A 55,005-nucleotide genomic window follows, 5' to 3' on the forward strand; every position below is an offset into this window, starting at 1 on the left:
CCTCTCGCGTCACCCCATTGGGATATCAGGATGCTCGAAGCCACCGTCAAGAAGATTCTCCAGGCCCGGGTCTATGAGGCCGCCCGGGAAACGCCGATCTCGCCGGCGCCCTTCCTCTCTCGCCGATTCAACAACCAGATCCTGATCAAGCGCGAGGACCTGCAGCCGGTCCACTCCTTCAAGATTCGCGGTGCCTACAACAAGATGGCCCAGCTCACCGACGAGCAGAAGGCCAAGGGCGTGATCGCCGCCTCGGCGGGCAACCATGCCCAGGGCCTGGCCATGGCCGCCAAGCAGATGGGCGTCAAGGCGGTCATCGTCATGCCGCGCATCACCCCCGAGATCAAGGTGGCCGCGGTGCGCGCCCGGGGCGCCAGGGTGGTGCTCAAGGGCGACGCCTTCGCCGAGGCCGCCGCCCATGCCCAGGAGCTGATCGCCGAGCACGGCTACACCTATATCCCGCCCTTCGACGACATCGACGTCATCGCCGGGCAAGGCACCGTGGCGGTGGAGATCCTGCGCCAGCACCCGGGCCGCCTGGACGCCATCTTCGTGCCGGTGGGCGGCGGCGGGTTGATCGCCGGCGTGGCCGCCTACGTCAAGTACCTGCGCCCCGAGATCAAGGTGATCGGCGTGGAGTCGGAGGACAGCGCCTGCCTAAAGGCGGCCCTGGACAGCGGCGAGCGGGTGATCCTCGACCAGGTCGGGGTCTTCGCCGAGGGCGTCGCCGTGGCGCAGATCGGCGAGGCGCCCTTCGCGGTGATGCGCGAGCTGGTGGATGACGTCATCACCGTCAACACCGACGAGATGTGCGCGGCGGTCAAGGACATCTTCGAGGAGACCCGGGCGGTCTCCGAGACCTCCGGTGCCCTGTCGCTGGCCGGCCTCAAGAAGTACATCCAGCAGACCGGCGCCACCGGCGAGACCCTGGTCTGCATCAATTCCGGGGCCAACACCAACTTCGACCGCCTGCAGCACATCGCCGAGCGCACCGAACTCGGCGAGCAGCGCGAGGCGATCCTGGCGGTGACCATCCCCGAGAAGCCGGGCAGCTTCAAGAAGTTCTGCCGCACTATCGGCAAGCGCATGGTCACCGAGTTCAACTATCGCTATGCCGATCCCGCCCAGGCGCACATCTTCGTCGGCGTCCAGGTCAAGCCCGGCGGGGAGGATCGTCAGGCGGTGATCGACAAGCTGCGCGAGGCCGGCTACCCGGTGGAGGATCTCACCGACAACGAGCTGGCCAAGCTGCATATCCGCCACCTGGGGGGCGGACGGCCCCAGCAGCACTTCGACGAGGAGGTCTATCGCTTCGAGTTCCCCGAGCGCCCCGGCGCGCTGATGAACTTCCTCACCCACCTGCCCCAGGACTGGAACATCTCGCTGTTCCACTACCGCAACCACGGGGCCGCCTATGGACGGGTACTGGTGGGCATGCAGGTGCCCAACGGCGATCGCACCCATGTCGAGGAATACTTCGACGACATCGGCTATCGTTACTGGAAGGAATCCGACAACCCCGCCTATCGCCTGTTCATGGCCTGAGGCCTGCCGGGGTAAGCGCTGACATACCCCGGGTGGCGGGCCACACCTGGCATGATTTTACTCATGCGTTGAGCATGAAAGTTGTCATGTCCAAGGGCTTTCGCTAGGCTTCCGTCGGCGACAGGCGACGCGCCTGTCGCCTGAGTGCGACCCGAACAACATGGTGGCCGAAGGGAGTCGAGGGATGAAGCGCAAGCCCGATCTTGTCATGACGCTGGTGTTGATCTTCGGGATCGGGGTGGTGGCGACCGGCTATGCCCAGGCGCTGGCCGGCAACTGAGACCCGGGGCTGGATGACGAAAGGCGGCCGATGCCCTGCATCGGCCGCCTTTTGCGTTGCGAGCGTGGCCAGCACCTCAGGGGCGCAGGACGTGGTTATCGCTGACGATGGCATCCAGCGGCACGTCCCAGGGGGCCACGGGCAGCCGGGCGACGCGCTGGCAGTCGTGGGCCAGGCCGATCAGCCTCGGCCGGGGGCCGGGCCGGCGGGTGAAGGCCAGGGTGCGGTCGTAGAAGCCCCCGCCCATGCCGATGCGCTGGCCGTGGTCGTCGAAGCCCACCAGCGGCACCAGGATCAGGTCGAGGGTCCAGGGCGCCCGGCGGCGTGCCCGGTGGGCGCCATGGCGGGTGCAGGGCTCGGGGATGCCGAAGCGGTTGGTCACCATCGGCGTGCCGCGATGGTAGTGGACGAACCACAGGGCGTTATGGGTGAGCGGCCGGAGCACCGGCAGGTAGACGCGGGCGTTGCGGCCGTGCAGCCAGCGCATCAGCGGGGTGGGATCGATCTCGCCGTCGTTGGGCAGGTAGAGGGCCACGCGCTTGGCGTGACGGACTTCCGGCAGTCGGCGCAGGCGCTGGCATAGCCGGGCGGCGGCCTGGCGTTGCTGCCTGGCGGTCAGGGTACGGCGACGATGCCTGAGCTCGCGGCGCAGCTGGCGGCGGGCGTCGTCTCGTGTCTCGGGTGCGGCGATTTCCTGCATGTCGGTCATGTCGAATGAAGTTCCCCAGAGTGCCGCTGTCGTTCTGGCCCTTGAACCCAGTGGTTCAAGGTGGGTGGCCGCAGCCGAACCGTCAGGCTTTCCGTCGCACGGACATGCACACGGGCTCGGCTAGCATTTGGCCCCCTGGGTATTGCTCATAGGCTCGAGGGACTATAACGACTGGCGCACACTCCAGGGAACGTCTCCATCCTAGCAGAGCCACCGAGCGGGCCAAAGTGAAGAATCCTCAGCGACCGGGGGCATCGGCCAGGGCGCGCTCCAGGCGCTGGCTGAGTTCGCTCAGGCTGTGCTCGCCGGCGCGGCGTTCGTCCAGGGCCTCGAGAAGCTCGTGAGTGATGTTCAGGGCGGCCATGATGGCGATCTTCTCCCGGTCGACCACCTTGCCCTGGGCATGGATGCCCTGCATGGCGCGATCCAGGTAGCGGGCGGCGCGCTCCAGCTTGTCCTGCTCCTCGGGGGGGCAGGCGATGACGTACTGGCGTTCCAGCAGGGTGATCTCGGTGGTGGGCCGCGAGGCGTCGGTCATGGGGTCTCCGGCGGGGGCCGCGGCAGCGCCCTTGCGGGTGCGCGCCATAAGGCCCCGATGCGTTAACATCGTGGTCATCACGAATATCAAGTCACTATAAGAGAGCCGTTTGCGGGCGGTCAACGCGCCGCGCGGCTCCAGCACGGACGGTTCCATGTCACTGATCAACGAACGCCAGGATTTCTCCGATATCGCCGACACCTTCCTGCTGCATGGCAGCATGCAGTCGCCGGCCTTCCTCGATGGCCGCCTGTGCGCCTCCCTGGCGCTGCACGACCTCAGCGCCGAGGCCTGGCTGGAGGCGGTCTGCCTCAGCCTGGGGGTCGAACAGCCGCGGGACGAGGCCGCCGCCGAGCGGCTGCTGGGCTGGCGGCGCCAGACCCTGGAGGCGCTGGCCGGCAGCGAGCTCAACTTCGAGCCGCTGCTGCCGGACGAGCTGTTCTCGCTGGCCGAGCGGGCCCAGGGCCTCAAGGACTGGACCCAGGGCTTCCTCGAGGTGATCCAGGATGCCGGCGAGGCCCCTCAGCGGGGCTGGTCCGAGGCGCTGCGGGAGGCCATCGACGATCTCCAGGGCCTCACCGCCATCGACACCGAGATCGACGACAGCGCCGAGAACGAGAACGACCTCTTCGCCCTGACCGAGCACGCCCGCATGGCGGCCATGCTGCTCTATACCGAGCAGCACCCCGGCCAGCCCCAGGTGGAGCCGGTGGACGACCCCGCCCCCCGGCACTGAGTCCCGTGTCGCCCGCCTCGCCGCCACCCACCCCGATCCAGGAGTCGTCATGTCCGCCGAGTCCCTGCCCCGCCCCGCCCCCATCGGCCTCGAGGAGTTCCGTGAGCGCCGTGGCCGGCTGATGGCCCAACTGCCGCCGGATTCCGCCGTGCTGCTGCCGGGGGCCTCGCTGGTCACCCGCTCCCGGGACAGCGAGTTTGCCTTCCGTCAGGACAGCGACTTCCACTACCTGACCGGCTTTCCCGAGCCCGACGCCCTGCTGCTGCTGCTGCCCGGCCGGGAGGCCGGCGAGAGCGTGCTGTTCTGCCAGGATCGGGATCCCGAGATGGAAGCCTGGACCGGCCGTCGCCTCGGCGCCCGGGGCGCCGAGCGCCACCACGGCATCGACCAGGCCTTCGAGAACGCCGAGCGTGACGCGCGGCTCACCGAACTGCTGGACGGTCGCGCCTGCCTCTTTCTGCCCCTGGACGACGGCAAGGCCCTGCGCCTCGCCGAGCGGATTCGCGGCAGCCTGCTGGCCGGGGCGCGCCGCGGCGCGCGGGCCCCGCTGTCCTTCGCCGACATCGCCGGGCCCATCCACGAGCTGCGCCTGGTCAAGAGCGCCGCCGAGCTGGCGCTGATGCGCCATGCCGGCGAGATCACCGGCCTCGCCCACCGTCGCGCCATGGGCGCGGCCCGTGCCGGCCTCGCCGAATACCAGCTGCAGGCGGACCTCGAGCACGAGTTTCGCTGGCAGGGCGGCAGCGGCCCGGCCTATGCCAGCATCGTCGCTGGCGGCGCCAATGCCCGTGTGCTGCACTACATCGAGAATCGTGAAGCGCTGCGGGGCGGGGAGCTGGTGCTGATCGACGCCGGCGCCGAGTTCGATCTCTATGCCGGCGATGTGACCCGCACCTTCCCGGTCGACGGACGCTTCTCTGCGGCCCAGCGCGCCCTCTACGAGGTGGTGCTGGAGGCCCAGGAGCGAGCCATCGCGGCCGTGCGCCCGGGCGCCACCCTGGGGGGCATCCATCGCGGGGTGGTGCGGCAGCTCACCGAGGGCCTGCTGCGGCTGGGGCTGCTGGAGGGCGAGCTGGAGTCCTGTCTCGAGGCCGATGCCTGCCGCCGCTTCTATCCTCACGCCACCTCCCACTGGCTGGGACTCGATGTCCACGACGTGGGCGGCTACCGCCTTGACGGCGCGCCCCGCCCGCTGGTGCCGGGCATGGTGCTGACCATCGAACCGGGGCTCTACGTGCCGGAGGACGAGGACCTGCCCGAGGCCTTCCGTGGCCTCGGCATCCGCATCGAGGATGACGTGGCGGTGACGCCCGACGGGCATGAGGTGCTCACCGACTCGGCGCCCAAGCGGGTGGCCGATATCGAAGCCCTGATGGCCAAGGAGTAACCAGCTGACCGATTGGTCGGTCTGTCATTATGTAATGTACATTACGGAATAATGGAGGATGTCGCATGAGCGAGTCGGCCGGGGGCGAGGCCCCGCGTCGCGTGGATATCGCCATCATCGGCGGCGGGCTGGTCGGGGCCAGCCTGGGCTGTGCCCTGGCGCCGCTGATCCGGCGGCTGGGCCTGTCGGTGGCGGTGATCGAGGCCGCCCCCCTGCCCGTGGACCTGGCGGCCCCCTGGCAGCCGAGCTTCGATGCCCGCGCCAGCGCCATCGCCCAGGGCTCGGTGCAGCACTTCGACGCGCTGGGGCTGTGGCCGGCGATGGCCGAGCAGGCCGCGCCCATTCGCTGCATCCACGTCAGCGAGCAGGGCCGGCTCGGGGCGACCCGGCTGCGTGCCGAGGAGCTGGGCAGCGAGGCGCTCGGCCAGGTCATCCCCAACGCCTGGCTGGGGCGCGTGCTGCACCGTCGCCTCGGCGAGCTGCCGCTGGACTGGCATTGCCCGGCCCGGGTCGAGACGATCCGGCCCGTGGCCGGCGGCCATCGGCTGGGCCTGTCCGACGGCGCCCGGCTCGAGGCCGGCCTGACGGTGCTCGCCGACGGTGGCCGCTCGGGCCTCAAGGAGCGGCTCGGCATCGCGAGCCGTGAGCGGCCCTACGAGCAGGTCGCGCTGATCGCCAGCGTGGCGGTCGACCGGCCCCATGACGGCATGGCCTTTGAACGCTTCACCACGGCCGGCCCCATCGCCCTGCTGCCGCTCAGGGGGCAGGCCATGGAGCTGGTCTGGACCCACGCGGCCGGCCGTGAGCGGCCCCGACTGGCGCTGGAGGACGGCGACTTCCTGGCCCAGCTGCAGGCGGCCTTTGGCGACCGGGCCGGACGCTTCCGCCGGGTGGGCCAGCGCCACGCCTATCCGCTCTCGCTGGTCACCGCCCGGGAGACGACCCGGCCGGGGCTGGCGGTGCTGGGCAACGCCGCCCACGCGCTGCACCCGGTGGCCGGCCAGGGCTTCAACCTGGCGCTGCGCGGCGTCATGGACCTGGTGGCGGCCATCGAGGCCGGCGCGACCCGGGGCGAGTCGCCGGGCAGCCCGCTGACCCTGGCGGACTTCGAGGCCCGGCGGGCCGGGGATCGCCACAACGTCATCCGTTTCAGCGACGGCCTGGTGCGGCTGTTCGGCTTCGACAGCCCCGCGCTGTCCCATGCCCGCGCCGCGGGCCTGGTGGGGCTCAACCTGGTGGGACCGCTGCGCCGCACTCTGGCCCGGCGGGCCATGGGGGTGGAGCGATGAGCGTGTCAGGCGAGAAGCCGCTTCCCGCCATGGCGGGGGAGGTGATCATCGTCGGCGGCGGCATGGTGGGCGCGACCCTGGCCTGCCTGCTCGGCCAGGCCGGCATGCCGGTGACCCTGCTGGACGCCCGGGAGGGGCCCCTGGATGCCGCCGCGGCGGGACGCGGCCAGCCCGGCCTGCGGGTCAGTGCGCTGACCCCGGTGTCCCAGCGGCTGCTCGACGGGCTGGGCGCCTGGTCGTGGATGCGCGCGCGCCGCGTCACCCCCTATCACCACATGCAAGTGTGGGATGCCGAGGGGACCGGCGCGGTGAGCTTCTCCGCCGACCGGGCGGGGCTGCCGGTGCTGGGGCATATCGTCGAGAACGATGTGGTGGTGGCGGCCCTGGAGGCGCGCTTGGCCATGCTGCCGACGGTGCGGCGGCGCTTCGGCGCCCGGGTGACCGGCCTGGAGGACACCGACGGGGGGCGTGAGGTGGTGCTGGCCGACGGCGAGCGGCTGGCCGCGCCGCTGGTGGTGGCCGCCGACGGGGCCCGTTCGCCGCTGCGCGAGCTGGCCGGCATCGAGGTCGAGGCCCATGACACCGGGCACGCGGCGGTGGTCACCACGGTGCGTATCGCCCATCCCCATGGCGGCGTGGCCCGCCAGGCCTTCCTGGCCGATGGGCCGCTGGCCTTCCTGCCGCTGACCCTGGGCGACGATGCCGGCTATTGCTCCATCGTCTGGTCGACCTCCCCCGAGCAGGCCAGGCGGCTGACCGGGCTCTCCGCCGAGGCCCTGGGCCAGGCACTGGAAACGGCGATCGAGGGACGCCTCGGGGCGGTGACGGTGATCGACCGGGCGCAGGCCGTGCCGCTGACCCAGCGTCATGCCCGGCGCTATGTGCTGCCGGGGCTGGCGCTGGTGGGGGATGCCGCCCACAGCATCCACCCCCTGGCCGGCCAGGGCGTCAACCTGGGGCTGATGGATGTCGCGGTGCTGGCCGAGGAGCTGCTCGAGGGCCGCCGACGGGGCGTGGCCCCCGGCTGCGAGGCCTGGCTGGCCCGCTATGCCCGGCGGCGGCGCGGCGACAACGCCGCCATGCTCAAGCTGATGGATGGCTTCCGGCTGCTGTTCGGCGCCCGCCATCCGGCGCTGTCCCTGGCGCGCAACCTGGGCCTCGCCGGCGTCGACCGGCTGGCCCCGCTCAAGCGGCTACTGATGCAGCAGGCCACCGGCCGCCGTGGCCGCCTGCCGAGCTCCTGCCGGTAACTGCAGCTCGGCGAGCGCCCCCCCCGACGGTGCGCGCCGGATGCGGCCCTCGGCCGACGGGGGCCGCGTCATTCGGCCGGCTCGGGGGCCTCGCTCATCGGGGCATCCCGCTGGCGCAGCACATTGAGGGCCTTGAGCAGGTTGAGGGCCTCGCCGAGCTGGTAGTCGTCGCGCAGGCGATCGCTGGTCGCGCCCGCTGCGGCGCCGGCCTGCTCGCCGGTCAGGTGGCCCTCGAGGTCGGCCTCGCGCACCCTCAGGCCGTTGCCCTCGGCGATCTCCAGGCGGCCGCGGACCACCTCCACGTCCGGGACGATGCCCTGGGCCTGGATCGAGCGGCCGTCGGGCGTGAAGTAGAGGGCGGTGGTCAGTTTCAGGGCCTCGCCGTCGCCGAGCGGCATGATCTGCTGCACCGAGCCCTTGCCGAAGCTCTCGGTGCCCATCACCACGCCGCGCCGCTGATCCTGGAGGGCGCCGGCGACGATCTCCGCGGCCGAGGCGCTGCCGCCGTTGATCAGCACCACCAGCGGCACCGTGGGCGCGGCGGTCTGGCGACCGGCGGAGAAGCGCATCGCGCTGTCCGCGAGGCGCCCCTCGGTGTAGACGATCAGGCCGCTGTCGAGGAAGGCATCGGCCACGTCCACGGCGGCCTGCAGCACGCCGCCGGGGTTGTTGCGCAGGTCCAGCACCAGGCCCTCCAGCGGGCCGTCCTCGCTCAGCGCCTCGAGGGCCTCGATGACCTGCTCGCCGGTGCGCGACTGGAACTGGCTGATGCGCAGGTAGCCGTAGTCGGGTGCCAGGCGTTCGTGGCGCACGCTCTGGGTGCGGATGATCTCGCGTTCGACCTCGACGCTGCGCGGAGCGTCCTCGCCCTGGCGCATGATGGTCATGCGCAGGGTGGTGCCCGGCTCGCCGCGCATCAGCTCCACCGCCTCCTGCAGCGACAGCCCCTCGGTGGGGGTGTCGTCGATGCGCAGGATCATGTCCTGGGCCTGGAGGCCGGCCCGGGAGGCCGGAGTGTCGTCGATGGGGGTGATCACGGTCAGCTGGCCGTCGCGCCTGCCCACCTCGATGCCCACGCCGCCGAACTCGCCCTCGGTGGATTCCCTCAGGCTCTGGTAGGCCTCCGCATCCAGGTAGGTGGAGTGGGGGTCCAGCTCGCTGAGCATGCCGCGGGTGGCGTTGCGCAGCAGGGTCGCATCGTCGACCTCCTCCACATAGGCCCGCTTGATGCGCTCGAAGACCTCGGCGAAGGACTGGATCTCGGTCACCGGGAGGTCGTCCTCGGGAGCCGCGACGGCGGGAAGTGACAGGGACAGCAGGGCGACGACGGGGACCAGCGCCGAACTCAGGCGCCGCAACGGGGCGGTCAGGCCGGCGGGACGTAAGGGCATGCAGTCTCTCGCAGTTCCGGAATGGGGGCGTCCAGCATAGCGTGGTCGCGCCCGGCAATGGAATAGTGGGGCCAGGGAGCCTGCCGGACTGGACGCGGATCGGTTGCGGCCCTCGCTCAACGCCGACGGCGCCTAGCGCCGGGCGACCCAGCCGCGGGGGTCGATGGGCTCCCCGTCGCGGCGCACCTCGAAGTAGAGGCCGGCGGCGGACTGGCCACCCGAGGCCCCCACCGCGCCCAGGGTCTCGCCCCGGGACACCGCCTGGCCCACCTGGACGGCGAAGTGCTGGAGATGGGCATGCAGGGTCATGACCCGGTCGCCGTGGTCGATGATCAGCAGGTTGCCGAAGCCGCGCATCCAGTCGGCGAACACCACCCGGCCGGCATGCACCGCCGCCACCGGCGTGCCCTCGGCGGCGCGGATCAGCAGGCCGTTGCGATGCACGCCGCGGCCGCCGCCGAAGCTCGACACCACCTCGCCCTGCACCGGCCAGGGCAGCTCGCCCCGGGTGGTGGCGATGGCCGTCGACGGCGGCGGCTGCTGCAGCCGGGCCAGGCGCTCCTGCACCTGGCGCAGCACGCGCTCGGCGTGGGCCCGGTCCTGGTCGAGGGCCGCCAGGCGCGCCTCCTCGGAGGCGTAGCGCTGGTCCAGCTCGGCCACCAGGGCCTCGCGCTCGTCCAGGCGCGCGGCCAGCTCGGCGCTGCGCCGTTCCAGCTCGCCGGCCAGGGCCTCGAGCCGCTCGTCGCGGGCGTCCAGGGCGCGACGGTTATCGGCCAGCGCCGCCTCCAGCCGGGCGATCTCGTCCAGCCGGGCATGGCGGGCCTCGGCGAGGTGATTGAGGTAGGTCTGCAGGCGGTCCAGGCGGGCCGGGTCGTCCTGGTTGAGCAGCAACTTGAGCTGGGGGGTGAGGCCCAGGCGATAGAGGGCGTCGAGCTGCTCGCCGAGGGCGGCCAGCTGGTCGTCGTGCTCTGCCTGGAGCGCCTCGCGGCGCGCCTCCAGGTCCGCGACCTCGCGGTTGAGCTCGCGTCGCTCGGCCTGCAGGGCATCCAGCTGGCGATGGGTCTCGGCCAGCGCGGTCTCGACCTCGCGCAGCGCCTGGTTGGCCTCGTCACGGGCGCCGCGGGTGGCGGAGAGGTCCTCCGTCACCGCCTGGATGCGCTCGCCGATGGCATCCAGCCGGGCCCGGGCCTCCTGCTCCCCGGTCGGCGCGGCCAGGGCCGGGGCCAGGCCCAGCCACAGCAGCAGGGGCCACCATCGGGTGGCCCCGGCGCCCGGGCGCGACGCCGCCTTCACGCGTCGTCGATCAGCACCCGGCCCGTCATCTCCTCGGGGACCGGCTGGTTCATCAGGGTCAGCAGGGTGGGGGCGAGATCGCACAGCCGGCCGTCGTCGTGCAGCCGGACCGGGCGGGGCCCGACATAGATCAGCGGCACGTCGAAGGTGGTGTGGGCGGTCTGGGCGGCGCCGGTCTCGGGATGCACCATCTGCTCGGCGTTGCCGTGGTCGGCGGTGATCAGGCAGGCGCCGCCGACCTTCTCGATGGCCTCGACCACGCGGCCGACACAGGCGTCCACGGCCTCGATGGCCGCCACGGCGGCAGCGAAGTCGCCGGTGTGGCCGACCATGTCGCCGTTGGCGTAGTTGCAGACGATCAGGTCGTGGGCGCCGGACTCGATGGCCTCCACCAGTCGGTCGGTGACCTCCACGGCGCTCATCTCGGGCTTCTCGTCGTAGGTCTTCACGTCCTGGGGCGAGGGCACCAGGATGCGGGTCTCGCCCCGGTACTCCGCCTCGCGGCCACCGGAGAAGAAGAAGGTCACGTGGGCGTACTTCTCGGTCTCGGCGATGCGCAGCTGGGTGAGGCCACGCTGTTCCATCACCTCGCCCAGGGTGTTGGGCAGGTCGGCCGGCGGGAAGGCGGCCGGCGCGGGGATGTCGGCGGCGTACTGGGTCATGGTCACCAGGCTGCCGCCGGCGAGCCGCGGCCGTACCCGACGCGCGAAGCCGGCGAAGTCGTCCTCGACGAAAGCACGGGTCAGCTCCCGGGCGCGGTCGGCGCGGAAGTTCATGAACAGCACGGCGTCGCCGTCCTCGACCGCCACCGGCCGGCCGTCGACGGTGACGGCGGTGGCGCCGACGAACTCGTCGGTCTCGTCCCGGGCATAGGCGTCCTGCAGGCCCTGCTCGGCGCTGGCGGCGGTGTACTCGCCCGCGCCCTCGCTGATCAGCCGGTAGGCCTTCTCCACCCGGTCCCAGCGGTTGTCGCGGTCCATGGCGTAGTAGCGGCCGATGATCGAGGCCACGTAGCCGTTGCCCTCGCCGACCAGTGCGACGAGGCGGGCGTTGGTGCGCTCCAGGGAGGCCAGGGCGCTCTTCGGCGGGGTGTCGCGGCCGTCGAGGAAGCCATGCACATAGATGCGCCGGGCGCCGCGGCGGGCGGCCAGCTCGGCCATGGCCAGGATTTGCTCCTCGTGGCTGTGCACGCCGCCCGGCGACAGCAGCCCCATCAGGTGCACGGCCCTGTCGGCGGTGGCGGCGGCATCGAGGGCGTCGGTGAGGATCGCGTTGCGCTCCAGGTCGCCGTCCTCGATGGCCTTGGTGATGCGGGTGAAGTCCTGGTAGACGATGCGCCCGGCGCCGAGGTTCATGTGACCGACCTCCGAATTGCCCATCTGGCCGTCGGGCAGGCCCACGTAGCGGCCATCGGTATGCACCAGGGCGTGGGGCTGCTGCTCCCACAGCCGGTCCATCACCGGGGTCCGGGCGGCCAGGATCGCGTTGTCGGCGGCGTCGGGGTTGTAGCCGTAGCCATCGAGGATGATCAGTGCCACCGGGCGGGGCGTCGGGGTCGAAGCGTCGGTCATGGGGTAAGGGCCTCTTGTTGGGCGCGACGGCGCGACGGCGTAGCGGCCGTCACGGGGTCGCGACTTGCATCAGCTTGCGGCATCATATCGCACGGCCCCACCGGGCGTCATTTTGGCCGTCCGCGAAGGCCGTGGGCTTCATGTATACTGGCCGCCCGTCGGCGGTCGCCGGCCCCGTTCACCGTGCACCCGAAAAAGAGTTACCCCAAGCCATGATCGATCAGCTGTTCGAATTCGTGCAGAACCATCCGCTGCTGGTGGGCGCCTTCCTGCTGGTGCTGATTGCCTGGATCCTCTACGAGGTCCGCAACAGCACCGCCAGTGGCGTGTCCGCCAGCGAGGCCACCCAGCTGGTCAATCGCGAGGATGCCGTGGTGCTCGATATCCGCGAGTCCGGCGACTTCAAGGCCGGCCACATCGCCGGCGCCCGCAACATTCCCCAGAGCCGGCTCGACGAGCGCATGCGCGAACTCGACAAGTTCAAGAGCAAGCCGATCATCGTGGTCTGCAAGCACGGACAGAGCTCCGGCGTCGCCCTGGCCAAGCTGACCAAGGCCGGCTTCGAGCGGGTCTTCAAGCTGCGGGGCGGCATGACCCAATGGCAGGCCGACAGCCTGCCGGTGGTCAAGAAGTAACCGCGCCTCCACTTTCTCATCATCGACCCAAAGGACCCTTTCCCATGGCGGAAGACAACAACCAGAGCGGCGGCGCCAACGGCCAGGCCGCCGGCCAGCAGGACAAGCCCCAGGTGCAGTTCGCCCTGCAGCGCATCTACGTCAAGGACCTTTCCTTCGAGGCGCCGAACTCCCCCGCGGTGTTCCAGCAGCCGTTCAAGCCGAAGGTCGGCCTGGACCTGAACACCACCCACCAGCAGGTCGGTGAGGAGCTCTACGAGGTGGTGATCAAGGTCACCGCCCAGGTGACCCACAGCGAGGAAGGCACCACCTCCTTCCTGGCCGAGATCGAGCAGGCCGGCCTGTTCCGCATCGGCGGCATCGAGGGCGCGCAGCTGGACCACACCCTGGGTGCCTTCTGCCCCAACGTGCTGTTCCCCTATGCCCGCGAGTGCATCGACAACCTGGTCAACCGTGGCGGCTTCCCCCCGCTGATGCTGGCGCCGGTGAACTTCGAGGCGATCTACGCCCAGAAGAAGCAGCGCGAGGCCCAGCAGCAGCAGGGCGAGCAGGCCACCCAGTAAGCGCCCGGCCATGAAGGCACCGCGCATCCACGTCGCCGCCGCGCTTGACGCCGGCGGCGACGTTGTCCTGCCGGAAGGCGCCGCACGCCACGTCGCGCGGGTGCTGCGCCTCGGCGAGGGCGCCCCCCTGGTGCTGTTCGACGGCGCCGGCATGGAGGCCGAGGCGCTGCTGGTCGAGGCCGGCCGCAAGCGGGTGGTGGCCCGGGTCGAGGCGCTGCACGCCGGCCGCGGCGAGTCGCCGCTGGCGGTTCACCTCGGCCAGGCCATCTCCAAGGGCGACCGCATGGATTACGCCATCCAGAAGGCCGTGGAACTGGGGGTGGCCGCCATCACGCCGCTGTATACCGAGCACGGCGACGTGCGTCTCAAGGGCGACCGCGAGGCCAAGAAGCTCGCCCACTGGCAGGCGGTGGCCGCCAGCGCCTGCGAGCAGTGCGGCCGGGCCACCGTCCCGCCGGTGCACCCGCCCCTGGCGCTCGCCGACTGGCTGGCCGGGCGCGACGAGGCGCTGCGCCTGGTGCTGCATCCCGGCACCCCCGGCGCGCTCGATCGCCAGGCGACGACCGCCTCCGCGGCGCTGCTGATCGGCCCCGAGGGCGGGCTCTCCCCGACCGAGCTGGAGGCCGCCACGGCCGCCGGCTTCGCGGCCCTCTCCCTCGGCCCGCGCATCCTGCGCACCGAGACCGCCCCGGTGGTCGCGCTGACCCTGCTGCAGGATCGCTTCGGCGACCTGTGATCGACGCTTTTCCCGCCCACGCCCCGCGCCCATAATGGCGGGACACTTCCTGCGGAACCCGCCCCATGTCCGACTCCCGTGATCGCCGCGCCGGCACGCCCCGCCGGGAACCCATGCGCCGCGCCCGCGAGCCCAAGGCGCGCATCGGCGAGGTGGCCTACCTGCCGGTGGTGACGGTCAACGACACCGGCGCCTTCCTCGACTGGGGGCACCCCCGGGACCTGCTGCTGCCCTACGGCGAGCAGCGCTTCCGGCCCGCGGTGGGCAAGCGCGTGCTGGTGATGATCCGCGAGGACGACCGCGGCCGTCCGGTCGCCACCCAGCGCCTGGACCGGCACCTCGCCGATGAAGCCGAGGGGCTCGCCGCCGGCGATGCCGTGGAGCTGGTGATCGCCGAGGGGACCGACCTGGGCTTCAAGGCGGTGGTCGACCATCGCTTCTGGGGGCTGCTCTACCGTGACGACGTGACCCGGCCGCTGCGCCGCGGCCAGCGTCTCCGGGGCTACGTCAAGCGCCTGCGCGAGGATGGCCGGCTGGACCTGTCGCTGCTGCCGCCGGGGCCGGCGCGCCTCGACGTGGTGGGCGAGACGGTGCTCAAGGCCCTGCGCGAGAGCGGCGGTTACCTGCCGCTCTGCGATGCCAGCCCGGCCGCGGCGATCAAGGCCCGTCTCGGGGTCAGCAAGAACGCCTTCAAGCAGGCCATCGGCCGACTCTACAAGCAGCGCCGCATCGTGATCGAGGCCGGCGGCATCCGCTTCGTCCCGGGGGGCGATCGAGGCTGAGCGCCTTGGAGTCCGTGACGGCCCTGCGGCATACTGCAGGCCTCCTATCCTTGCCGAGCATGCCCGGCGCAGACGAGTAGACCGATGAGCGAACGCCCCCTCAGGGTCGGTGTGGTGATGGACCCCATCGCCGACCTCAGCTACAAGAAGGACTCCAGCCTGGCCATGCTGTGGGCCGCCCAGGATCGCGGCTGGTCGCTGTACTACATGGAGCAGGAGGATCTCTTCCTGCGCGATGGCCGGGCCCATGCCCGCCTCAGTGCGCTGGAGGTGTTCCGCGACCCCGAGCGCTGGTATGCGCTGGGCGAGGCCGAGGCGCGTCCGCTGGCCGAGCTCGACGTCATCCTGATGCGCAAGGACCCGCCGGTGGACGGTCACTTCCTGAATGCCGTGCACCTGCTGGGCTTCGCCGAGCGCGAGGGCGTGCTGGTGGTCAACCCGACCCGCGCCCTGCTCGAGTGCAACGAGAAGCTCTTCGCCCAGCAGTTCCCCCAGTGCTGCGCGCCGACCCTGGTGTCCTGCCGCGAGGCCGAGCTGCGGGCCTTCCATGCCGAGCATGGCGACGTGATCCTCAAGCCCCTGGACGGCATGGGCGGCAGCGGCATCTTCCATGTCCTCCCCGACGGCCGCAACCTGGGCGCGATCATCGAGACCCTCACCGAGCGCGGCACCCGGCAGGTGATGGCCCAGCGCTACCTGCCGGAGATCAAGGACGGCGACACCCGCATCCTGCTGGTGGACGGCGAGCCGGTGCCCTACGGCCTGGCCCGGGTGCCCATGGCCGGCGAGACCCGCGGCAACCTGGCGGCCGGCGGCCAGGGCGTCAGCCGCGAGCTGACCGACCGCGACCACTGGCTGATCGCCCAGGTCCAGCCGCTGATCCGCGAGAAGGGCCTGATGTTCGTCGGCCTCGACGTCATCGGCGACTACATCACCGAGATCAACGTCACCAGCCCGACCTGCGTGCGCGAGATCGACGACCAGCGCGGCACCGACATCGCCGGCCAGCTGATGGACGCCGTCGCGCGCCGTCGGCGCTGACCCGGGAGGCCGGCCGCCATGGCAGCCCCCGTCAGCGATCCGATCCGCTACGCGCCGGTCACCCGCCCCCACCGGCGCTGGCTGGCGTTGTCGGTGTCGCTGCTGCTGCACCTGGCGATCATCGGCGTGGTGGCGAGTCGCCAGTTCGCGCCGTCGCCGCCGGAGCGCAGCAGTCTCGACGTGGTGCTGGTGAGCCGTCCCTCCGAGGCCCCGGTGGCGGCCGAGGCGCTGGCCGAGGCCGCCCAGCAGGCGGCCGGCGAGGTCGCCGAGTCGCCCCCGGCCGAGGCCCGGGCCGCGCCGATGGAGAGCCTGCCCGACCGCCAGGCGGCGGAGCGGGCCGTGGATCCCGCGACCCCGGCGGAGGCCGAGACCCCGACCCGCCCGGCCGACCAGGCGGCTCCCGAGGAGACCGCCCCCCCCACCGCCGAGCGGCCCCGCGAGGACCAGGTCAGCCCCGACCCGCGCGAGAGTGCGCCCCGGCCCGCCGAGCCCCCCGCCACGCCCGCGGCCACGGCGCCTTCCGCCTCGGGGCGTGATCTGCTGGCCCAGGCGACGTCCAGCATCCGCGAGCAGGGCCTGTCGGCCGACCACGCCGGCGACGCCGCCGGTCGGCCGCGACCGGCTGCCCAGCAGGCCGCCGAGGCCCGCTATATCGACGACTGGACCCGGCGGGTGGAGGACTACGGCAACCGCGTGCATCCCGCCCCCCGCGAGCTCGACGGCCAGCTGCGGATTCGCGTGGTGATCGGTCGTGACGGTCAGGTTCGCCGGGCAGAGGTGATACAATCCTCGGGACATGCCGAGCTCGACCAGGCGGCGCTGGACACCGTCCACGGCGCCGCGCCCTATCGTCCCTTCGATGCGGGGATGGGGGCGCTGGACAGCCTGTCCATCACCCGTGTCTGGCGGTTCGGCGAAGGCCACCACTACGGCGTACACTAGCCCCGCCGGGGAGTCCCATGCAAAGCTTGAAAAACCACTTCCTGATGGCGATGCCGCACCTGGAAGACCCCAATTTCGCCGGCACCCTCAGCTATCTCTGCGACCACGACGACAACGGCACCATGGGCGTGATCGTCAATCGGCCCCTGGAGCTGACCCTGGACGCCCTGTTCGAGCAGCTCGAGCTGGAGGCCGGCCAGAGCCCCCACCTCAACGCCCCGGTCTACTACGGCGGCCCGGTGCACAAGGACCGCGGCTTCATCCTCCACCGCGGCGACAGCGAGGCCTGGGACTCCAGCCTCCAGGTGGCCGAGGACATCGCCCTGACCACCTCCATGGACATCCTCCAGGCGCTGGCCGCCGGGCAGGGTCCCGAGCAGTTCCTGGTCTGCCTCGGCTGTGCCGGCTGGGAGCCCGGCCAGCTCGAGGCCGAGCTCAAGGACAATGCCTGGCTGACCGTGGAGGGGCGTCCCGATATCCTCTTCGAGGTGCCGCCGGAGCAGCGCCTGGGGGCCAGCGCCAACCTGCTGGGGATCGACCTGAACCTGATGACCCGCGAGGCAGGACATAGCTGACATGTCAGGAACGGCCTGCGCTCGCCCATGCGGCGTTGCCCGGCGACGAGCCATGCTCATTGAGCCCCGCGTCAACTCCGCTGGCTCGTCGCCGGGCGCCTTGCCTGGGCTTCGCTCGGCGCGTTCGCGAGCAGGGTGCCGCGTCGGGGAGTGGTGCCGATGAGTGGCCAGCGCCTGATCCTGGGCTTCGACTTCGGCACCCGGCGCATCGGCGTGGCGGTGGGCAACGAGCTGACTCGCAGCGCCCGCGCCCTGGAGCCGCTCCCCGCCCGCGACGGCATCCCCGACTGGACCCGGGTGGCACGGCTGGTGGAGGAATGGCGGCCGGACCTGTTCGTGGTCGGCCTGCCGGTCAACATGGACGGCAGCGAGAGCGTGATGAGCACCCGGGCACGCAAGTTCGGCAAGCGGTTGTTCGGCCGTTACGGCATTCCCTGCGAGATGGCCGACGAGCGGGGCTCCACCCGCGAGGCCAAGGCCATCGCCCGGGACGCCGGCCACCGCGGCAACTACCGCGACGACGGTGTCGACGGCCTGGCCGCGGCGCTGATCCTCGAGGCCTGGCTGGCCCGGGAGGAAGGGCTGCCGCCGCGCCCCTGACCCCGCCCTTCCCCTGAACGGAACGGGCCGGCATTCGCCGGCCCGATTCCCCCTTTCCTGCTGGCCTTCCCTGCCGGTGCCGTTCAGTCCCGGGCGTCGTCCACCCCGAAGGTCTTGGGCACGAACCAGCGCACCTCGCGCAGGTCCTTCTCCACCAGGTCCTCGACCTTGAGCAGGGTGGCGAAGATCGCCATGCGCACCGGGATGCCGTTGTCGGTCTGGCGGAAGATCGCCAGGCGCGGGTCGCCGTTGAGGTCGACGTCGAGGTCGTTGGCCTCGGCGCGGCTGTCGCGGGGCAGGGGGTGCATGACGATGGTGTGGTCGTTGCAGCGGCCGTCGAGGAAGGCCTTGTCCACGGTGTAGTCCCGGGACAGGCTGAAGCCCTCGCTCATCTCGGCGGTGAAGCGCTCCTTCTGGATGCGCGTGGTGTAGACCACGTCGACATCGGCGAAGTCGCTGGCCAGGCTCTCGCGGACCTGCACCTCCAGGCCCTGTCGCGCCACCCGCTCGATCAGGGGGTGCGGCATCTCCAGGCCCGGCGGGGCCACCAGGGTGACGCGCATGGGGCCATAGAGGGCCAGCAGCTTGATCAGCGAGTGCACCGTGCGACCGTACTTGAGGTCACCGGTCATCAGCACATGGGCCCCTTTCAAGGTCTTGCCGCGCCGGGTGAATTCCTTGTCGATGGTGTAGAGGTCGAGCAGCGCCTGGCTGGGGTGCTCGCCGGGGCCGTCGCCGCCGTTGATCACCGGCACGTTGGTGGCGCGGGCGAACTCGGCCACCGAGCCCTGCTCCGGGTGGCGCATCACGATGGCGTCGCAGTAGCCGCTCATCACCCGGCTGGTGTCGTAGAGCGACTCGCCCTTGGCCATGGACGAGAAGGTGAAGCCGGTGGTGTCGCAGACGGTGCCGCCGAGGCGGCAGAAGGCCGCGTGGAAGCTGACCCGGGTGCGGGTGCTGGCCTCGAAGAACAGGTTGCCGAGCACCGCGCCCTCCAGCACCCGGGTGACCTTGCGGCGGCTGGCGATCGGCTCCATGCGCGCCGCGACGCGCATCAGGTGATCGATAGCATCGCGTGACAGGGAATCGATGGAGAGCAGGTGGGAACTCATCGCGGGCCTCGGCTGGCGGTGGGGGACGGTCGCTAGTGTACCTGTCGCGGCCGCCGGCTTCAGCCTCTCGCGCGGGGGGCCCCACCACGCGCCGTCCCCGGCCCTCCGCTTGGGCCTGCCTCGCTCGGGCAGGCCCCGTGGCTTACCCCTCTCGCGCCAGGATGTCTTGCTCCGCAGGCAGCGGGCCGCACTCGGTGAAGACCCGCTGGTGGCAGCTCCGGCAGACGCTCGGGTCCAGCGCCGGGGCGGTGGCGCCGATCGCCGCCTCGGGCGTCTCGAAGACGCGCGCCTCGCCGAGCCGGGCCAGGTCGCCGCGACGGCGCAGCTCGTCCAGCACGGTGCCCTTGAGCGAGCTGATCATCAGCTCACCGCCCTGGTCGCGCAGGCGCCGGGCCTCCTGAAGTAGCATCTCGATGCCGGCGGTGTCGATGAAGTTGATGCCCTTGCCGATGATCAGCACCCGGGTACCCGGCGTGGCGCTGAGCGCCCTGAGGCGACGCTGCACGTGGTCGGTGGCGCCGAAGAACAGCGAGCCGTCGATGCGCAGGATCTTCAGCTGGGGGCACTGGGCGAGGTCGTAGCGCTGGACGTTGCGGATGTGCCGGCGCGGGTGGTCCTGGCGGGGCGCCACCTCCAGGACGGTGGGGCGCGAGGTGCGCTTGAGGTAGAGCACCAGCGACAGCAGCACGCCGATGTAGATGGCGAACTCCAGCGCGACCAGCAGGGTGGCGGCGACGGTCGCCGCCAGGATCATCGCCTCGTGGCGGCTGGCACGCACCAGGTGGGCGATATGCTGAGCGTCGATCAGGTTCCAGGCGATCAGCAGGATGCCGCCGGCCATGGCGGGCAGCGGCAGGTAGGCGGTGATGCCCGGGGCCAGCACCAGGATCAGCGCCAGCAGGGCGGCGGCGAACACCGAGGCCAGCGGGGTGCGGGCGCCGGCGTCGTAGTTGGCGCCGGAGCGGGTGAAGGAGCCGGAACTGGCATAGCAGGAGAAGAAGCCGCCGACGATGTTGGACAGCCCCTGGCCGATGAACTCCTGATTGCCGTCGATCACCTGGCCCGAGCGCAGGGCGATGGCGCGGGCGATCGAGACGGCCTCGATCAGTCCCAGCAGGGCGATGGCGAAGGCGCCGGAGGTCAGGGTACGCAAGCTGTCCGGCGACAGCTCGGGCAGCGACAACGGCGGCAGGGTGCCGGGCAGGGCGCCGACCAGGGCGACCCCGTGGGCCGCGCCGTCCAGCAGCCAGCAGGCCAGGCTGCCGGCGGCCAGGCCCAGCAGCAGGTGCGGCGAGCGGCGCTGGAGCCGTCGCGCCACCACCGAGGTCGTCAGCGAGATCAGGCCGATGGCCAGGGCATAGGGGTTGGTCTCGGGCAGCGTCTGCACCAGCGCCGCCACATCGAGCAGGAAGCCCTGGCCGCCGGCGATGGAGACGCCGAGCAGGTGCTTCAGCTGGCTGGTGGCGATCAGGATCGCCGCCCCCGTCGTGAAGCCGATGACCACCGTATGGGAGATGAAGCTCACCAGGCTGCCCAGCCGCAGCAGCCCCATCGCCAGCTGGATGACGCCGACCAGCAGGGTGACGGTCAGGGCCGCGGCGAGGTATTCCGAGGGCGTCAACGTGCCCAGGCCGCCGATCACGCTGGCCAGCACGATCGACAGCGCGGCGGTGGGCCCGGAGATCATGTGCCAGGAGCTGCCGAACAGCGCGGCCACGCTGGCGGCGACGATGGCCGAGTAGAGGCCGACTTCCGGCGGCAGGCCGGCGATGAAGGCGTAGGCGACCCCCTGGGGCAGCACCAGGATGGCGCCGGTGAGGCCGGCCATCAGGTCGGCGCCGAGCATCCGGCGGTCGAGGGTACGGCCCCAGCCGAGGAACGGCAGGCTGCGCGAGAGTCTGGACGCCATGGATGACAGCCTCGAGATGAGCGTGGGAGCGCCAGCCTAGGGAAAATCTGGCATGCTGGAAAACAAATTTTTTTGGCCTTCATGAACAGAAAAACCGAAGGTGGCTGCCATGGATACCCAATTGCTGGAAACCTTCCTCGAGGTCGGTCGGCTGCGTAACTTCGGCAAGGCCGCCGAGAGCCTCTGCGTGTCGCCCTCGACCGTCAGCGCGCGCATTCGCCAGCTGGAAGAGCACCTCGGGTTGGCGCTGTTCACCCGTGGGCACCACCGCATCGACCTGACCCCGGCCGGGGAGCGCATGGAACGCCATGCGCGCTTCATCCTCGGCGCCTGGGAGCGGGCCTTTGAAGACACGGCGCTCAGCGAGCGGCATCAGCGGCGCCTGGTGGTGGCCGGCGTCGCCAGCCTCTGGGACATCTTCCTGCAGGACTGGCTCACCGCCATCTACCGTGCCCATCCGACGCTGGGACTGCGCGCCGAGGAGAGCACCCCGTTGCGGGTGGTCGAGAAGCTGGAGCAGAACATGATCGACGTCGGCTTCCTCTACGACACGCCGCGCCTCCGCGGCGTGGGCGTCGAGGAAGTGGCGACCATCCCCCTGGTGATGGTCGCGAGCCGTCCCGGTATCGACGCCGAGCGGGCGGTCGGCGAGGGCTACATCCGGGTGGAGTGGGGGACGGTCTTCGCCAGCGTCCACGAGAGCCATTTCCCGCAGCGCCTGCTCGCCCGGGGGCGGGTGAACAGCGGGCGCATCGCCCTGAACCTGCTACTGGAGTGCGGCGGGGCCGCCTACCTGCCGCGGGACATCGTGGCGCCCTGGTGCCGCCGCGAGCGGTTGTTCGTCGTCGAGGACGCACCGCCGATCGAGCTCAAGGCTCATGTCGCCTACCACCTGCACGGCGAGCACCGCCAGCTGATCCGCGAACTGCTGGAGCGGCTGCGGTGAGGCGCATCGAGGCCATGCCGGCGGAAGTCAGCCTTAGCACGTCCGGCTCCTCGGTGAAGGGACGAGGAAGAACGCCGCCGGGCGCGGCAGGTGCCGCGCCCGGCTGTCATCAGCGCGCTCATTACAGCGCCACCGGCCTCCGGCCGTGGCTCGTGACGGCGGCTCAGGCCGGCAGTTCGTCCGCCTGGGGGATGCGGCCGCCCAACCGGGCAGTGATCTCGGCGGCGGCCTCGCGGACCAGCTCGCCGAGCTCGGTGAGGCGGGCCTCGGGGATCCGCGCCACCGGGCCGGAGACGGAGATCGCCGCCAGCGGGACGCCATGCTCGTCGTGGATGCAGGCCGCCACGCAGTGCAGGCCGATGGCATGTTCCTCGCGGTCGCAGGCGTAGCCCTGGCGGCGGATCTCGGCCAGGCTCGCGTCCAGGGCCGCGGGATCGTGGAGGGTGTTGGTGGTGACCCGGGCCAGGCCGCGTTCCTCCAGCACCCGTGCCAGCTCGTCATCGGGCAGCCAGGCCATCAGGGCCTTGCCCACACCGGAGGCATGCAGCGGCGCCCGGGAGCCCAGCCGAGTGATCATGCGCATCATCTGCGGCGACTCGCTCTGGGCCAGGAAGACCGCGGTACTGCCGTCGCGCACGCCCAGGTTGGCGGTCTCCCCGGTCTGCGCGGTGAGCCGGCGCAGGAAGGGGCGGCTGGTACCGACGAAGTCGCGGGCCTCGAGGAAGCTGTTGCCGATACGGAAGGTCTTGACGTCGATCTTCCACACGCCGAGCTCGTTGTCCTGGGTGACATAGCCCTGGCTCTGCAGGGCCTGGAGCAGGCGGTGGGTGGTCGAGGGGGCGAGCTCGGACTGCTCGGCGATCTCGGACAGGGCCAGGCCACCGGGGCTGCCCGCCAGGCGTTCCAGCAGGCTGAGGCCGCGCACCAGGGACTGGCTGTGGCCACCGCTGCTCTTTCCCGATGCCGGGCGTCCCGCCGTTCTGCGCTTGCCTTCACTCACTGCCTGCTCTCCCGCGTCGATGACTCCCAGGCCCCAGCATACCCTGTCATGGGCGAGCTGTCTTGCCTTCGGAAATGGTTTCCATAGCAGCGGGAGGCGGCCCAGGCGGCTGTTGAGGATGTCCGGGTGGGGAGGGGGTGGCGTTCGGCCTCTCCCAGCCCCGCCCGACCGGCGATGAGTGGCGGCGGCGGTGCCGAGGGGACCAGGACCTCGCGGTGATCGAGACCCTGGCCAGCTGCTTCTGACCGCCCCGGGCGGGGCGGTCGGCGGGGCGACTCAGACGTCGTCGCGGAAGCTGCGGTCCTGCTTGGGCAGCACCAGGTTGAGGAGGATGGCACACAGCGCCCCGGGGATCAGGCCGGACTCGATGATCGCCTGGACGTTCTCGGCGAGCCCGGCGTAGAGGCCCTGCTGGGCCGGCAGGCCCACCGCCGCCGACAGCGAGACGCCGATGATCACCATGTTGCGCTTGTTGAAGTCGATATGGGACAGCATCTTGATGCCGGCGCTGGCGATCATGCCGAACATGATCAGCACCGCCCCGCCCAGCACCGAATTGGGGATGCTCGAGATCACGGCGCCGAGCTTGGGCAGCAGGCCGGCCAGCAGCAGGAAGACGCCGCCGATGGCCACCACGAAGCGGCTGACCACGCCGGTCAGGGCCACCATGCCGACGTTCTGGCTGAAGCTGATCTGCGGGAAGGCGTTGAAGATGGCGGCGAAGACGCTGGCCAGGCCGTCGGCCATCACCCCGCCGGACAGCTCCTTGTGGGTCGGCTCGCGGTCCATGCCGCCGGCCGTGGTGCCGACGATATCACCGATGGACTCGGCGCAGGTCACCACCGCCAGCAGCACCACCGGCAGGATCGCGGCCAGGTGGAACTCCAGGCCGATGGTCAGCGGCATCGGCAGCGAGACCCAGTCGGCGGCGGCGATCTCGCCGAAGCTCACCAGCCCGAAGGCCACGGCGCTGCCGTAGCCCACCACCAGGCCGACCAGCGGGGCGGTTTCCGACCAGATGCCGCGGCCATACTGGTGGAGGGCCAGGGTGACGGTCAGCACCAGTCCGGCCAGCACCAGGTGGTGGGTGGCCCCGAAGTCCTCGGCGCCGAAGCCGCCGCCGGCATAGGCGAAGCCCACCGGCATCAGCAGGGTGCCGAGCATGATCACGAAGGTACCGGTGACCACCGGCGGGAACAGGAAGCGGAACCAGGGCAGGAAGAGGCCCACCAGCGCCATGGCGATGCCGCCGCACAGCGCCGCCCCCAGGGCGGCGGGCAGTCCCATGCCCACGGCGATCGGGATCAGCACCGGCACGAAGCCGAAGCTGGTGCCCATGACGATCGGCAGGCGGGCGCCGATCGGCCCCAGGCCGAGCGATTGCACCAGGGTGGCGACCCCGGCCACGAACATGGCGGCCTGGATCATGAAGGCCGTCTGGTCCGCCGGCAGGTCGGCGGCCCCGGCGATGATGATGGGCACGGTGACGTTGCCGACGAACATCGCCAGCACGTGCTGCAGCCCCAGCGGGATGGCCCGGCCGAGCGGCGGCATGGCATTGACGTCGTGGGTGGAGCGCACCTTCGGCGGGGTGCCCTCGGTGGTGGTGTCGGAAGTCGACATGGGGTGGTTTCTCCTGTTGTCGTTGTTGAAACCTAGGGAGGTGTCCTGCCGCCCTAGCGGGCGCGCCTCAGCGCCCGGGCGGCCTGGTCATGGCGGGCCAGCAGGGCGTCGAGGTCGACCCCCACCGGCTGGCCCTCGGTCACCCGCCACTGCCCGGCGACCATGACCCGGTCGGCGCGGTGGGCGCCACACAGCAGCAGGGCGGCGATGGGGTTCTCGGCGCCGGAGAAGCGCGGCTCGTCGAGGCGGAACAGGGCCAGGTCGGCCTGCTGGCCGGGGGCGAGGCCGCCGATGTCGTCGCGGCCGAGGCAGGCCGCGGAGCCCCGGGTCGCCCAGCGGATCACGTCGTCGTGGGTCACCCGGCTCGGCGCGTAGCGCAGCCGGCCGAGCAGCAGCGCCTGGCGCATCTCCTCGGCGAGGTTGGAGTGGTCGTTGGACGCGGAGCCGTCCACGGCGAGGCCCACCGGGCAGCCGGCGGCTTCCAGGTCCAGGGTGCGGCACAGTCCCGAGCCCAGCACCATGTTCGACGAGGGGCAGTGGGCGATGCCGGTGCCGGCGGCGCCGAGCCGGGCCACCTCCCCGTCGTCGAAATGGATGCCGTGGGCCAGCCAGGTCCGCGACGAGAGCCAGCCCACGGCCTCCAGGTAGTCCAGCGGGCGCATGCCGAACAGCCGCTGGCAGTAGGCCGTCTCGTCCTCGGTCTCGGCGAGGTGGGTGTGCAGGCGCACGTCCTTCTCCTCGGCCAGGCGGGCGCTGTCCTGCATCAGCTCGCGGCTCACCGAGAACGGCGAGCACGGCGCCAGGGCGATGGTGGTCATGGCGCCGTCGCCGCGCTGGTGGTAGGCGTCGATCAGCCGCGCGCTCTCGTCGAGGATGGTGGCCTCGTCCTGGACCACCGACTGCGGCGGCAGCCCGCCGTCGTCGCGGCCCACGCTCATCGAGCCGCGGGTCAGGGCGGCGCGCACGCCGAGCCGCCGGGCGGTCGCCACCTGGGCGTCGATGGCATGCTCGAGCGCCCCGGAGAACACGTAGTGGTGGTCGGCCACGGTGGTGCAGCCGCTCATCAGTAGCTCGACCATGGCCAGTTCGCTGGCCACCGCGAGCTGCGCCTCGTCGAGGTTCGCCCAGACCTCGTAGAGCGTCGTCAGCCAGGGGAAGAGCTCCTTGTTCAGTGCCGGCGAGTAGGCCCGGGTCAGGGTCTGGTAGAAGTGGTGGTGAGTGTTCACCAGTCCCGGCAGCAGCACATGCCGGGAGGCGTCGAAGGTGGCGTCGATCGGCGTGGCGGGCGTGGCGCCCGCGGGGACGGCCTCGACGATGCGATCGCCGCGGACCACCACGCCGGCGGCGGCGTGGACATCGCTGCAGGCGCGGGGGTGTCGGATCCATAGGGTCTGTTGCTGCGGGGTCATGCTGTCCTCCCGGGTGTCCGCGCGTGGCGGCCCCTGCCATGGGCAAAGGGTTACCCAAGTCTCGCGTCGGACCAGAGCCTTGGTTCAGGTGCCTTCGACGTTATGTGTACGTGGCGTGTAATCCAATAATCAATATGGATTGTGTACAAAATGAGAGGGTTTTGCGCCCCTGTCAAGCGCGCCGCCGGCGACCCCTCCCGGCGGGCTGCCGCTCAGCCCGCCGCGGCGGCCTTGAGGCGGGTCAGGCGATCGCCGAACAGGTAGGCGCCGAGGGCCACCAGGATCAGGGCGGCGCCGAGCAGCATCGAGGCCGAGGGCCGCTCCTGGTTCAGCGCCATGCCGAGCCCCAGCGCCAGGATCGGGGTGATCAGGGTCACCAGCGCCACGGTGGCGGCATGCAGCCGCGAGAGGATCAGGTAGTAGCAGAGGAAGCCGAGCAGCGAGCCGAACACCGCCAGGTAGAGCACCGCCCAGCGGCCCCGCGCGCTGAGCGGGATCTGCAGCGGCTCGCCGCTGGCCAGCCACAGGGCGAGGAAGCAGGGCAGGCTCAGCGCCAGGGCGCCGACGGTCTGCTCCAGCGGGCCGAGGCCGGCCGCCACGCGCTGCACGGCGATGCCGCTGCCGCTGAACAGGGTCACCGCGCCGAGCATCATGGCCAGGGCGCCGAGCTGGCCACCGCCCACGGCGAGGCCGTCGAGGAACACCACGCCCAGCCCCACCACGCCCAGCGCGCAGCCGAACCAGTGCCAGCGGCGCAGCTTGCGGGCGCCGGGCAGTGCCTGGAGGATCAGCCCCGAGATCAAGGGGGCCATGCCGAACATCACCGAGAGCAGCCCCGAGGGCAGCTGCTGGGAGGCGTGGTAGCTCAGCGCCATGGCCCCGAACACCCCGGGTACCGCGGCGGCGTAGCTGGTCAGCGCTTGGCGGTCGCGGCGCAGCCCGCGCCTGAGCACGGCCAGGATCAGCGTTCCGACGACCAGCGCGATCAGCATGCGCAGCATCACGCTGCCGATCGGCGCCCCGGCCTCGGCGCTCCACTTGATGCCCAGCGGCGTGGTGGCCCACACCAGCACCACGATGAGATAGGCCGGTCCGGTCGGCATGGCGGGGTCCCTGAGCTGGTGATTCGAGAGGCAGGAAAAACGTCGTCGATGAATCATTATCACCAAAAAAACCGCCGCGTCGATGACGCGGCGGCAGCGGGACCGATGGTCGAGGCGCGATTCAGCCCTCGAAGCTGGTCTCGGAGTAGAGCACCCGCACCCGCTTGGTGTGGGCCACCTCGCTCAGCGCCTCCAGGGCCTTGGGGCCGTAGTCCTTGTCGACGTCGATGACCACGTAGCCGATGCGCTCGTTGGTCTGCAGGTACTGGCCGAGGATGTTGATGTCGTTCTCGGAGAGCACCCGGTTGATCTCGGACAGCACGCCCGGGACGTTGTCGTGGATGTGCAGCAGGCGGTGCTTGCCGGGATGGGCCGGCAGGGCCACCTCGGGGAAGTTGACCGAGGTGATGGTGGTGCCGTTATCGGAGTAGGTGACCAGCTTCTCGGAGACCTCGATGCCGATGTTCTCCTGGGCCTCCAGCGTGGAGCCGCCGATGTGCGGCGTGAGGATGACGTTGGCCAGGCCGCGCAGGGGGCTGACGAACTCCTCGTTGTTGCCCTTGGGCTCCACCGGGAAGACGTCGACCGCGGCGCCGTTGAGGCGGCCGGCCTCGAGGGCCTCGGCCAGGGCCTCGATGACCACCACGCTGCCGCGGGAGGCGTTGATCAGGATGCTGCCCGGCTTCATCAGGGCGATCTGCTCCTCGCCGATCATCCAGCGGGTGGAGGGCAGGTCCGGCACGTGCAGGCTGACCACGTCGGCGCGGGCCAGCAGCTCCTCGAGGCTGCCCACCTGGCGGGCGTTGCCCATGCCCAGCTTGGTGACCACGTCGTAGTAGATGACGTCGAAGCCGAGCGACTCGGCCAGCACCGAGAGCTGGGCGCCGATGCTGCCGTAGCCGATGATGCCCAGGGTCTTGCCGCGGGCCTCGTGGGCGTTCTTGGCCGACTTCTGCCAGCCGCCCTGGTGGGCGCTGGCGCTCTTCTCGGGGATGCCGCGCAGCAGCATGATCGACTCGGCCAGCACCAGCTCGGCCACCGAGCGGGTGTTGGAGTAGGGGGCGTTGAAGACCGGGATGCCGCGGACCAGCGCGGCGTCGAGGTCGACCTGATTGGTCCCGATGCAGAAGCAGCCCACCGCCACGAGCTTCTCGGCGGCCGCGAAGACCCGCTCGTTGAGCTGGGTGCGCGAGCGGATGCCGATGAAGTGGACGTCGCGGATCTTGTCGATCAGCGTGGCCTCGTCCAGCGAGGTCGGCAGGTGCTCGATGTTGGTGTACCCGGCGTTGAGGAAATTGTCCACCGCGCTCTGGTGGACGCCCTCGAGCAGCAGGATCTTGATCTTGCTCTTGTCCAGGGACGTTTTGGCCATGGTCGAATCAACCCCTTCTTCGGTGCGCGCCGCTATATCGGTTCAGGAAGGTGAGCCCAAAAGGCCGGGAACGTCTGGGTTCCGGCAGGGTATCAGGCTCGAAACAAGGCCCCATATGCTACCACAGCCCGGGGTGCCCAAGATGAAATTGCTGCGCTGCGGGCATGAGCCATCTGCATGACAGGGCCCGGCGGATGCCGCCCCGGCCGCGCCGATGGGGCAGACGCCCCCCCCCGGGGAGCGTGTATACTGTCGCCCTCATGGTGGGAGCGAGCGACGAGGGGAGCCATGGCGGGACAGGACAGGCAGCACCAGGACGCCGCCGGCGAGGCGCCGGCGGACTTCGCCGCGACCGTCGAGCGGCTCGAGACGCTGGTCGAGCGGCTGGAATCCGGCGAGCTGTCGCTGGAGGGCTCCCTCGAGGCCTTCGAGCAGGGCGTGCGCCTGACCCGCGATGCCCAGCGGCGTCTCGACGCGGCCGAGCTCAAGGTCCGGACGCTGACCGAGGGCGAGGGCGGCGGCGTCGACCTCGAGCCCTTCGCGCCGCCGGCGGAGGACGACGGTGAACGCTGATATGCTGGCGGCCCGACTGGCCGCGGACCGGGCCCGGGTGGATGCCTGCCTGGAGGCCCTCTTCGAGACCCGGCAGGCCCCGGCGCCACGCCTCGAGGCGGCGATGCGCCACGGCGTGCTGGTCGGTGGCAAGCGCCTGCGGCCGGTGCTGGTGTATGCCGCCGGGCGTGCCCTGGGGGCCGCCGACGAGGCCCTGGACGCCCCGGCGGCGGCCCTCGAACTGATCCATGCCTACTCGCTGGTCCACGATGACCTGCCGGCCATGGACGATGACGACCTGCGGCGCGGCCAGCCCACGGTACATCGCGTCTATGACGAGGCCACCGCCATCCTGGCCGGCGATGCCCTCCAGGCCCTGGCCTTCGAGGTCCTGGCGGGCACCGGCCACCCCCGGCTGTCGGCGATGGTCGCTACCCTGGCCCGGGCGGCCGGCCGCGACGGCATGGTCGCCGGCCAGGTGCTGGACCTGGCCGCCGTGGGTGGCCATCCCGACGTGGCGGCGCTGGCCACCATGCATGGTCACAAGACCGGGGCGCTGATCCGCGCCGCGGTGCGCCTGGGGGGACTGGTCGCGGTGACCGAGGACGACCCGCGGCTGGCGGCCCTGGAAGGCTATGCCGCCGCCATCGGCCTGGCCTTCCAGGTGCATGACGACGTGCTCGACGTGACCGGCGACACCGCCACCCTGGGCAAGGCCTCCGGGGCCGATGCCGCCCGTGACAAGCCGACCTACCCCACCCTGCTGGGGCTCGAGGGCGCCCGGGCCAAGGCCCGCGAGCTGGTCGAGGAGGGCGTGGCGGCGCTCGCGCCGCTGGGCGCGTCCGCCGCGCCGCTGGCCGAACTGGCCCGATACATGATCGAGCGTGACCACTGAGGAAGCCTGCCGCGCTGCGGCGGTGTGGCTTCCCTGACAGACAGAGCCCACATGAAGCTGTTCGATGACATTCCGGTCGAGCGTCCGGCGACGCCGCTGCTCGACACCCTGGAGACGCCGGCCGCCCTGCGCGCCATGGACGATGCCCAGCTCGCCCAGGTGGCCGATGAACTGCGCGCCTACCTGCTCTACAGCGTGGGCGTCTCGGGCGGGCACTTCGGTGCCGGCCTCGGCGTCGTGGAGCTCACGGTGGCCCTGCACCATGCCCTGGAGACCCCCCACGACCGCCTGGTCTGGGATGTCGGCCACCAGGCCTACCCGCACAAGATCCTCACCGGGCGTCGCGAGGCGATGACGCGGATCCGCCAGTCCGGCGGCCTGGCGGCCTTCCCGCGGCGCGCCGAGTCGGAGTACGACACCTTCGGCGTCGGCCACTCGAGCACCTCCATCTCGTCGGCGCTGGGCATGGCGCTGGCCGCCCGCACCCAGGGCGAGCCGCGACGGGTCTGTGCGGTGATCGGCGACGGCGCCCTGACCGCGGGCATGGCCTTCGAGGCCCTGGCCCATGCCGGCCATGTCGACGCCAACCTGCTGGTGGTGCTCAACGACAACGAGATGTCGATCTCCGAGAACGTCGGCGGCATCGCCAGCTACCTGGCGCGGATCCTCGCCAGCAAGCCCTACACCACCATGCGCGAGGGCGGCAAGAAGGTGCTCTCGCACCTGCCCGGCGCCCTGGAGCTGGCCCGGCGGACCGAGGAACACATGAAGGGCATGGTCAGCCCGGCCACCCTGTTCGAGGAGATGGGCTTCAACTACATCGGGCCCATCGACGGCCACGACCTGCCGGCCCTGGTCCACACCCTGCGCAATATGCGCGACATGGACGGCCCGCAGTTCCTCCACGTGAAGACCCGCAAGGGCCGCGGTTTCCTGCCCGCCGAGGCCGACCCGATCGGCTACCACGCGATCACCAAGCTGGAGAAGAACGGCGACCCGCCGCCGCCGCTCGCGCCGACCAACCCCGCGCCGGCGAAGCCGCGCAACGAGTCATTGCGCCCGAAGCCGCGCAAGTACTGCAATGTCTTCGGCGACTGGCTGTGTGACATGGCGGCGGCGGATGCGCGGCTGATCGGCATCACCCCGGCGATGCGCGAGGGCTCGGACCTGATCCGCTTCTCCCAGGAGTACCCCGAGCGCTACTACGACGTGGCCATCGCCGAGCAGCATGCGGTGACGCTGGCCGCCGGGATGGCCTGCGAGGCCATGAAGCCGGTGGTGGCCATCTACTCGACCTTCCTGCAGCGCGGCTACGATCAGCTGATCCACGACGTGGCCGTGCAGGACCTCGACGTGACCTTCGCCATCGACCGCGCCGGCCTGGTCGGCGAGGACGGCCCCACCCACCACGGCGCCCTGGACCTCTCCTACCTGCGCTGCGTGCCAGGGCTCGTGGTGCTGGCGCCGGCCGACGAGGCCGAGTGCCGGGCCATGCTCAGTGCCGCCTACCACCATCCCGGCCCCGCCGCGGTGCGCTATCCGCGCGGCACCGGGCCCGGGGTGGCGATCCCCGATCACCTCGAGCCCCTGGCCATCGGTCGGGCCGAGACGCGCCGGCGGGGCGGCGCCCGGGTGGCGCTGCTGGCCTTCGGCAGCCTCAACGGCCCGGCGGCGGAGGTGGCCGAGGCCCTGGATGCCACCCACCTCAACATGCGCTCGATCAAGCCCCTGGACCGCGAGGCGCTCCTGGCGGCCGCCGACGACCATGACCTGCTGGTGACCCTGGAGGAGAACGTGGTCGCCGGTGGGGCCGGCAGCGGGGTCAATGAGCTGCTGGTGGCCGAGGGCCGGCGGGTGAGCGTGCTCAACCTGGGCCTGCCCGATGCCTTCGTCGAGCACGGCAAGCCGGCGGAGCTGCTGGCCGAATGCGGCCTCGACGCCGATGGCATCGAGTCCGCCATCCGGGCGCGCCTGGCGGCCGCCTGAGATTCACGCGATACGGAGAGATGTCATGTTGATGGCCATGCTGATCGGAGCGGTACTCGGCTTCCTGATCGGCGGTCCCCTGGGGCTGCTGATCGGTGGTGGCCTCGGCTACTGGCTGGTGCGGCGGCTGCGCAAGAGCCTGGTGGGCAAGCTGGCCGGGGCCCAGGCGCAGTTCCTCGAGTCGACCTTCGCGGTCATGGGCTGCATGTGCAAGGCCGATGGCCGGGTCACCGAGGCCGAGCTGGAGGCCTCCCGGCAGCTGTGGGATCGCCTGCGGCTCAGCGAGGCGCAGCGCGCCCAGGCCCGGGCCGCCTTTACCCGCGGCAAGGGGCCCGACTTCGACCTGGAGGCGGAGCTGGCCAAGGTCCGCCAGGTGGTGGGCCGCCAGCGCGCGCTGTTGCAGGTCTTCCTTCAGGTCCAGCTCGCGGCGATCGCCGCCGATGGCCAGCTGCATCCCGCCGAGCACGACATGCTGCTGCGCGTGGCGCGGGGCCTGGGCTGCTCCGAGGCCGAGATCGCCCAGATCGAGGCCATGCTGCGCGGCGGCCCCGAGGCGGCGCGCGACCAGGGCCCCTCCCTGGAGGATGCCTACCAGGTGCTGGGTCTGTCCCCCGAGGCCAGCGATGCCGAGGTCAAGAAGGCCTATCGTCGCCTGATGAGCGAGAACCATCCCGACAAGCTCGCCGCCAAGGGGCTGCCCGAGAGCATGCGCGAGATGGCCAAGGAGCGCACCAGCGAGATCGGCAGTGCCTACGAGCGCATCCGCAAGGCCCGGGCCACGGCCTGAACCGGTGATGACCGCCTGCCGGGGCCAGCCCGGCCCTTGACGCCCCGCGGCTCTTCTTCCCGCCGCGGCCGGTGAGGCCACGGATCCGAGGCGCTGGCCGCCTGGCCCGCCTCCTCCCTTGTCTGCTCGACACCGCCCCCGGTCGTCGCCGGGGGCTGGTGCATGGGGCCGGGCTCGCTCGGCGGCAGCCCCCGCGCGCCGGAGCGAGTGGCCAGGGCGCCTGATCCCCTCCGGGGCTCAGGGGGAAAAGGGCAGCACGTCGGTGACCACGGCGAAGAAGTGGCAGGTGCTGCCGCCCAGCACGCAGAGGTGCCAGATGGTGTGGTTGAACGGAATCGCCCGCACCGCGAAGAACACGATGCCCAGTGAATAGGAGGCCCCGCCGGCGATCAGCAGGCCGAGGCCGGTGAGGGAGAGGGCGTCATCGAGCTCGCCGGCGGCGACCAGGATCAGCCAGCCCATCAGCAGGTAGATGGCCATGTGCAGGCCGCCGAGCACGAAGGGACGCCACAGCTTGAGGGCGATGCCGGCCACGGCCAGGGTCCAGATCACCGCCAGCAGGGGCTCACCCAGGGAGTCCTGGAGGTTGACCATCAGGAAGGGGGTGTAGGTGCCGGCGATCAGGGTGTAGATGGCACAGTGGTCCAGCACCCGGAAGGCCCGCTTGAGGCGGGGGTGGCGCGTGCCGTGGTAGAGGGTCGAGGCGGTATAGAGCAGCACCAGGGTGGTGCCGTAGAGCGAGACGGCGGCGACCTTGTGGGGCGTGGCCGCCATGCCGCGGCTACTCAGGGCGATCAGCGCCACCAACCCGACGACACTCAAGATCGCCCCCAGGCCATGGCTGGCGCTGTGCAGCAGCTCCTCGAGGAGCGAGTAGTCGGGGTCGTCCGGGGCGGATGGCCGATGCATGACGGGTCCTCCCTTTGTCCTTCGACGGCGACGCCGAAGGGGAGGTTCCCGTCAGGGGCGCTCAGGGCTTGCGTTCGATGTCCACGTCGCTGGCCTGGGTGAAGTCGCCCAGCGCCATCATGTGGCCGAGCTTGCCGGCCTTGGTGGACAGGTAATGCTCGTTGTGGGGGTTGAGGCCGGTGGTCAGGGCCACCCGCTCGCTGACGCCGACGCCGGCCAGGGTCAGCGCCTCGACCTTGCGCGGGTTGTTGGTCATCAGCTTGAGCGAGCCGATGCCCAGGGTCTCGAGCATCGGCACGCAGAGGTCGTAGCGGCGCAGGTCGGCGGCGAAGCCGAGCTGTTCGTTGGCCTCGACGGTGTCGGCGCCCTGGTCCTGGAGGTGGTAGGCGCGGATCTTGTTGAGCAGCCCGATGCCCCGGCCCTCCTGGCGCAGGTAGAGCAGCACCCCGCGGCCCTCCTCGGCGATGCGCTTGAGGGCCTCCTGGAGCTGGTAGCCGCAGTCGCAGCGCATCGAGAACAGGGCGTCGCCGGTCAGGCACTCGGAGTGCACGCGCCCCAGCACCGGCTCGCCATCGCCGACTTCGCCCAGGGTCAGGGCGATATGGTCCTTGCCGGTGGCCTCGTCCTCGAAGCCGTGCATGGTGAAGGTGGCCCAGGGGGTGGGCAGCCGGGAGGCGGCGATGTAGCGAATCGTCACGATGTACCTCGATGGAAGACCGGGCGTGGCCGTCGGATTCCGCTCATTCTATCAGGAAGCCGGGGCGGGCTCACGACCACAGCCCCTACCGCCGTGATGGGTTACAATGACGCCGACATTTTCCGTGGATGAGCGCCTGCATGGAACTCAAGAACGATCGCCTTCTGCGCGCCCTGGCGCGTCAACCCGTGGACCGCACGCCGGTGTGGATGATGCGACAGGCCGGCCGCTACCTGCCGGAGTACCGCGAGGTGCGTGCCCAGGCCGGCAGCTTCATGGACCTGTGCCGCAACCGAGACCTGGCCTGCGAGGTCACCCTCCAGCCGCTGGAGCGCTATCCGCTGGATGCCGCCATCCTCTTCTCGGACATCCTCACCATCCCCGACGCCATGGGCCTGGGACTGTATTTCGAGACCGGCGAGGGGCCGAAATTCCGCAAGCCGGTGCGCACCCCGGGGGCGGTCGCGGCGCTGACCGTGCCCGACGCCGAGCGCGACCTCGACTACGTGATGAACGCCGTGTCGACCATCCGCGGCGAACTGAACGGCCGGGTGCCGCTGATCGGTTTCTCCGGCAGTCCCTGGACGCTGGCCACCTACATGGTCGAGGGTGCCTCGAGCAAGGACTTCCGCCACGTCAAGGCCATGCTCTACGACACCCCGGACACCATGCACCAGCTGCTCGACACCCTGGCCCACGCGGTGACCGACTACCTCAACGCCCAGATTCGCGCCGGCGCCCAGGCGGTGCAGATCTTCGACACCTGGGGCGGGGCGCTGTCCACGCCGGCCTACCTGGAGTTCTCGCTGCGCTACATGGAGCAGATCGTCGCCGGCCTGATCCGCGAGCACGAGGGGCGCAAGGTGCCGGTGATCCTGTTCACCAAGAACGGTGGCCAGTGGCTCGAGGACCTGGCCGCGACCGGCGCCGACGGTCTGGGCCTGGACTGGAGCACCGAGCTCTCCGGCGCCCGGGCCCGGGTCGGCCACCGCGTCGCCCTGCAGGGCAACCTCGACCCCAACGTGCTGTTCGCGCGGCCCTCGGCGATTCGCGCCGAGGTGGCCCGCATCCTCGACAGCTACGGCGAGGGGCCCGGCCATGTCTTCAACCTGGGCCACGGCATCAGCCAGTTCACCGACCCGGACCGCGTCACGGCCTTCATGGAGGCGCTGCACGAGCTGAGCCCGGCCTATCACCGCAATATCGCCCATGCCTGAGGCGGGTTGGCTGCGGCGCTGGCACGACCGCCGCCGCCTGTGGGCCTGGCTGGCCGTGGCGGCGGCCCTGGTCGTCGCCTGGGGTAGCCTGATGCCCGCCAGCGAGCTGCCCAAGGCCCTGCCCTGGGACAAGGCCAGCCACTTCCTCGGCTATGCCGGCCTGGCCGGCCTCATGGGGCTCGCCGGGCTGCGCCTGCCGCTGGCCTTCCTCGCCGCGGTGCTCTTCGGCGTGGCCATCGAGCTGGCTCAGATGCCCGTGGCGGGGCGCTTCGGGGGCGATGCCGCGGACATCCTGGCCAACGGCCTGGGGGCGGCCGCCGCCGTGCTGGCGCTCGCCGGTGTGCGCCGGGGCTTCCTTGCCGAGCGATCTTAGGCTACCTTGCCGGCCGCCGCCCCATGTCGCGGCCACGGCACTCCATACGTCACCTTGAGGGTCCCCGATGAGCACGTCTCTCGATTCCGGCTGGTTCACCGAAGTCTTCGACAGCCATGGCAGCGCCTTCTCGCTGAAGGTCACCGAGACGCTGCACGAGGTGCAGAGTCCCTATCAGCACCTCGCGGTCTATGCCACCGAGACCTTCGGCAACCTGATGGTGCTCGATGGCTGCGTGATGCTGACCGACCGCGACAACTTCCTCTATCACGAGATGATCGCGCATCCGGCGCTGTTCACCCACGCGGACCCGAAGCGCGTGGTGATCATCGGCGGCGGCGACTGCGGCACCCTGCGTGAGGTGCTGCGTCATCCCGGCGTCGACAGGGTCACCCAGATCGACATCGACGAGGAGGTGACCCGGGCCGCCGAGCGCTTCTTCCCGGCGCTGACTGAATCCAACGCCGATCCCCGCGCCGAACTGCTGTTCGCCGACGGCGTGAAGTGGGTCGACGCGGCGCCTGACGACAGCGTCGACGTGCTGATCATCGACTCCACCGACCCCGTGGGGCCGGCCGAGGGGCTGTTCAAGGCCGACTTCCTGCGCCGCTGTCATCGCATCCTGCGGCCGGGCGGCGTGATGGTGCAGCAGAGCGAGTCGCCGCTCTACCACAGCGGCTCGATCATCCGTGACCTGCGCCGCGACATGGGCGAGGCCGGCTTCGACAGCGTGGCCACCTTGCCCTTTCCCCAGCCGGTCTACCCTTCGGGCTGGTGGAGCGTGACCCTGGCCGGCAAGGGCGTCGACGTCGCGAGCTTCCGGGAGGTCGACGCGGCGGCCACCGAGATGCCCCTCGAGTACTATACCGACGCGGCCCATCGCGGGGCCCTGGCGCTGCCGCCCTTTATGCGCCGGCTGCTCGAGGACTGAGCGAGCCCTCGGGCAGAACGAAAACGACGAACCCCGGCCACGGCCGGGGTTCGTCGTCTCGGCGCTCACAGTCGTGGTTCGCGCGCCGACGCCGGCTCCGCCTGGCCGCCGGCCAGGTCGAGGGTCGGCTCGTCCTGGGGGCGCGGGCGACGTGGCGCCGGGCGGGTCACCCGGGCGCTGCCGAGCACGGTGTCCTCGGTCTCCGTCGGCTGTGCCGCCGAGGTCCAGGCCTGCTCGGCGGCGTGCACCGCGGGACGGCGCTCGAAGGAGCGGGTGACCACGGCGGCGGGGGCGAAGCCGGCGCGCTGGCCGGCCAGGTGGTACGGCAGCAGCCACAGCTCGGCGAGCAGGCGCAGCCCGATCACGGCCAGCAGCAGCGCGCTGGCGCCCAGGATGAGACGGGGGGCGGCGGCCAGCCAGCCGGTATCGGCGAGCCAGGGGGTCTGGGCGGCCAGCCACAGGCCGCCAATCGTCAGCAGGCCGATCTGGAGGGCGGCGTGGCAGAACAGCAGGGTGCGTCGCGGCAGGGGATGACGGGGGAACAGGAAAGACCGCATGGGAACTCCTCCGGGCGGCGGGGATGGGCGTGCCGGGCGATGGCACCGGCGATCCGGGCCGGTGGCCGGGCATCCTACCCCAGTCGACGGCCCGGCGGCAGTGTCCGCGGACGCCGACGTCGGGTGTCGCTCGACGCCGTCAGTTGACGCTCCGGGAGTGCCTTGCCAATGTTGAGAAGGCAGGCGGAGAGTCCTTCGCATGCCTTCCAGCATCAAGGAGCGACTATGACGACCTATATCGTGGTGGCCGATGCAGCCAGGGCCCGGGTCTTCACCCGGGATGCACTGAAGCTTGAAGAGAAGGACAGCCTGGTGCATGCCGAAGGGCGGCTGCACGAGGGCGACCTGGTGACCGACCGCAGCGGGGATGTCCACGAGTCGACATCCACGACGGCGCGCTCCGCCGGCGGCGAGAGCGTGGCGACCCAGCATCATGAGACGATCTTCGCCCGCGAAGTCGCCGATCGCCTCTATCGCGCCCGGGTCGAGAACACCCTGGAGAAGCTGATCCTGGTCGCCCCGCCGCGCTTTCTCGGCCAGCTGCGTGACAAGCTCGATCCCCCCACCGCCAAGCTGGTGATCCACACCCTGTCCAAGGATCTCACCAAGGCCAGCCTGGCCGACATCCAGAACGCGGTGAGCGACCTGCGCTGACCCGCCCCCTTCCCGATGCTCCCGCCACGGGGCCGCCTGGCCTCGCGGCGGGATTGCCCGCCCGGTGTTCGATGTCCTCGCGGTGGCGCGACCCGCCCACCAGGCTCAGGAGTAGTGGGGCAGGTCGATCTGGTCGCTGCGGCGGATGCCCTCGGTCATCTGCCGGCAGAGCTTGAGAAACTCGCGCATGCCGGTCGCCAGGTACTTGTGACGGTGCCAGATGAAGGCGAACTGGCGGCTCAGGTCCAGGTCGGGGGTCGGAATCGGCACCAGGCTGCCGCGGCGGAAGGCATCGCGCAGCGCCAGCTTGGAGACGCAGCCGATGCCGAGCCCGGACTCCACGGCGCGCTTGATGCCCTCGGTGTGCTCCAGCTCGAGCAGGGTGTTGAAGCGGCCGCGCCGGTGGCGGGCGGCCTGCTCCAGGGTCAGGCGGGTGCCGGAGCCCTGCTCGCGCATGATCCAGGCCTCGCGCAGCAGCCGGTCGAGTTCCACCGGTCCCTGGTCGGCCAGGGGATGGCGGGGCGAGCAGAACACCGCCAGCTCGTCCTCGACCCAGGGCTGGGTGATGACGTCGTCGTCCTCGCACTGCCCCTCGATCAGGCCCAGGTCCAGCTGATGGTGGCGGATCCCCTCGATGATGGTGCGGGTGTTGCGCACCTGGAGGCGGATGCGGCTGCCCGGGTGATGCTGCATGAAGTCGCTGATCAGCAGGGTGGCCAGGTAGTTGCCGATGGTCAGGGTGGCGCCCACGTCGAGGGTGCCGATGCCCTGCTGGCCGCGCAGCAGCTCCTCCACTTCCTCGGCACGGTCGAGCAGGGCGACGGCCTTGGGCAGCAGCTGGAAGCCCAGGGCATTGAGCTTGAGGCGCTTGCCGATGCGGTCGAGCAGGCGGCAGTCGAACTGGCGCTCCAGCTCCGCCAGGGCGGTGCTGGCGGCGGACTGGGACAGCGCCAGGGCGCGGGCGGCATGGGAGACGCTCTCGTGCTGGGCCACGGCCACGAACACCTCGAGCTGGCGCAGGGTATAGCGCATCCGGCGATCTCCACAGGGCTATATCGGTAGTATAGATAAGCTTTATCCATACAATCCATTTAACAGATATTGTCGCGTCTCTTAGAATCAGCTGCAAAGACATATCGACGCATCTATGCGTTCCTGGAATATATAGGAGCCGGCATGAGCAAGTTCGCCCTGGAAGAAGTCCTCAGCGTCCATCACTGGAACGACACCCTGTTCAGCTTCAAGACCACCCGGGAGCGCAGCCTGCGCTTCAAGAACGGCCAGTTCGTGATGATCGGCCTGGAGGTGGAGGGCAAGCCACTGATGCGGGCCTACTCCATCGCCAGCCCCAACTACGAGGATCACCTGGAGTTCTTCAGCATCAAGGTGCCCGACGGCCCGCTGACCTCGCGCCTCCAGCACCTCAAGGTCGGCGACCAGATCATGGTCAGCCGCAAGCCCACCGGCACCCTGGTCACCGATGACCTGCTGCCGGGGCGTAACCTCTACCTGCTCTCCACCGGCACCGGGCTGGCCCCGTTCATGAGCCTGATCCAGGATCCCGAGGCCTACGAGCGCTTCGAGAAGATCGTGGTGGTGCACGGCGTGCGTACCGTGAGCGAGCTGGCCTATGCCGACTTCATCACCCAGGAGCTGCCGGCCCACGAGTACCTGGGCGAGGAGATCAGCGAGAAGCTGGTCTACTACCCCACGGTGACCCGGGAGGAGTTCCACACCATGGGTCGTCTGACCGACCATATTCGTAGCGGCAAGCTCGCCGAGGACACCGGCCTGCCGGCCCTGGACCCCAAGCAGGATCGCGCCATGATCTGCGGCAGCCCGGCGATGCTCGACGACACCAGCGACCTGCTCGACGAGCTCGGCTTCAATATCTCGCCGCGCATGGGCGAGCCCGGCGACTACGTGATCGAGCGCGCCTTCGTCGAGAAATGAGCGACCCGGCTTCGCCGGGAGCGATAGCCGTAAGCTTGAAGCTGGAAGACCCCCCGTGGCCTGGCCACGGGGGGTCCGTTTGCAGCGGCTGGTAGTACGCTGACTGGCTTCGAGCTTCGAGCTTCGAGCTTCGAGCTTCGAGCTTCGAGCTTCGAGCTTCGAGCTTCGAGCTTCGAGCTTCGAGCTTCGAGCTTCGAGCTTCGAGCTTATGGCCCCCGGCCAAGCCTGCTAGAATTCCCGCCTTCATGTCCCCTACAAGGCATTGCCGTGCTGTCCCTGCTGGTCGATCGCATCTCCCGACACCTCGAGCAGTCCCCCAGGTCGCCCAAGTATCTGTGCATGCGTGATGCCATCATCGAGCTGATCGTCGAGGGATGGCTACCGGAAGGGACGCGGCTGCCTACCGAGCAGGAACTGGCCGCCGCCCTGCCGCTGAGCCTGGGGACCGTGCAGAAGGCCCTGCGCGACCTGGTGGAAAGTGGTGAGCTCTATCGTCAGCGTCGCTTGGGCACCTTCGTCGCCGGCGGCGACCATCGACGCGAGATCACCACCCCGGCCTTCGGCTTCCTGCGTCCCGACGGGACCCGGGTCCGCATGGTCTTCATCCGGCTACTCAAGCGTGAACGGCTCACCCGCCAGGGGGCCTGGAGCGAGTTGCTGGGCGACGGCCCGAGCGGCCACGTGCGCCTGGTGCGGCAGGACCGCATCGACGGGGCCTTCGACTGCCATACCGAGATCTACCTGCGAGGCGACATGGCCGGCTCCCTGCTCGAGATGCCGGCCGAGGCCCTGGAGCACGATAGCGTGCTGCCCCTGCTCGAGGCCCGGGGGCGGCTGACGGTCAGCCACGCCGAGAACCGGGTGCGCCTGGTGCGCCTGCCCAAGGCCGTGGCCCGGGTCATGCTGCCCGACCTGGCCGAGACACCGCCCCTGGGGTTGCGCCTCGAGACCCTCTATCGGCTGGCCGACGACATCACCGTCGCCTGGCAGATCATGCACATCCCCGCCAACGACTACCGCCTCTCCCTGCGCACCCAACTGCGCTAGCCATGTGACCCCCTCGTGTCACGGGACCGTCTCGTCTGTCGGGCCGACGCTCAGGTGGGCGGACCCGGGTGTATCGGACTGTCCGCCAAATACTATATAGTATTGACAGGATGAGTGGCCCGCCTATACTGGGGCGCATTGGATCAAATAATAAATATGGTTTCTTATTTGATCCGGCCTGGGATGACCCATCACTCCCCGATCGATGAGGAACACGTCATGAGTTGGACCCCCGTCTGCAAGACCGACCAGGTGCAGGAAGACTTTCCCTATTCCGCGAAGATCGACGGCAAGGAGATCGGCGTCTATGTGCTCGATGGCGAGTACTACGCCCTCGAGGACGTCTGCCCCCACGCCTATGCCCTGCTGTCCCAGGGCTTCGTCGAGGACGGCCAGGTGGAGTGCCCGCTCCACGAGGCCACCTTCGACATCAAGACCGGCCAGTGCCTGCGAGAGCCGGCCGATCGTGACCTCCACGTCTATCCGGTGCGGATCATCGACGACGAGGTTCAACTGCAGGTGAGCGAGGAGAGCTAAGGCATGGCCCAGCAAGACTACAACCCCCAACTGAAGACCTGGCAGCGCATCATCCCCTCCAGCGAGCCCGGCCAGGGCCACATCGAGGTGCCGGGCGGCTTCGCCAACCCCGTCTGGCAGACCCGTCAGAGCGTGCCGGGGCCCTTCGAACTGGAACTGGTGGAGGCCCTCGAGGAGGTGTTCGCCGAGGGAGTGACCGAGCTGGACGCCCTGGTCGACGGCCTCAATGCGCGCGATCGCCATGACCGCAATGGCCGGCCCTGGACCCAGGAGAGCTTCCTTCGGGAGATGGCGGTCCTGGGGCAGTAAGCCCCCGGTAGCCGACACCCACGTCTTCGCACAATCAACAACGAGGTCGAGTCATGACTAGTGCATCCTCCGACGCCGCCGCCGTTCAGGATTACCTGGATAGCGGCCTGCGCTCGCTGTGGTATCCCGTCGCCGCCAGCTGGGAGGTCGGCAGCAATCCCCTGGGCATCACCCGCCTGGGCGAGAACCTGGTGCTGTGGCGCGGCCATGACGGCACCCTGCATGCCATCGAGGACCGCTGCCCCCACCGCGGCGCCCGCCTCTCCAAGGGCTGGAACCTGGGCGACCGCCTGGCCTGCTGGTACCACGGGGTCGAGGTCAACGGCGAGGGCGAGGTCTGCGATGTCCCGGCGATCAGCAACAGCCCGCTGGTCGGCCAGCCCTGTGTGCGCCGCTACCCCATCCAGGAGGCCCACGGCGCCATCTTCGTCTACTTCGGTACCGCGCCGGACGAGGAGCCCGGCGAGCTGGAGCTGCCGGAGCAGCTAGCCGACGCCGAGACCTACGGCCATTTCCTGTGCACCGCCACCTGGAAGTGCAACTACCAGTATGCCGTCGACAACGTCATGGACCCGATGCACGGCACCTACCTGCACTCGGATTCCCATTCCATGGCCGAGGGCGACCGCCAGGCCGAGATGGTGCTCGAGCCCACCGAGAGCGGCTTCATCTTCAAGAAGACCGGCCAGACCGGCGTCAACTTCGACTGGGTGGAATACGGCAACACCGGCGCCCTCTGGCTGCGCCTGTCGATCCCCTACCAGCAGCGCTTCGGACCGGGCGGCCCCTTCTGGATCGTCGGCATGGCCGTGCCCGAGGACAAGGTCAACACCCGGGTGTTCTTCTGGCGGGTGCGCAAGGTCGATGGCTGGCAGCGTCAGGTGTGGCGCTTCTTCTACCGCACCAAGCTCGAACGGCTGCACTGGGACGTCCTGGAGCAGGATCGCATCATCCTCGAGAACCTGGCGCCCGACGCCCGTCATCACGAGAACCTCTACCAGCACGACGTGGGCCTCTCAAGGCTGCGCCGGGTGATGCTGAAGATGGCCAAGAAGCAGCTGGCCGCGCGCCAGCAGGCGGCCTGAGATGGCGCAGATGCTTTCCGGCAAGCGCATCCTGGTGACCGGCGCCGCGCGCGGCCTGGGGCGCAGCGTCGCCGAGGCCGCCGCCGCCGAGGGCGCCCGGCTGGTGATCAGCGACATCCTCGAGGCCGAGTTGGAGCAGACCGCCGCGGCGCTGCGCGAGGGCGGCGCCGAGGTCGAGGCACATGTCATCGACCAGGCCGACCCCGCCTCCATCGAGGCGGGCATGGCCCGCCTCGCCGACGGCGGCCCCCTGGACGGGCTGGTCAACAACGCCGCCATCGCCACCGGCGTCGGCGGCGAGACGCTGATGGACTACGACATAGCCCTCTGGGACCGGGTGATGACGGTCAACGTGCGCGGTGCCTGGCTGATGACCCGGGCCGCCGTGCCGCTGCTCGAGGCCGCCGGCGGCGGCCGGGTGGTCAACCTGGCCTCGGACACCGCCCTGTGGGGTGCCCCCAGGCTGATGGCCTATGTGGCCAGCAAGGGCGCGGTGATCGCCATGACCCGCGCCATGGCCAGGGAACTCGGCGAGCGCGAGATCGGTGTCAACGCCGTCGCCCCGGGGCTGACCCACTGCGAGGCCACCGAGTATGTCCCCCAGGAGCGCTACGACTTCTATGCCCAGGGCCGAGCCCTGAAACGCGAACAGCAGCCCGACGACGTGGACGGCACCATCCTCTACCTGCTGTCGGACTGGTCGACCTTCGTCACCGGGCAGGTGATCCCGGTCAACGGTGGCTTCGTCTTCAACTAAGAGAGCATTTCCAAACTTTCAGTGGCAATGGGCGCCGGGGATAAGGCGAAGCGAGGGTCCTTTGCCATGGATGGCAAAGGTAGCGCCCAGGGAAGGGTTCACAGCGCCCTCGCGAAGGCTTGTCGCCGGAAAGCCCGCCTCCACCAGTTGGGTTTTGAAAGGAGCTCTAAGGAGCGGCGAACATGACAAGCGATATCCAGCACATCGTGGTGATCGGCGGCGGCCAGGCCGGCGGCTATGCCTGCAAGGCGCTGCGCGGCGAAGGCTTCACCGGCCGCCTGACGGTGGTGGCCGACGAGCCCCACGACTTCTACGAACGCCCACCGCTGTCCAAGGGCGTGGTCACCGAGGGCGAGCCCCTGCCGCGGCTCTTCCCGGCGGACCGCCTGGCGGCCCTCGACATCGACTGGCGTCGCCCCCGGCGGGCCGTCGAGATCGACCGCGAGGCCGGCGAGGTGGTGCTCGACAACGGCGAACGCCTGCCCTACGACCGACTGCTGATCGCTACCGGCAGCCGGCCGCGCCTGCCGGTGCCCGAGTGGGCGGAGATCGGCAATGTCATGACCCTGCGGACATGGGACGATGCCTCCCGGCTCAAGGAACGGCTCGAGAAGAGTCGGCGCATCGGCATCATCGGCGGCGGCTGGATCGGTCTCGAGGTGGCCTCCAGCGCCCGCAAGCTGGGTGTCGAGGTGGACGTCTTCGAGCGCGCCCCGGCACTGTGCGGCCGCAGCGTGGGCCCCGAGGTGGCCGAGGCCATCCGCGAGCTCCACGAGCGCCACGGCGTGGGCCTGGCGCTGAACCGCCAGGACATCCGGCTGAGCGAGGAGGCCGACGGCCGGGTGGCGATCACCGCCGACGGCGAGGCCCACGAGCCCTACGACCTGGTGGTGGTGGGCGTCGGCGTCGAGATCAACCTGGAGCTGGCCCGCGACGCCGGGCTCAGGACCGAGCAGGGGATCATCGTCGATGCCGCCGGGCACACCTCCGATCCCAGGATCTTCGCCGCCGGTGACGTCTCTCAGCATCCCCATCTGGGGCTCTGCCTGCAGTCCTGGGCCTATGCCCAGAACCAGGCTCGGGTGGTGGCCGACGCCATGCTCGGCAAGGAGGCACATTACGACGAGCCGGCCTGGCTGTGGTCCGACCAGCACGGCGTCAACATCCAGATCCTCGGCGTGCCCAGTGGCGAGCTCCATTGCGTGGTCCGCCCGGATCCGCAGGGGCCGGTGTTCTTCTATCTCGACGACGAGAGTCGCCTGGTGCAGATGGTGGCCTTCGATCAGCCGCGCGCCATCAAGCTCGGCAAGCGCTGGCTGGCCGCCGAACGGGTGCTCGCCCCCGAGGCCCTGGGCGACCCCGACTACAACCTGATGCAGCTGCGCTGAGCCGGCCCCCCTGATGACGTGACGACACAACGATAACAGGTGAACCCATGTCCGATACCGCCGCCCCGGCCCTGACGGCCGGAGCCTCGCCCGATGCCGGGCCATCGAGCGGCGCGCGGCGCTGGCTGGTGCCCCTGGCCCTGCTGGCCTGCGTGATCCTGTCCTTCTTCGACAAGATCAGCGTCGCCGTGCTGATCTCGAGTCCCGCCTTCCAGGCCGACCTGGGCCTGGAGGGCGAGTCGACCCGCCTGGGACTGCTGATGACCGGCTTCCTGCTGTCCTACGGGGCCTCGTCGATGTTCCTGGGCTTCCTCGGCGATATCTTCAGCCCGCGGAGCTGCCTCTACGGCATGCTGATCCTCACCGCCAGCATCATGGCGGTGATGGGGTTCGTCGACGATTTCGGCCTCATGCTCGGCCTGCGGGTGCTGCTGGGCATCGCCGAGGGGCCGATGTTCGCGGTGGCCTACACCATCGTCAAGCGGCTCTTCCCGCCGCGGGAGCAGGCCCGGGCGACCATGCTGTGGCTGCTGGGCACGCCGATCGGCGCCACTCTGGGCTTCCCCTTCACCATCTGGGTGGTCGAGCAGTTCGGCTGGCGGGCCAGCTTCTTCGCCATCGCCCTGCTGACGCTGCCGGTGATGCTGCTGGTCTACCTGGTGTTCCGGCGCCTCGACGTCAGCACCCGCTCCCCGGCGCTGCAGCACAGCGACCAGTCCCATGTGCCGCTGTCGTCTCACAAGGTGGCCACCGGCCGGCTGCTCAAGCGCTGGTCGTTCTGGGCGATGTGCCTGTTCAACGTGGCCTTCCTGGCCTATCTATGGGGGCTCAACAGCTGGCTGCCCACCTACCTGGTCCAGGACAAAGGCATCGATCTCGACCAGGCCGGGATCTTCTCCTCGCTGCCGTTCATCGCCATGCTGCTGGGCGAGGTGATCGGCGCCGTCGCCTCCGACCGCTTCGACCGACGCGCGCTGATGTGCTCGATCGCCATGCTCGGGGCGGGCCTGGGGCTGGCGCTGGTGCTGTCCATCGAAGACTCCAACTGGGCGATGATCGCCGCCATGTCGTTCAGTGCCGCCATGTGGGGCGTCGGCGCCCCCAATGTCTTCGCGCTGCTGGCCAAGGCCACCCCCTCCGACGTCAGCGCCACTGCCGGCGGGATCTTCAACGGCCTGGGCAACTTATCCGGCGCCCTGGTGCCGGTGCTGATCGGCGCGCTGATCGTCGCCACCGGCGACATGACCGCCGGCCTGATGTTGATGATGGCCATGGCCTTCCTGGGCGCCGTCGTGCTCCTTCCCCTGATCCGCCGCTACTGAGCGGCCGGCGCCTCTCTTCGACCAGGTATCTTGTTGATTCATCGAGGGGCTTTCTTCGGCTCCGCATGACTCCCGGGTGACGTTTGACAAAGCCCGACGGCGGGCCTACATTGCTAGCATCAAATAATAAACAGAGTTTCAAATATGGCACGCCGGGCGGCGCGCCGTCTGGGACGGCAACAAAGGTAAGAACAGCATGACAAGCCTGAAGATTGGTATCTGCGGTGGGGGTGTCGGCGGTCTCTGCGCGGCGCTGGCGCTGCGTCAACTGGGCCACGAGGCCATCGTCTTCGAACGCGCCAGGCAGTTCCTGCGCATCGGTGCCGACGTCAACCTGACCCCCAACGCCGTGCGCGCCCTGGATCGCCTGGGCGTGGGCGAGGTGCTGCGCGAGACCGCGGCGCGCCCGACCCACCGCATCAGCCGCACCTGGGACACCGGCGAGGAGACCTCGCGACTGCCCATGAGCGAGGCCGCCGAGGAGCGCTATGGCGCCCCGCAGCTGACGATCCATCGCGGCGACCTGCTCCAGGCACTGGAGAAGGCCCTGCCCGATGAGGCCATCCATCTGGGCAAGCAGGCCGAGCGCATCGAGCAGGGCGAGCCGATGCGCATCCATTTCGCCGACGGCAGCCACGCGGACGTCGATCTGGTGATCGGCGGCGACGGCATTCACTCGGCGGTGCGTCGCGAACTGTTCGGCGAGGACCAGCCCGAGTTCACCGGCCTGGTGTCCTATCGCTCGGTGGTGCCGCGCAGCGCGGTGCCGGAGGTCGAGAACCTGGATGCCTTCACCAAGTGGTGGGGGCCGAGCGCCGACGTCCAGGTGGTGGTCTTCCCGCTGACCCGCGGCGAGGAGGTGTTCATCTTCGCCACCACGCCTCAGGACGACTGGCGCGAGGAATCCTGGACCCTGCCCGGTGACGTCGAAGAACTGCGCCGGGTCTACCGGGACTTCCATCCCGACGTACGGGTCCTGCTGGCCGCCTGTGACGGCGTGACCAAGTCGGCGCTCTACGTGCGCGAGCCCATGGAACGCTGGTCGGTGGGGCATGCCACCCTGCTCGGCGACGCCGCCCACCCCATGGTGCCCTTCATGGCCCAGGGCGCCTGCATGGCCATCGAGGACGCCGTGGTGCTGTCGCGCTGCCTGGAAGGCATCGACCGCGACGGCCTCGCCGCGGCGCTGGAACGCTACGAGTCGGCCCGCAAGGAACGTACCGCCAAGGTGCAGCGCGGCTCCCGGGCCAACGACTGGCTCAAGGGCGAGGGAAATGCCGACTGGGTCTACGGCTACGATGCCTGGGGCGTGGAACTGGCCTGACGCCGGCCGCCACTCTCCGAACGCTTCAATAACAACACCCGAGGAAATCCCCGCATGACCAAGAAGCTCCTGACCAAGTCCCTGCTGGGCCTGTCCCTGGCGGCCGCCGCCGGTGCCGCCCAGGCCGAGGAAATCACCCTCAACGCCGTCTCCTTCACGCCCAAGACCGCGGTGGTCTCCCACGGCTTCGAGGCCTTCGTCGAGGCCATCAACGAGACGTTCGACGGCGAACTGCAGATCAACTGGCGCGGCGGCCCCGAGGTGATGCCGCCCTTCCGCCTGGCCGACGCCGTACGCAATGGCTCCATCGACATGGCGCTGACCAGCCCCAGCTACTATTCCGGCCTGGTGCCCTCGGCCACCGCCTCCAACCTGTCGTTCAAGACCTACGACGAGATCGCCCAGTCCGGCTACCTGGAGCGGATGACCGAGGTCCACGCCGAGCGGGGCCTGCACTATCTCGGCGAGATCCCGGCGAGTCCCGTGAAGTTCTTCCTGTTCTTCAAGGACGAGGTGACCGGCCTCGACGACATCGCCGGCAAGCGCATCCGCGTCTTCCCCACCATCCTGCCCTTCGTCGAAGCGCTCGGCGCCGAGCCCCTGGTGCTGCCCATGGGCGAGATCTACACCGCCATGGAGCGCGGCGTCATCGACGGCTTCGCCCAGAGCAACCTGGGTTGGGTCGATCAGTTCGAGGACGTGGTCAACTACTACATCACCCCTCCCTACTATCGAGCCGGTTTCAACGTGCTGGTCAACCCGGAGGCCTGGAGCGAACTGCCCGAGGACCTGCAGGGCCGCGTACAGGCCTACCTGCGCGAAGAGCTGGCGCCCGAGATCGACGCTAGCTGGGACGAGATTATCGCCACCGGCTATGCGCAGATGGACGAGGCCGGCTTCCAGGAGATCGAGCTGACCGGCGAGGCCGCCGACGAGTACATCGCGACCGCCATCGAGGCGGCCTGGAGCCATCTCGCCGAGGACGTGGATCCCGAACTGCATGCCGACCTCAAGGCCATGCTGGTCGAGTGATGCTTCCCCGTGCCCGGCGCCCACCTCCGGGGCGCCGGGCCCTGACCACCTATCGGGGCCTTCGCTATGGATGACTCCCTTTCCGCCGAGTGCCTACCGTCCAACGCCTTCATGCGTGGCGTCAGCCGGTTGAACCTGTGGCTGGCCTGGCTCAGTGGCGTGGTGCTGGTCCTCGCCACCGCCTTGGTGTTCCTGGAGATTCTCTCCCGGGTATTGTTCGACAACTCCCTGGTCTGGGTCATCGAGCTCAGCGAATACTCGCTGCTCTACATGACCTTTCTCGGCGCGCCCTACCTGCTCGAGAAGCACCGCCACGTGGCCATCGACCTGGTCACCGATGCCCTGCCCGAGTGGCCGCGCCGCCTGCTGGTCGCCCTGATGAGCGCCCTGGCGGGGGTGGCCTGCGGCTACTGCGCCTGGGTCGGCGGTCTGGTGACCCTCGACCAGCTCGAGTACGGGATGCGCGAGACCACCCTGATGCGACCGCCCAGCTACCTGATCACCATGGTCTTCCCCCTCGGCATGCTGCTGCTCGCGATCCAGTTCGTGGCGCAGACTCTCGACAGTTTCAAGCGCTGAGCCGCAACAGGCTCGCGCACAGACAACATCTCCCCTGGAGGCTTATATGGACTGGTGGCTGACGCTGCTTCTGCTCATGGGACCGCTCCTGCTGCTGATGATGCTCGGCATGCCGGTGGCGTTCGCCTTCCTGGTCGTCAACCTGGTCGGCGCCTATGTGCTGCTGGGCGGCATGTCCGGCGTCGAACAGCTGGTGATCAACACCACCGGCGCACTGACCAGCTTTACCCTGGTGCCCATCGCCATGTTCATGATCATGGGCGAGGTGATGTTCCGCTCGGGCATCGCCAACGATCTGCTGGATACGCTGGATAAATGGTTTGGAAAACTTCGGGGAAGACTGGCCTTTATGGCCGTGGGTGGCGGGGTGCTGTTCTCCACCCTGACCGGCAACAGCATGGGCTCCATCGCCCTGCTGGGCTCCAGCCTGGTGCCTGAGATGGAGAAGCGCGGCTACCAGAAGCCCATGTCGCTGGGGCCTGTCCTCGGCTCCGCCGGCCTGGCGATCATGATCCCGCCGAGCTCGCTGGCCGTGGTGCTGGGCGTGGTGGCCGAGCTGCCGATCGGGCGGCTGCTGATCGCCATCATCCTGCCGGGCCTGCTGATGGCGGTGCTCTATACCGTCTACATTCTCGGCCGCTGCACCCTGCAGCCGGACGTGGCGCCGTCCTTCGACGTCGCCCCCACATCGACGCGGGTCAAGCTCGAGGCCGGGGCCCGCAACATCCTGCCCATCGGCATCATCGTCTTCGCCGTGGTCGGGGTGATCTTCCTGGGCCTGGCCACGCCCACCGAGGCGGCGGCCTCCGGCGCCGTGGCCACGGTGCTGCTGGCTCTGCTCAAGCGCCGCCTGAGCCTCGGTATCTTCCAGAGCTCGATGTTCGAGAGCGCCGCCATCTCGGTGATGGTGCTGCTGATCGTGGCCGGCGCCATCGCCTTCACCCAGCTGCTGTCCTTCACTGGGGCGACCTTCGGCCTGATGGACGCCGTGCTCGGCCTGCCGTTCGGCGACAAGACCATCGTGCTGGCCATGGTGCTGACCATCGTGGTGTTGGGCATGTTCATGGGGCCGCTGCCGATCATGATGATCACCCTGCCGATCTTCGTGCCGGTGGTGGAGCAGTTTGGCTTCGACCCCCTGTGGTTCGCGGCGCTGTTCCTGATCGCCATCGAGACCGGCTCCACCTCGCCGCCGCTGGGCGCCGCGCTGTTCGTGATGAAGGCGGTGGCGCCCCAGGGCACGGGCATGGGCAGCATCTACAAGGCCGCGGTGCCCTTCCTGGTCTGCGATTTCCTGGCCATCGCCATCGTCTTCGCCTTCCCCGAGATCGTCACCTGGCCGGTCGGGCTGATGTTCGATTGAGTCGGCGACCCCGAGCGAGGAGACTGCGATGCGACGCCCGAACTTTATCGTCTTTATCACCGACCAGCAGCGTGCCGAGCATCTGGGCTGCTACGGCGACCCGACCGTCAGGACGCCGCACCTGGACGGCCTGGCCGCCTCGGGGGTGCGTTTCACGCGCTTCCACGTGACCACGCCGATCTGTCAGTCCAACCGGGCCTGCCTGGTCACCGGCCAGCAGCCGTCGGTCAACGGGGTGCGCCAGAACGGCATCCCGCTGGACCTGGACAGCGTGACCTTCGCCGACGTGCTGCGCGGGGCCGGTTATCACACCGGCTATATCGGCAAGGCGCATTTCCAGAACGTCACCGACATCCCCGCGCCCGAGCGGCGCCAGGGCGGCGACGGTGAGGCGCTGCCCGCGGCACTGGGGCACAGCCTGCGCCGCCAGCGCGACGGCGACGCCTACCGCTGGGAGGTGCGCCGGCGCTGGGCCGAGACGCCGGACCTCGAGCTGCCCACGCCCTACTACGGCTTCGATCATGTGCGGCTGTGCATCGGCCACGGCGACGGGGTCGAGGGCCACTACGGCGCCTGGCTGCGCGAGCGCCACGCCGATCCGGACGCGCTGCGCGGGCCGGCCAACGCCCTGCCCGACGAGACCATCACGGCGCCGCAGTGCTGGCGTACGGCGCTGCCCGAAGCCTCCTATCCGACCGCCTACGTCGCCGACCAGGCCTGCGCGTTTCTCGACGAGCAGGACGACGAGACGCCCTTCGTGCTGGTGGTGTCCTTTCCCGATCCGCACCACCCCTTCACGCCCCCCGGCCGCTACTGGTCGATGTACGACCCCGACGAGGTGGTGCTGCCGGCCACGGCGGGGCGTTCGGTCGAGGCCATCGCCGGCCTGCCGGACGCGGCGCTGGCGGCCTATCGCTGGGGACGCGACGAGCCCGACAGCCACTGGCCGCTGAGCCTGTCCGAGCGCCAGCTCCGCGAGATCATCGCCCTCAACTACGGCAGCATCTCGATGGTCGACGATGCCGTGGGCGAGGTGCTGGGACGGCTCGCGGCCAGGGGGCTCGCCGACGACACCGTGGTGGCCTTCACCTCGGACCACGGCGACTACATGGGCGATTACGGCACCGTGCTCAAGCTCGGCCTGCACTTCCAGAGCGTGGTGCGCGTGCCGCTGATCTGGCACGACCCTCGCTCGCCCGACCCGGGTGGGCGCGTCTCGGCGCGGCTCGGCAGTGCCATCGACCTGGCGCCGACGCTGTTGCAGCGCGCCGGCCTGAGGATGCCCGTCGGCATGCAGGGGCGCGACCTGTTCGACGAGAGTTGGCCGGCGCCGCCGGTGCTGATCGAGGATGCCGGCATCCAGGTGTTCCGCGATGGCGACGCCGACAGCGGCATCACCACCCTGGTCACCGAGGCGTGGCGGCTCAGCCTGTTCGAGGGCGAGGCGGGCGGCGAGCTCTATCACCTGGCCGAGGACCCCCACGAGACCCGCAACTTGTGGGCCGATCCGGCCCACCAGGGAGCCAAGGCGATGTTGCTGGAGCGACTGGCGCGGCGCATGGCCGAGCTGCGTGACAAGCGCTTGTCGGCCACGGCGCGGGCCTGAGGACGCGGTGCCGTCGGCGATAGGCGTGCCGTCCTCGGGAATGGCCCGAGAGGGGGGGGATTTTTTCCCTTTTAAAATCAATGGATTGTGCGCGACTGTAGGCGAAGCCAACGGGCCTTGACAAACAGCGGTCCGATGTCTATCTTCAAGCTGTATCAAATAAGAAATACTGTTTAATATTTGAATTAAAGGCGGCGCCAAGCCGTCGAGGCAAGCCGAGGCGCAATCGGCTCCCGGGTCCCGATCCGGTATCGTAGGCGCGAGGGCGCCAGGGCTCAGCGAGAAGCCCGCCAGCCGGCGCGGAAACCGACCCGACACCAAGAGGCGATGACGCGATGAGCGACACCGAGAAGGACGCACGGAAGTACCTGATCCCGGGCCTGGAGCGTGGCCTGATCATCCTGATGGAGCTGAGCCGCAGCCATCGGGAGATGAGCTTCGCCGAGATCGTCAAGCGCGTCGACATCCCCAAGGCCACGGCCTACCGCGCCATCCAGACCCTGGAGTACATGGGCTTCATCCGGCGCCATCCATCCACCGGGCTGTATTCGCTGGGGGTCAACGTGCTGCGGCTGGGTTTCGAGTACGTCGCCTCCCTGGACGTGGTGCAGGTCGGCCAGCCGGTGATCGAGTCGCTGCGCGACAAGACCGGCTGCTCGAGCCATATCGCCATTCGCGACGGCCGCGACGTCATCTACGTGGCCCGGGTCAGCGCCGCCAACGCCACCATCCGCCGGGTCAGCGTCGGCACCCGCCTGCCGGTGCATCGCACCTCTCTGGGCCGGATGCTGCTGACCGGCCTGAGTCGCGAGGCCTTCGAGGCGCTCTATCCCGAGGACAGCCTGCCGGACAGCGAACCCGGTGCGCCGACGGATCGCGAGGCGCTCTGGGCTCTGGTCCAGGAGGATCGCGAGCGGGGCTACGTGATCGGCGAATCCTACTTCCAGTTCGGCATCTCCTCGATCGTCTACCCGCTGTTCAACCACGACGGCGAGGTCGAGGGGGTGGTCAGTATCATGGTGCCGGTGCACGAGATCCCGGAAGCCGACCGCGACCGCCTGCGACTCGAGGTCGCCGAGGCGGCCGGCAGCATCTCCAATCTGCTGGGCTACCAGGGCAGTGCCGGAGGGCAGCGCCAGATGAGATGAACATGCCCTGATCCATTCCGCCGGGCGCTCGACTCGCCTGCGCCCGGCACGCGCCAACACGGCAACCAGACGACTGTCGCGAGGCCTTCGCCTCGCGAACGGGGACCCTTTGTGTCCGTGACGTCGCCGGAGTGACGGCCGAGGTCACATTCAGCAGGAGATCGACATGAGTATCGTGGGTATCGAAACATTGGAGTTCGGCGCCGAGGACGTCGAGGCCGGCAAGCAATTCGTCGCGGACTTCGGCCTGGCGCCGGTCGACGCTGAGGACGGGGCCGCGTCCTTCGAGACGCTCAACGGTGCCCGCCTGGTGGTGCGCGGCATCGACGACCCGGCGTTGCCCGCGGCCTTCGAGGAGGGCTCGACCCTGCGCCGCATGACCTGGGGCGTGGCGGACGCCGCGGCCCTGGACACGCTGCGGGAACGCCTGCGCGACCAGCCCGGCTTCGTCGACCACGGCGACAGCCTGGAGTGCCGCGACCCCAATGGCCTGACCGTGTGCATCCGGCCCACCCGGCTCAAGGACGTCGAACTGGAGGTCACCCCGATCAACCAGTGGGGCGACATGAAGCGCGTCGACCAGCCGAGCCCGGTCTACGAGCGGGCCACGCCGGCGAGCATCGGCCATGCGGTGTTCTTCGTCGACGACCTCGAGGCCTGTGAGCGCTTCTATCGCGAATTGCTGGGCTTCTCGGTCTCCGACCGCTACATCGAGCGCGCCGTCTTCCTGCGCATGCAGGCGCGCGGCGGCCACCACAACCTCTTCCTGCTCAAGCTGCCGCATCGCGGCGCGGGGCTCAACCACGTGGCCTTCACGGTGCGCGACATCCACGAGGTGATCGGCGGCGGCCTGGCCATGAACCGGCGCCAGTGGAGCACCTTCATCGGCCCGGGGCGGCACCCGATCTCATCGGCCTACTTCTGGTACGTCAATAGCCCCCTGGGCGGTGCCTTCGAGTACTACACCAACGAGGACTACCTGACCGAGGCCTGGGAGCCGCGCGAGATGCAGCACTCCCTGGAGTCGTTCACCGAGTGGGCCATCGAGGGCGGCATCGACGCCGAGACCCGGCGCCAGAAGAAGGCCGACGCCTGATCCATGGCCGGGCCCGAGGCCCGGCGCCCCCAGCGTCACCATCGATGCCGGTCGCCTGCGGGCGGCCGGCCCGGGGACCCCTCGTCCCGAATCCGGCCCCGGCCGCGCGGCGAGGCCTCCCCCGAACACCACCAACCACCGCGCGATCCCGAGGAGAGACACCATGTCCGAACAATTCGCTACCTGGAAGAAACCCGACGACCTGTCCTTCGAGGACTGGATCGAAACGCGCATCGCGCGCTTCAAGGGCCGCAAGTACGACTGGAACGCCCTGAAGTTCCAGGCCGACTACGATCCCAAGTACCGTCGCGCCCAGATGCGCTACATCGGCACCGGCGCCACCGGCGTGGCCAACGACACCAATACCATCCCGGCCGAGCACTTCACCTTCTCGACCATGGTGCTGCCGTCCAGGTGCGAGGGGCCGCTGCACGTGCATGACGACGTCGAGGAAGTCTTCTTCGTCCTCAAGGGCTCCATTCGCCTGTTCCTCAAGGACGGCGACCGCTACACCGAGACGGTGCTCGAGGAACGCGACGTGGTCTCCATCCCGCCGGGCATCTA

Annotated in this window: 54 protein-coding genes and 1 other RNA gene (1 of these 55 running past the window's edge); 38 read left to right on the top strand and 17 right to left on the bottom strand. The window is 69.9% G+C overall.

The window, feature by feature from the left end; all coding sequences use genetic code 11:
* The first annotated feature begins 30 nt into the window (after window positions 1–30).
* Window positions 31–1,545 (top strand): threonine ammonia-lyase, biosynthetic, encoded by a 1,515-nt coding sequence (ilvA, locus tag QWY76_RS08295; protein ID WP_290310660.1) that lies wholly within the window; start codon window positions 31–33, stop codon window positions 1,543–1,545.
* Between the two features lie 356 nt (window positions 1,546–1,901).
* On the opposite strand, the gene QWY76_RS08300 is transcribed toward ilvA, so the two are convergent.
* From QWY76_RS08300 to QWY76_RS08310, 3 genes are all read right to left on the bottom strand, one after another.
* Window positions 1,902–2,534 (bottom strand): 5-formyltetrahydrofolate cyclo-ligase, encoded by a 633-nt coding sequence (locus QWY76_RS08300; RefSeq protein WP_290310661.1) that lies wholly within the window; start codon window positions 2,532–2,534, stop codon window positions 1,902–1,904.
* Between the two features lie 8 nt (window positions 2,535–2,542).
* Window positions 2,543–2,727, bottom strand: a non-coding RNA gene (gene ssrS, locus QWY76_RS08305) — 6S RNA.
* 45 nt (window positions 2,728–2,772) lie between these two features.
* A complete protein-coding gene (locus tag QWY76_RS08310; RefSeq protein ID WP_290310662.1) occupies window positions 2,773–3,072 on the bottom strand; it encodes a cell division protein ZapA in 300 nt (99 codons plus the stop codon).
* A 154-nt stretch (window positions 3,073–3,226) separates the two neighbouring features.
* Here QWY76_RS08310 and QWY76_RS08315 point away from each other — a divergent pair, with 154 nt between their 5' ends.
* The 4 genes from QWY76_RS08315 to QWY76_RS08330 all read left to right on the top strand — a co-directional run bounded on the left by QWY76_RS08315 (window position 3,227) and on the right by QWY76_RS08330 (window position 7,734).
* Window positions 3,227–3,808 carry a UPF0149 family protein gene (locus QWY76_RS08315; protein WP_290310663.1) on the top strand — a complete coding sequence of 194 codons (582 nt, stop codon included), beginning with the start codon at window positions 3,227–3,229 and terminating at the stop codon, window positions 3,806–3,808.
* A 49-nt stretch (window positions 3,809–3,857) separates the two neighbouring features.
* On the top strand, window positions 3,858–5,195 hold the full coding sequence (locus tag QWY76_RS08320) for an aminopeptidase P N-terminal domain-containing protein (RefSeq protein ID WP_290310664.1): 1,338 nt from the start codon (window positions 3,858–3,860) through the stop codon (window positions 5,193–5,195).
* A 65-nt stretch (window positions 5,196–5,260) separates the two neighbouring features.
* Window positions 5,261–6,484 (top strand): 2-octaprenyl-6-methoxyphenyl hydroxylase, encoded by a 1,224-nt coding sequence (gene ubiH / locus QWY76_RS08325; RefSeq protein WP_290310665.1) that lies wholly within the window; start codon window positions 5,261–5,263, stop codon window positions 6,482–6,484.
* A complete protein-coding gene (locus QWY76_RS08330) occupies window positions 6,481–7,734 on the top strand; it encodes a UbiH/UbiF/VisC/COQ6 family ubiquinone biosynthesis hydroxylase (RefSeq protein ID WP_290310666.1) in 1,254 nt (417 codons plus the stop codon). The genes ubiH and QWY76_RS08330 overlap by 4 nt, the downstream gene beginning before the upstream one ends.
* A 68-nt stretch (window positions 7,735–7,802) precedes the next feature.
* Here QWY76_RS08330 and QWY76_RS08335 read toward each other — a convergent pair whose 3' ends face one another.
* The 3 genes from QWY76_RS08335 to gpmI form a co-directional block, all read right to left on the bottom strand.
* A complete protein-coding gene (locus tag QWY76_RS08335) occupies window positions 7,803–9,125 on the bottom strand; it encodes a S41 family peptidase (RefSeq protein WP_290310667.1) in 1,323 nt (440 codons plus the stop codon).
* A 132-nt stretch (window positions 9,126–9,257) separates the two neighbouring features.
* Entirely contained in the window at window positions 9,258–10,418 is a 1,161-nt protein-coding gene (locus QWY76_RS08340) for a murein hydrolase activator EnvC family protein (protein ID WP_290310668.1), read from the bottom strand.
* Entirely contained in the window at window positions 10,415–11,989 is a 1,575-nt protein-coding gene (gpmI, locus tag QWY76_RS08345; protein ID WP_290310669.1) for a 2,3-bisphosphoglycerate-independent phosphoglycerate mutase, read from the bottom strand. Before gpmI ends, QWY76_RS08340 begins: the two co-directional genes overlap by 4 nt.
* Before the next feature lie 212 nt (window positions 11,990–12,201).
* Here gpmI and QWY76_RS08350 point away from each other — a divergent pair, with 212 nt between their 5' ends.
* The 8 genes from QWY76_RS08350 to ruvX all read left to right on the top strand — a co-directional run bounded on the left by QWY76_RS08350 (window position 12,202) and on the right by ruvX (window position 17,863).
* On the top strand, window positions 12,202–12,624 hold the full coding sequence (locus QWY76_RS08350; RefSeq protein WP_290310670.1) for a rhodanese-like domain-containing protein: 423 nt from the start codon (window positions 12,202–12,204) through the stop codon (window positions 12,622–12,624).
* Between the two features lie 44 nt (window positions 12,625–12,668).
* Window positions 12,669–13,187: a protein-export chaperone SecB gene (secB, locus tag QWY76_RS08355; RefSeq protein WP_290310671.1), complete on the top strand. Its 519-nt coding sequence runs from the start codon at window positions 12,669–12,671 to the stop codon at window positions 13,185–13,187.
* A 10-nt stretch (window positions 13,188–13,197) separates the two neighbouring features.
* Window positions 13,198–13,923 carry a 16S rRNA (uracil(1498)-N(3))-methyltransferase gene (locus tag QWY76_RS08360; RefSeq protein WP_290310672.1) on the top strand — a complete coding sequence of 242 codons (726 nt, stop codon included), beginning with the start codon at window positions 13,198–13,200 and terminating at the stop codon, window positions 13,921–13,923.
* A 113-nt stretch (window positions 13,924–14,036) separates the two neighbouring features.
* Window positions 14,037–14,705, top strand: a complete 669-nt coding sequence (locus QWY76_RS08365) for a CvfB family protein (protein WP_290310798.1) — start codon at window positions 14,037–14,039, stop codon at window positions 14,703–14,705.
* Window positions 14,706–14,789: 84 nt separating this feature from the next.
* Window positions 14,790–15,746 (top strand): glutathione synthase, encoded by a 957-nt coding sequence (gene gshB / locus QWY76_RS08370; protein WP_290310673.1) that lies wholly within the window; start codon window positions 14,790–14,792, stop codon window positions 15,744–15,746.
* 18 nt (window positions 15,747–15,764) lie between these two features.
* Window positions 15,765–16,688 carry an energy transducer TonB gene (locus QWY76_RS08375; protein WP_290310674.1) on the top strand — a complete coding sequence of 308 codons (924 nt, stop codon included), beginning with the start codon at window positions 15,765–15,767 and terminating at the stop codon, window positions 16,686–16,688.
* Window positions 16,689–16,705: 17 nt separating this feature from the next.
* Window positions 16,706–17,263: a YqgE/AlgH family protein gene (locus tag QWY76_RS08380; protein ID WP_290310675.1), complete on the top strand. Its 558-nt coding sequence runs from the start codon at window positions 16,706–16,708 to the stop codon at window positions 17,261–17,263.
* 153 nt (window positions 17,264–17,416) lie between these two features.
* Window positions 17,417–17,863, top strand: a complete 447-nt coding sequence (gene ruvX / locus QWY76_RS08385; RefSeq protein ID WP_290310799.1) for a Holliday junction resolvase RuvX — start codon at window positions 17,417–17,419, stop codon at window positions 17,861–17,863.
* Between the two features lie 83 nt (window positions 17,864–17,946).
* Here the strand turns inward: ruvX and pyrB are convergent, their stop codons facing one another.
* Window positions 17,947–18,975, bottom strand: coding sequence for an aspartate carbamoyltransferase (pyrB, locus tag QWY76_RS08390; RefSeq protein WP_290310676.1), 1,029 nt, complete (start codon window positions 18,973–18,975; stop codon window positions 17,947–17,949).
* A 142-nt stretch (window positions 18,976–19,117) separates the two neighbouring features.
* On the bottom strand, window positions 19,118–20,884 hold the full coding sequence (locus QWY76_RS08395; RefSeq protein WP_290310678.1) for a SulP family inorganic anion transporter: 1,767 nt from the start codon (window positions 20,882–20,884) through the stop codon (window positions 19,118–19,120).
* A 109-nt stretch (window positions 20,885–20,993) separates the two neighbouring features.
* Here QWY76_RS08395 and QWY76_RS08400 point away from each other — a divergent pair, with 109 nt between their 5' ends.
* Complete coding sequence (locus QWY76_RS08400) at window positions 20,994–21,830, top strand: LysR family transcriptional regulator (protein WP_290310679.1); 837 nt, start codon at window positions 20,994–20,996, stop codon at window positions 21,828–21,830.
* 163 nt (window positions 21,831–21,993) lie between these two features.
* Here QWY76_RS08400 and bhcR read toward each other — a convergent pair whose 3' ends face one another.
* From bhcR to serA, 5 genes are all read right to left on the bottom strand, one after another.
* Entirely contained in the window at window positions 21,994–22,830 is an 837-nt protein-coding gene (gene bhcR / locus QWY76_RS08405) for an HTH-type transcriptional regulator BhcR (protein WP_290310680.1), read from the bottom strand.
* Window positions 22,831–23,106: 276 nt separating this feature from the next.
* Window positions 23,107–24,453: a uracil-xanthine permease family protein gene (locus tag QWY76_RS08410; protein ID WP_290310681.1), complete on the bottom strand. Its 1,347-nt coding sequence runs from the start codon at window positions 24,451–24,453 to the stop codon at window positions 23,107–23,109.
* 53 nt (window positions 24,454–24,506) lie between these two features.
* The gene (locus QWY76_RS08415) at window positions 24,507–25,862 is read right to left on the bottom strand and encodes an 8-oxoguanine deaminase (RefSeq protein WP_290310682.1); all 1,356 of its coding nucleotides are present in this window, start codon (window positions 25,860–25,862) and stop codon (window positions 24,507–24,509) included.
* Between the two features lie 212 nt (window positions 25,863–26,074).
* The gene (locus tag QWY76_RS08420; protein ID WP_290310683.1) at window positions 26,075–26,965 is read right to left on the bottom strand and encodes a DMT family transporter; all 891 of its coding nucleotides are present in this window, start codon (window positions 26,963–26,965) and stop codon (window positions 26,075–26,077) included.
* A 121-nt stretch (window positions 26,966–27,086) separates the two neighbouring features.
* Window positions 27,087–28,337 (bottom strand): phosphoglycerate dehydrogenase, encoded by a 1,251-nt coding sequence (gene serA / locus QWY76_RS08425; protein WP_290310684.1) that lies wholly within the window; start codon window positions 28,335–28,337, stop codon window positions 27,087–27,089.
* Window positions 28,338–28,625: 288 nt separating this feature from the next.
* Between serA and QWY76_RS08430 the strand changes: the two genes are divergently transcribed.
* From QWY76_RS08430 to djlA, 4 genes are read left to right on the top strand one after another with little or no spacing between them, the layout of a single operon-like run.
* The gene (locus tag QWY76_RS08430) at window positions 28,626–28,910 is read left to right on the top strand and encodes an exodeoxyribonuclease VII small subunit (protein ID WP_290310685.1); all 285 of its coding nucleotides are present in this window, start codon (window positions 28,626–28,628) and stop codon (window positions 28,908–28,910) included.
* Window position 28,911: 1 nt separating this feature from the next.
* A complete protein-coding gene (locus tag QWY76_RS08435; RefSeq protein ID WP_290310800.1) occupies window positions 28,912–29,784 on the top strand; it encodes a farnesyl diphosphate synthase in 873 nt (290 codons plus the stop codon).
* 51 nt (window positions 29,785–29,835) lie between these two features.
* Window positions 29,836–31,770: a 1-deoxy-D-xylulose-5-phosphate synthase gene (gene dxs / locus QWY76_RS08440; RefSeq protein ID WP_290310686.1), complete on the top strand. Its 1,935-nt coding sequence runs from the start codon at window positions 29,836–29,838 to the stop codon at window positions 31,768–31,770.
* Between the two features lie 25 nt (window positions 31,771–31,795).
* A complete protein-coding gene (gene djlA, locus QWY76_RS08445) occupies window positions 31,796–32,557 on the top strand; it encodes a co-chaperone DjlA (RefSeq protein WP_290310688.1) in 762 nt (253 codons plus the stop codon).
* A 237-nt stretch (window positions 32,558–32,794) separates the two neighbouring features.
* Here djlA and trhA read toward each other — a convergent pair whose 3' ends face one another.
* Window positions 32,795–33,466 (bottom strand): PAQR family membrane homeostasis protein TrhA, encoded by a 672-nt coding sequence (gene trhA, locus QWY76_RS08450; RefSeq protein ID WP_290310689.1) that lies wholly within the window; start codon window positions 33,464–33,466, stop codon window positions 32,795–32,797.
* A gap of 61 nt (window positions 33,467–33,527) precedes the next feature.
* Complete coding sequence (gene ribA, locus QWY76_RS08455) at window positions 33,528–34,163, bottom strand: GTP cyclohydrolase II (protein ID WP_290310690.1); 636 nt, start codon at window positions 34,161–34,163, stop codon at window positions 33,528–33,530.
* Window positions 34,164–34,303: 140 nt separating this feature from the next.
* Here ribA and hemE point away from each other — a divergent pair, with 140 nt between their 5' ends.
* The 3 genes from hemE to speE all read left to right on the top strand — a co-directional run bounded on the left by hemE (window position 34,304) and on the right by speE (window position 36,684).
* A complete protein-coding gene (gene hemE / locus QWY76_RS08460; RefSeq protein WP_290310691.1) occupies window positions 34,304–35,380 on the top strand; it encodes a uroporphyrinogen decarboxylase in 1,077 nt (358 codons plus the stop codon).
* A complete protein-coding gene (locus tag QWY76_RS08465) occupies window positions 35,373–35,753 on the top strand; it encodes a VanZ family protein (RefSeq protein WP_290310692.1) in 381 nt (126 codons plus the stop codon). The genes hemE and QWY76_RS08465 overlap by 8 nt, the downstream gene beginning before the upstream one ends.
* Window positions 35,754–35,820: 67 nt before the next feature.
* A complete protein-coding gene (speE, locus tag QWY76_RS08470; protein WP_290310693.1) occupies window positions 35,821–36,684 on the top strand; it encodes a polyamine aminopropyltransferase in 864 nt (287 codons plus the stop codon).
* Between the two features lie 65 nt (window positions 36,685–36,749).
* Here the strand turns inward: speE and QWY76_RS08475 are convergent, their stop codons facing one another.
* Window positions 36,750–37,241: a hypothetical protein gene (locus tag QWY76_RS08475; RefSeq protein WP_290310694.1), complete on the bottom strand. Its 492-nt coding sequence runs from the start codon at window positions 37,239–37,241 to the stop codon at window positions 36,750–36,752.
* 225 nt (window positions 37,242–37,466) lie between these two features.
* Between QWY76_RS08475 and QWY76_RS08480 the strand changes: the two genes are divergently transcribed.
* Window positions 37,467–37,895, top strand: coding sequence for a host attachment protein (locus QWY76_RS08480; RefSeq protein ID WP_290310695.1), 429 nt, complete (start codon window positions 37,467–37,469; stop codon window positions 37,893–37,895).
* Window positions 37,896–38,000: 105 nt separating this feature from the next.
* Here QWY76_RS08480 and QWY76_RS08485 read toward each other — a convergent pair whose 3' ends face one another.
* A complete protein-coding gene (locus QWY76_RS08485) occupies window positions 38,001–38,927 on the bottom strand; it encodes a LysR family transcriptional regulator (RefSeq protein WP_290310696.1) in 927 nt (308 codons plus the stop codon).
* Window positions 38,928–39,071: 144 nt separating this feature from the next.
* Here QWY76_RS08485 and QWY76_RS08490 point away from each other — a divergent pair, with 144 nt between their 5' ends.
* The 16 genes from QWY76_RS08490 to QWY76_RS08565 all read left to right on the top strand — a co-directional run.
* Window positions 39,072–39,848 (top strand): ferredoxin--NADP reductase, encoded by a 777-nt coding sequence (locus QWY76_RS08490; protein WP_290310697.1) that lies wholly within the window; start codon window positions 39,072–39,074, stop codon window positions 39,846–39,848.
* 267 nt (window positions 39,849–40,115) lie between these two features.
* Window positions 40,116–40,895, top strand: a complete 780-nt coding sequence (locus QWY76_RS08495; protein ID WP_290310698.1) for a GntR family transcriptional regulator — start codon at window positions 40,116–40,118, stop codon at window positions 40,893–40,895.
* A 219-nt stretch (window positions 40,896–41,114) separates the two neighbouring features.
* Window positions 41,115–41,432: a nitrite reductase small subunit NirD gene (nirD, locus tag QWY76_RS08500; RefSeq protein ID WP_290310699.1), complete on the top strand. Its 318-nt coding sequence runs from the start codon at window positions 41,115–41,117 to the stop codon at window positions 41,430–41,432.
* A gap of 3 nt (window positions 41,433–41,435) precedes the next feature.
* A complete protein-coding gene (locus QWY76_RS08505) occupies window positions 41,436–41,741 on the top strand; it encodes a recombinase-like helix-turn-helix domain-containing protein (RefSeq protein WP_290310701.1) in 306 nt (101 codons plus the stop codon).
* A gap of 53 nt (window positions 41,742–41,794) precedes the next feature.
* Window positions 41,795–42,826: a Rieske 2Fe-2S domain-containing protein gene (locus tag QWY76_RS08510; protein ID WP_290310702.1), complete on the top strand. Its 1,032-nt coding sequence runs from the start codon at window positions 41,795–41,797 to the stop codon at window positions 42,824–42,826.
* Between the two features lies 1 nt (window position 42,827).
* Window positions 42,828–43,583, top strand: coding sequence for an SDR family oxidoreductase (locus QWY76_RS08515; RefSeq protein ID WP_290310703.1), 756 nt, complete (start codon window positions 42,828–42,830; stop codon window positions 43,581–43,583).
* Window positions 43,584–43,765: 182 nt separating this feature from the next.
* Complete coding sequence (locus tag QWY76_RS08520) at window positions 43,766–44,971, top strand: NAD(P)/FAD-dependent oxidoreductase (protein WP_290310704.1); 1,206 nt, start codon at window positions 43,766–43,768, stop codon at window positions 44,969–44,971.
* A 47-nt stretch (window positions 44,972–45,018) separates the two neighbouring features.
* Window positions 45,019–46,293: an MFS transporter gene (locus QWY76_RS08525; RefSeq protein ID WP_290310705.1), complete on the top strand. Its 1,275-nt coding sequence runs from the start codon at window positions 45,019–45,021 to the stop codon at window positions 46,291–46,293.
* A gap of 196 nt (window positions 46,294–46,489) precedes the next feature.
* Window positions 46,490–47,617 (top strand): FAD-dependent monooxygenase, encoded by a 1,128-nt coding sequence (locus QWY76_RS08530; protein WP_290310706.1) that lies wholly within the window; start codon window positions 46,490–46,492, stop codon window positions 47,615–47,617.
* A 54-nt stretch (window positions 47,618–47,671) separates the two neighbouring features.
* Window positions 47,672–48,649, top strand: a complete 978-nt coding sequence (dctP, locus tag QWY76_RS08535; protein ID WP_290310707.1) for a TRAP transporter substrate-binding protein DctP — start codon at window positions 47,672–47,674, stop codon at window positions 48,647–48,649.
* Window positions 48,650–48,715: 66 nt separating this feature from the next.
* Window positions 48,716–49,228 carry a TRAP transporter small permease gene (locus tag QWY76_RS08540; protein ID WP_290310709.1) on the top strand — a complete coding sequence of 171 codons (513 nt, stop codon included), beginning with the start codon at window positions 48,716–48,718 and terminating at the stop codon, window positions 49,226–49,228.
* A 46-nt stretch (window positions 49,229–49,274) separates the two neighbouring features.
* A complete protein-coding gene (locus tag QWY76_RS08545) occupies window positions 49,275–50,591 on the top strand; it encodes a TRAP transporter large permease (RefSeq protein ID WP_263590833.1) in 1,317 nt (438 codons plus the stop codon).
* 28 nt (window positions 50,592–50,619) lie between these two features.
* Window positions 50,620–52,197 (top strand): sulfatase family protein, encoded by a 1,578-nt coding sequence (locus QWY76_RS08550; protein WP_290310710.1) that lies wholly within the window; start codon window positions 50,620–50,622, stop codon window positions 52,195–52,197.
* A 335-nt stretch (window positions 52,198–52,532) separates the two neighbouring features.
* Entirely contained in the window at window positions 52,533–53,345 is an 813-nt protein-coding gene (locus QWY76_RS08555; protein WP_263590835.1) for an IclR family transcriptional regulator, read from the top strand.
* 166 nt (window positions 53,346–53,511) lie between these two features.
* Window positions 53,512–54,441, top strand: a complete 930-nt coding sequence (locus QWY76_RS08560; protein WP_290310712.1) for a VOC family protein — start codon at window positions 53,512–53,514, stop codon at window positions 54,439–54,441.
* A 163-nt stretch (window positions 54,442–54,604) separates the two neighbouring features.
* Window positions 54,605–55,005: the 5' portion of a cupin domain-containing protein gene (locus tag QWY76_RS08565; protein ID WP_290310714.1), read on the top strand. The gene runs 124 nt beyond the window's last position; the window shows 401 of its 525 coding nt (coding positions 1–401); the start codon lies at window positions 54,605–54,607; the stop codon falls past the right edge of the window.

The organism is Halomonas maura (genome assembly GCF_030409305.1).
Taxonomy (GTDB): Bacteria; Pseudomonadota; Gammaproteobacteria; order Pseudomonadales; family Halomonadaceae; genus Halomonas; species Halomonas maura.

Coding starts and splice junctions, on each gene's coding strand:
- ilvA (WP_290310660.1), top strand. CDS start 31: ATGCTCGAAGCCACCGTCAAGAAGATTCTCCAGGCCCGGGTCTATGAG.
- QWY76_RS08300 (WP_290310661.1), bottom strand. CDS start 2,534: ATGACCGACATGCAGGAAATCGCCGCACCCGAGACACGAGACGACGCC.
- QWY76_RS08310 (WP_290310662.1), bottom strand. CDS start 3,072: ATGACCGACGCCTCGCGGCCCACCACCGAGATCACCCTGCTGGAACGC.
- QWY76_RS08315 (WP_290310663.1), top strand. CDS start 3,227: ATGTCACTGATCAACGAACGCCAGGATTTCTCCGATATCGCCGACACC.
- QWY76_RS08320 (WP_290310664.1), top strand. CDS start 3,858: ATGTCCGCCGAGTCCCTGCCCCGCCCCGCCCCCATCGGCCTCGAGGAG.
- ubiH (WP_290310665.1), top strand. CDS start 5,261: ATGAGCGAGTCGGCCGGGGGCGAGGCCCCGCGTCGCGTGGATATCGCC.
- QWY76_RS08330 (WP_290310666.1), top strand. CDS start 6,481: ATGAGCGTGTCAGGCGAGAAGCCGCTTCCCGCCATGGCGGGGGAGGTG.
- QWY76_RS08335 (WP_290310667.1), bottom strand. CDS start 9,125: ATGCCCTTACGTCCCGCCGGCCTGACCGCCCCGTTGCGGCGCCTGAGT.
- gpmI (WP_290310669.1), bottom strand. CDS start 11,989: ATGACCGACGCTTCGACCCCGACGCCCCGCCCGGTGGCACTGATCATC.
- QWY76_RS08350 (WP_290310670.1), top strand. CDS start 12,202: ATGATCGATCAGCTGTTCGAATTCGTGCAGAACCATCCGCTGCTGGTG.
- secB (WP_290310671.1), top strand. CDS start 12,669: ATGGCGGAAGACAACAACCAGAGCGGCGGCGCCAACGGCCAGGCCGCC.
- QWY76_RS08360 (WP_290310672.1), top strand. CDS start 13,198: ATGAAGGCACCGCGCATCCACGTCGCCGCCGCGCTTGACGCCGGCGGC.
- QWY76_RS08365 (WP_290310798.1), top strand. CDS start 14,037: ATGCGCCGCGCCCGCGAGCCCAAGGCGCGCATCGGCGAGGTGGCCTAC.
- gshB (WP_290310673.1), top strand. CDS start 14,790: ATGAGCGAACGCCCCCTCAGGGTCGGTGTGGTGATGGACCCCATCGCC.
- QWY76_RS08375 (WP_290310674.1), top strand. CDS start 15,765: ATGGCAGCCCCCGTCAGCGATCCGATCCGCTACGCGCCGGTCACCCGC.
- QWY76_RS08380 (WP_290310675.1), top strand. CDS start 16,706: ATGCAAAGCTTGAAAAACCACTTCCTGATGGCGATGCCGCACCTGGAA.
- pyrB (WP_290310676.1), bottom strand. CDS start 18,975: ATGAGTTCCCACCTGCTCTCCATCGATTCCCTGTCACGCGATGCTATC.
- QWY76_RS08395 (WP_290310678.1), bottom strand. CDS start 20,884: ATGGCGTCCAGACTCTCGCGCAGCCTGCCGTTCCTCGGCTGGGGCCGT.
- QWY76_RS08400 (WP_290310679.1), top strand. CDS start 20,994: ATGGATACCCAATTGCTGGAAACCTTCCTCGAGGTCGGTCGGCTGCGT.
- QWY76_RS08410 (WP_290310681.1), bottom strand. CDS start 24,453: ATGTCGACTTCCGACACCACCACCGAGGGCACCCCGCCGAAGGTGCGC.
- QWY76_RS08415 (WP_290310682.1), bottom strand. CDS start 25,862: ATGACCCCGCAGCAACAGACCCTATGGATCCGACACCCCCGCGCCTGC.
- QWY76_RS08420 (WP_290310683.1), bottom strand. CDS start 26,965: ATGCCGACCGGACCGGCCTATCTCATCGTGGTGCTGGTGTGGGCCACC.
- serA (WP_290310684.1), bottom strand. CDS start 28,337: ATGGCCAAAACGTCCCTGGACAAGAGCAAGATCAAGATCCTGCTGCTC.
- QWY76_RS08430 (WP_290310685.1), top strand. CDS start 28,626: ATGGCGGGACAGGACAGGCAGCACCAGGACGCCGCCGGCGAGGCGCCG.
- QWY76_RS08435 (WP_290310800.1), top strand. CDS start 28,912: ATGCTGGCGGCCCGACTGGCCGCGGACCGGGCCCGGGTGGATGCCTGC.
- dxs (WP_290310686.1), top strand. CDS start 29,836: ATGAAGCTGTTCGATGACATTCCGGTCGAGCGTCCGGCGACGCCGCTG.
- djlA (WP_290310688.1), top strand. CDS start 31,796: ATGTTGATGGCCATGCTGATCGGAGCGGTACTCGGCTTCCTGATCGGC.
- trhA (WP_290310689.1), bottom strand. CDS start 33,466: ATGCATCGGCCATCCGCCCCGGACGACCCCGACTACTCGCTCCTCGAG.
- hemE (WP_290310691.1), top strand. CDS start 34,304: ATGGAACTCAAGAACGATCGCCTTCTGCGCGCCCTGGCGCGTCAACCC.
- QWY76_RS08465 (WP_290310692.1), top strand. CDS start 35,373: ATGCCTGAGGCGGGTTGGCTGCGGCGCTGGCACGACCGCCGCCGCCTG.
- speE (WP_290310693.1), top strand. CDS start 35,821: ATGAGCACGTCTCTCGATTCCGGCTGGTTCACCGAAGTCTTCGACAGC.
- QWY76_RS08475 (WP_290310694.1), bottom strand. CDS start 37,241: ATGCGGTCTTTCCTGTTCCCCCGTCATCCCCTGCCGCGACGCACCCTG.
- QWY76_RS08480 (WP_290310695.1), top strand. CDS start 37,467: ATGACGACCTATATCGTGGTGGCCGATGCAGCCAGGGCCCGGGTCTTC.
- QWY76_RS08485 (WP_290310696.1), bottom strand. CDS start 38,927: ATGCGCTATACCCTGCGCCAGCTCGAGGTGTTCGTGGCCGTGGCCCAG.
- QWY76_RS08490 (WP_290310697.1), top strand. CDS start 39,072: ATGAGCAAGTTCGCCCTGGAAGAAGTCCTCAGCGTCCATCACTGGAAC.
- nirD (WP_290310699.1), top strand. CDS start 41,115: ATGAGTTGGACCCCCGTCTGCAAGACCGACCAGGTGCAGGAAGACTTT.
- QWY76_RS08505 (WP_290310701.1), top strand. CDS start 41,436: ATGGCCCAGCAAGACTACAACCCCCAACTGAAGACCTGGCAGCGCATC.
- QWY76_RS08510 (WP_290310702.1), top strand. CDS start 41,795: ATGACTAGTGCATCCTCCGACGCCGCCGCCGTTCAGGATTACCTGGAT.
- QWY76_RS08515 (WP_290310703.1), top strand. CDS start 42,828: ATGGCGCAGATGCTTTCCGGCAAGCGCATCCTGGTGACCGGCGCCGCG.
- QWY76_RS08520 (WP_290310704.1), top strand. CDS start 43,766: ATGACAAGCGATATCCAGCACATCGTGGTGATCGGCGGCGGCCAGGCC.
- QWY76_RS08525 (WP_290310705.1), top strand. CDS start 45,019: ATGTCCGATACCGCCGCCCCGGCCCTGACGGCCGGAGCCTCGCCCGAT.
- QWY76_RS08530 (WP_290310706.1), top strand. CDS start 46,490: ATGACAAGCCTGAAGATTGGTATCTGCGGTGGGGGTGTCGGCGGTCTC.
- dctP (WP_290310707.1), top strand. CDS start 47,672: ATGACCAAGAAGCTCCTGACCAAGTCCCTGCTGGGCCTGTCCCTGGCG.
- QWY76_RS08540 (WP_290310709.1), top strand. CDS start 48,716: ATGGATGACTCCCTTTCCGCCGAGTGCCTACCGTCCAACGCCTTCATG.
- QWY76_RS08545 (WP_263590833.1), top strand. CDS start 49,275: ATGGACTGGTGGCTGACGCTGCTTCTGCTCATGGGACCGCTCCTGCTG.
- QWY76_RS08550 (WP_290310710.1), top strand. CDS start 50,620: ATGCGACGCCCGAACTTTATCGTCTTTATCACCGACCAGCAGCGTGCC.
- QWY76_RS08555 (WP_263590835.1), top strand. CDS start 52,533: ATGAGCGACACCGAGAAGGACGCACGGAAGTACCTGATCCCGGGCCTG.
- QWY76_RS08560 (WP_290310712.1), top strand. CDS start 53,512: ATGAGTATCGTGGGTATCGAAACATTGGAGTTCGGCGCCGAGGACGTC.